Origin of the sequence: Sagittula sp. S175 (assembly GCF_049800975.1) — a bacterium.
Lineage (GTDB): Bacteria > Pseudomonadota > Alphaproteobacteria > Rhodobacterales > Rhodobacteraceae > Sagittula.
In genome coordinates this window covers 1-54322 of the sequence record NZ_JBNAGB010000008.1, presented here as the reverse complement: position 1 = coordinate 54322, position 54322 = coordinate 1, and the positions used below count along the sequence as shown (strand labels likewise).

Sequence of the window (54322 nt, the reverse complement as noted above, 5' to 3'; positions counted from 1 at the left end):
ATGCCGAAGGCGACATTGCCGCCGAGGACATGGACGCCGTCGCTGACGAGGACTTCGAGGACGACCTCCTCGAAACCGAGGCGGCACAGGATACCATGGAAGACGTCGCCGAAGATGACACAGCCGAAGACGACTTCGACGCCGACGCACATGACCTCCCGCGCGCCGCGTCCGCTCTGGACAACGTCTTCGCCGAGGACGAAGCGCACGAAGATCTGTCCGAAGCCGACGACACCGCCCAGCCTACCCCCGCCCCGCTGCGCGCCCGTGTGGTCAAGGTAAAGCGCGCCGACTTCCTGCGCGCCGTGGAACAGGGCCAGCTCGAAGAGATCGACGACGAGGACGAGGACGACTTCGGCACAGCCGCGCAGGCCTCCGACGTCGCCCCCGCTGCCGTCCCGATGGCCGACGAAAGCACCCTCTCCCCCGAGGAAGAGGATGAACTCGCCCGCGAACTCGCCGCCGTGAAGGCCGAACTCAGCGGCGAATTCGACGCCTGGACCGACGAGGACGAGGCCCAGCCCGCTCCGGTTCAGGCCGAGGCCGGGGATTGGGACGACGAGGACGAAGACGAGGACGACTTCGTCGCTCGTGCCCGCGCCAACGGTTGGGGTGACGAATCCTACTACGACGACGACGAGGACGATGAGGATGACGACCTTCTCTCGGCCCCGGCGCCGCTGCGCCTCGACAACCCGGTGATCCCCGAGGCTGCAGAGACCTCGCGCTGGCCCACCGACCTCGACGCCATCGACTCCCGCGCGGCAGGCGAACTCGGCCAGCCCGCCCATGTCGACAGCGACGAGGACGACGAGGACGAGGAAGACCCGCTCGAAGCGATGATCCGCGACTCGGCCCGCAAGACGGTGAAACTGGCCAGCCCGGCCCGCGTCATGCTGACCGAACGCGAGGTCGAGGATGACGACACCTCGCGCCTGATGGAGCAGACCGACACCGAGATGGACGAGCCCGAGGGCAACCGCCGCCGCACCGCGATTGCGCATCTGCGCGCCGCCGTGGCCGCGACCAAGGCTGACCGCCTGCTGGGCCGCAAGGCCAACGCCGCCGAAGAGCAGGAACCCTACCGCGAGGACCTCGCCAGCGTGGTGCGCCCGCGCCGCCCGCAGGCGCCTGCCGATCACCGCACCGAACGGCCCAGCGAACCGGCGCCGCGCCCTGCGCCGCTGAAACTGGTGGCCGAACAGCGCGTCGCCGGTGACCACGCAAAGGCACCGTCGGATCTGCCCCGCACGGTTCCGGTGCGCCCGCGCCGCGTCTCCCGCGTGGCCGAAATCGCCCCCCGCGAAGCCGAGGTCACGCCGATCGACGGCGACGGCGCAGGCTTCGTCGCCTATGCCGAGCAGGTCGGCGCCACAGAGCTGCCCGAGCTGCTCGAAGCCGCCGCCGCCTACATGGCCTACGTCGAGGGCCGCGACCAGTTTTCGCGCCCGCAGCTGATGTCCACAGTGCGTCAGGCCGAGGCCACAGAAAGCTCACGCGAGGACCGGCTGCGCAGCTTTGGCCAGCTGTTGCGCGAGGGCAAGATCAAGAAGACCGCCGGGGGCCGATTCACCGCCTCCGACCGGATCAGCTTCAAGCCCGACCGCGCCGCCGGTTGAAATCAGACGTTACAATAAATCAAACGGCACCCCACGCGGGTGCCGTTTGTTTTTGCACCCACTTGTCATGCCTGAACCCCCATCACCCCGGCGATGCAGCTGAAATCCGCCCGCGACACCTCGAACAGGCCAACGCGGAACCTGTAGCCCCAGGCCTTCTGCCCCCGCGTGAACGCAAACTGCTCCAACAAGGGCGCAATCGCTGCCACGCGGGCCGCGCTCCACGCCACGTCCCGGCGCCGCGGATGAAACCCCTCCGCCTGCGTCACCTGATAGGGCTCGCGCTCGCGCAACCGCCCCAAGGCGGTGAAGGCCTGCAACTTGCCGCTTCCCCGAAACAGCCGCGTCGGTGAACAATACGCGACGCCATCACCGGGCCGCATCCGCCGCAGCGGTCCGCCCTTGCCATGACAGACCTGCATGAATCCCTCGCGGCACCCGCGCGCCACATGCTCCGCCGAAGCCACGGCGATCCAGCACCGCGCCCCCAGAGCCAGCGGCAGTTGCGCCAAAGTCGGCGCCTCACCCTCGGACCCTTGCTCGAACAGATCTCTCAATTTGGCCTCCCCTGCGCCAAAGCTCGGGACAGCCTGTCACGGAATGCCGTCAGGAACTGTCAGCACAACACGGGTCGGCGGGCGGGCGCCTTTCGGCGCAGCCGAAACAGTGCCGCCCCCGACCAGCGCAGACGACCGAAACGAAAACGGCCCCCCGAAGGGAGCCGTGCATTCATTTCAAACCGTCGTCCTCGTAGCGGATCGGGTCGGCATCCGGATCGGCCTGCCCGACCCCCTTGAATACCGCCTTCAGCGGCAGCATCCACAACACGCCCAGCACGACGTAGATGATGAACTCCAGCCAGATCGGCGGCCGCTCGAACAGGCTGATGATGTACAGAGCCAGCCCGATATACACCGGCAGCCCCACCACCAGCACCAGCAGCGACAGCCGCCGACGCGCTTTGTACGACAATCCCTTTTTCTGGGCCATCAGTCAGCAAACGGGTCGGTGACGAGGATCGTGTCGTCGCGCTCCGGCGAGGTCGACAGCAGCGCCACCGGGCAGCCGATCAGTTCCTCGACGCGGCGGACGTATTTCACCGCCGCCGCCGGGAGGTCTGCCCAGGACCGCGCGCCTTCGGTCGACTCCGACCAGCCTTCCATCTCCTCGTAGACCGGCGTGCAACGCGCCTGCTCTTCCGAGGCAAACGGCAGGTAGTCCAGCTGCCGACCGTCCAGCTCGTAGCCCACGCAGATCTTCAGCGTCTCGAAGCCGTCCAGAACGTCCAGCTTCGTCAGCGAAATCCCGTTCACGCCCGAGGTCGCGCAGGTCTGCCGCACCAGCGCCGCATCGAACCAGCCACAACGGCGCTTGCGGCCCGTCACGGTGCCGAACTCATGGCCGCGCGTGCCCAGACGCTCGCCATCCGCATCGTCCAGCTCGGTCGGGAACGGACCCTCGCCCACGCGCGTGGTATAGGCCTTCACGATCCCCAGCACGTAGTCGATCGCGCCCGGCCCGATGCCCGTGCCCGTCGCCGCCTGCCCGGCAATCACGTTCGACGAGGTCACGAACGGATAGGTGCCAAAGTCGATGTCCAGCAACGACCCCTGCGCGCCTTCGAACAGGATGCGCGAGCCCGCCTTGCGCTTCTCGTTCAGCACCTTCCAGACCGGAGCGGCATAGGGCAGGATCTCCACCGCGATCTCGCGCAGCTGCGCGATCAGCTTCTCGCGGTCGACCGGCTCGATCCCCAGACCCTTGCGCAGCGGGTCATGGTGCTGCAACGCGCGGTCCACCCGCGCCTCCAGCGTCGCCGGGTCCGCCAGATCGGCCACGCGCACCGCGCGACGGCCCACCTTGTCCTCGTAGGCCGGGCCGATGCCGCGGCCCGTGGTGCCGATCTTCGTCCCCTTCGAGGCCGCCTCTTCGCGCGCCCGGTCCAGCTCGCCATGGATCGGCAGGATCAGCGGCGTGTTTTCCGCGATCATCAGCGTCTCGGGCGTGATCTCCACACCCTGTTCGCGGATCTTGGCGATCTCCGACACAAGGTGCCACGGATCCAGCACCACGCCGTTGCCGATCACCGACAGCTTGCCGCCGCGCACCACGCCCGACGGCAGCGCGTTCAGCTTGTAGACCTTGCCGTCGATCACCAGCGTATGCCCCGCGTTATGGCCGCCCTGGAATCGGCAGATCACGTCGGCCCGTTCCGACAGCCAGTCCACGATCTTGCCTTTGCCTTCATCGCCCCACTGGGCGCCGACAACCACGACGTTTGCCATATCCATAGGTCCTTTCGGAGGTTCAAACCCGCGCCCGTATAACGACGCCCGCGCGACAGCGAAACCGCAAAATGCTGGACAGCCCCGCGTCAAAACCCCACCTAGGGACAAATTCAAAGGAGTCCCCCATGTCCTTCCTGCTGCGCTGGCTGTTTGCCTTCCTCCTTCTCGCCGCCACGTGGAACCCGACCGTCTGGAACTGGACGCGCGCGGCGCAGCACCATTGGACCGATGCCAAGTCGATCATCACCCTCACCGGGCTGATCCTGCTGGCGGGCTACGTCATCTACCTGCGCGCAACGGTGCGCAGCATCGGCCTTGGCGGGATGCTGTTCGTGCTCGCCCTCTTTGCCGCGCTGCTCTGGGTCGCCACCGACTTCGGCCTGATCTCCCTGTCCGACCCAGGCCTGCTGGCGTGGCTCGGGCTCTTCGCCGGATCGCTGGTGCTGGGAATCGGCATGAGCTGGTCGATCATCCGTCGCGCCATCTCTGGCCAGGTGGATACCGACGACGTCGAGGAATAGGGCACTCCCCCGGGACGATGGACCCAAAGGGTCGGTGGGCGGGCGCTTTCCGGCGCAGCCGGAACAGAGCCGCCGCCGACCCGCCGACCCATCACCCACCTAGTACCACCGCACCCAATCCACTTCCCGGTAGCTCCAGACCCAATGGCCGCCATCCCCCTCAGCCGTGCCATGCCGTGCTCTTGACCCACCGAACATGCCGTATGCGACCCAGCTGTCCCGGAACGACCGCAACTCCGTGATTTCCAGCCCCAGCGCTTCCGCCCGCTCCTCTTGCCGCTGGGCGAAGATAGCCCCCTGAAGCGCCACCGGAACCTCCCACAACAGGATCGCCAGCACGGGTAAGGCGACAATGCGCGGCCCCACCGACAGCTTCCGCAACACGAGCACGCCGCCGATCAGCAACCCCAGCGCCATCAGCGCCCCCGGCCACATCCGCATTTCGAGAAGCCCGTCCAGCACCACCAGCACCACACTGGCCGGCAGGAATAGCAGCGACAGCACCGCATCCTCTAAGTCCACCGGCCCGCCGCCACGACGCCCCCACGCATGGTCTCCGCCGATCCCCGCGTAGCCCCAAGGCAGCGCCACCGCCAAAAGGCCCACCGCCAGCCAAACCCAGTGCCGCCGCCCCGCCAGCCAAAGCATCAGCACCGGGACCGCCCAGACCGCAAGGGCGATCCCCGCCAGTGTCAGCAACCGCTCCACCATGAAACCGGACATACCGCCTCCTTTTGCCTTGCGCAGCACAGCCGCCTTGCGTCCTGTGCCCGCTTCCCCTACATAGCCGCAGAATTCGCAAAGATTGTGCAGGCCTCATGCAGAACGTCGTCCTCATCGTCCACCTCCTCCTTGCCCTCGGCCTGATCGGTGCCGTGCTGCTTCAGCGCAACGAAGGCGGCGGTCTCGGCATGGGTGGCGGCGGTGGCCCCGCCGGTGCGCGCGCGGCGACCACGCCCATGGCAAAGCTGACATGGATCCTCGCCGTGGCCTTCATCGTGACTTCGATCACGCTGACCATCTTTGCCGCACAGAACTCCGCAGGCTCCTCGATCCTCGACCGTCTCGCCCCGACCGGCGCGCAAACGCAGTCGGACGCCCCCGCCGTGCCGGGCGCGGACCTGAACGTCGACGACCTGCTGCCGCCCCCGTCGGCAGGCGGCACCGACGCGCCGCTCACGCCCAAGGCGGACTGAGCCCCAGCACAGACCATCGCAAAGGCGGCCTCCGGGGCCGCCTTTTTCGTTTCGGACAGCTTTTTACCCGACTGGGGCCTGCGCCACCGTTCAGTCCCAGTTGTAGTTTCCGGATAATTCCTCGGTGGGCAGGATGGGCTGCGGCTCTGCCGCATCCGCGCCAAATCCGATGGCGTCGCGGTCTTCCACGTCAACCGCGCGCCGCACCGGGACATAGCGCCATTCATTCTCGCCACCCCGCGCAGCCTCCTCCCCGGCACCCGCGGCGAAATCGAATCCATCCTCCGCCCCGTCCAACTGCTCCGCCTGCAACGTCCCCAACGTGGCATCCCGCAAGGGAATCGCATCGCGTGACGGATTGTCTCCGATATCGCCCTGCACCAGTTCCCCATCCGAACCGAGCGGCATCCGCGCCGCGCCCTGCCTCCCCACCCCACGATCGTAAAATTCAAAGGACATCGTGACGCTCTCGCCCATGGTCGTCTCTCCCCTCAAAGGTCTTCATGAAATTCTGTGCTCAAGGCCGCCTCAAATCCGCACGGCCCAGGGCAGCATCGCCCCAGGGCGACCGGCGCGCCAGTCGGCAAATCCACCCCTTGTAAAATGTTCCACAAACTCTTGGTGATAGCACGGCGGCGCCCCGCATCATCTTGCGGTCGTCTGGACTTTTCAGCCCGAATCCGCTATTAGCCAAATCCCGTGTTGCAGCCGTCGACACATGCGGTAAAAGCCGCCTGTCCGACGGCTTGCTCGCCCGGTCGGGCACAATCGAAAAGACCGGAATACAGGCAAAGACACGGGGTTTCCTGATGGCGCGTTTCATCTTTATTACGGGTGGTGTGGTTTCTTCGCTGGGCAAGGGCCTGGCCTCCGCCGCCCTCGGCGCGCTGCTTCAGGCGCGCGGATACTCGGTCCGCCTGCGCAAGCTCGACCCCTACCTGAACGTCGACCCCGGCACCATGTCGCCCTTCGAGCATGGCGAGGTCTTCGTCACCGATGACGGCGCGGAAACCGACCTCGACCTTGGCCATTACGAACGCTTCACCGGTGTCCCCGCGCGCAAGACCGATTCCATCTCGTCCGGCCGCATCTACACCAACGTTCTGGAGAAAGAGCGCCGCGGCGACTACCTCGGCAAGACCATCCAGGTGATCCCGCACGTCACCAATGAAATCAAGGACTTCATCTCGATCGGCGAGGATGAGGTCGACTTCATGCTCTGCGAGATCGGCGGTACCGTGGGCGACATCGAGGGCCTGCCCTTCTTCGAGGCAATCCGCCAGTTCGCCCAGGACAAGCCGCGCGGCCAGTGCATCTTCATGCACCTCACGCTGCTCCCCTACATCAAGGCCTCGGGCGAACTGAAAACCAAGCCGACCCAGCACTCGGTGAAGGAACTGCGCTCCATCGGCCTCGCCCCCGACATCCTCGTCTGCCGCTCCGAAGGGCCGATCCCCCAGAAAGAACGCGAGAAACTCGCCCTCTTCTGCAACGTCCGCCCCGATTCCGTGATCGCCGCGCAGGACCTGAAATCCATCTACGAGGCCCCCATTGCCTACCACCGCGAAGGCATGGACCAAGCCGTCCTCGACGCCTTCGGCATCACCCCGGCCCCGCGCCCGAACCTTGCGAAGTGGGAAGACGTCTCCGACCGCGTCTTCAACCCCGAGGGCGAAGTCACCGTCGCCATCGTCGGCAAATACACCCAGCTCGAAGACGCCTACAAATCCATCGCCGAGGCCCTGACCCACGGCGGCATGGCCAACCGGGTGAAGGTCAACATCGAATGGGTCGACGCCGAGCTCTTCGACCGCGAAGATCCCGCGCCGCACCTCGAAAAATACGACGCCATCCTCGTACCCGGCGGCTTTGGCGAACGCGGCACCGAGGGCAAGATCAAGGCCGCCAAATACGCCCGCGAGCACAAGATTCCCTACCTGGGCATCTGCCTCGGGATGCAGATGGCCGTGATCGAAGCCGCCCGCAACGTCGCCGGCCTGAAAAAGGCAGGCTCCGAGGAATTCGACCACGAGGCCGGGGAAAAGCGTTTCGAGCCGGTGGTTTACCACCTCAAGGAATGGGTGCAGGGCAACGAGAAGGTCAACCGCCGCCCCGACGACGCCAAGGGCGGCACCATGCGCCTGGGCGCCTATGACGCGGTGCTGAAGGAAGGCTCCCGCGTGGCCCAGATCTACGGCAAGACCACCATCGACGAACGCCACCGTCACCGCTACGAGGTGGACACCAAGTACAAGGAACCGCTGGAAAAATGCGGTCTCGCCTTCTCCGGCATGTCGCCCGACGGCAAACTGCCCGAGATCGTCGAATGGCCCGACCACCCGTGGTTCATCGGCGTCCAGTTCCACCCGGAACTGAAGTCGAAACCCTTCGAGCCGCACCCCTTGTTCCGGGATTTTGTTCGGGCGGCGAAAGAGGTATCGCGGCTGGTCTAAGAAAAGGCGCCCAAACTGGGCGCCTTTTCTTTTGTGTTCAAGTCTTGGCAAAGAAGCTGTTCGCCTCAAAGCCTTCCGCGCAACCGCACCATCAAGTCCATCCGCCCGTGCAGTACTGCCACGACCAGCGGCGCGCCTGTTTCGAGCCAGAACACCACGTGCTCCCGGCACCGGACAGAACGCAAACGCTTATCGATCTCTGGCCACCGCCGTCCGGGCACGCCCTGCAATCCGCCGAAACACGCCTCGAAATCCGCCAGATACGTGTCTGCCTGCGCCAGCCCCTAAGTGCGTGCCGTGTACTGCCATATGTCGATCAGATCCGCCTCGGCCTCGACCGTCAGGCGATAGGTCACGCCTTGAACCCGGCCCGCGCCAGTGCCGCGACCTCGGTCACGCTGCGCCCTGTCACGCGCTGCTCTGCTCCGTCGATCCGGGGACGCAATACCGCCCCGAGAGCCGCAACGGCGGCTTCTTCGCCCAGCAACCGCCCGCGCATCATCTCTTCAAGGCTCAGGCCGAGCGTTTCCGCTTCCGCCGCAAGCCGTGCATAATCTGCGTCATCAAGATTGAGGGTCACGATCTTCATTGCCAGATTGTGCCATAAACGCCCCCGACTCGCCAAGGTGCTTCCAAGCCACCGCGTCCGCGCCAATCCTCAACACCCCCTCACCCAACCGCACGCCCCGTTAACCCCGGTCCCGGCCCCAAACCACGCACATCGCGTATGCATGGTTTGTGCATACTTTCCGCATGGATTCTGCCTGTTTCCGGCGGGTTAACGCGGCTCGGAAAACGGTTAATCTTAACGCGCCCCGTACCACCGGCCCGAATACCCCATCACCCGCGCCACACCTCGCCCGTCCGGGCGTTGATCGTATAGGCCAGCCGCGCGCCAATCGCCTGACAGCGGACCTCGAACACGTCCTCGGCATCGCCCGGCTTCATGCCCACCACGTCTTCGCACAGGAACCCGACCGAGGTAATCATATACGCGCCCAGCGTGTGCATCTCGTGCCGTGTCAGGGACTTCACGCCACCAGCGGTGAACCCCAGCACCAAAGCCGAACACACTGTAATGTCGATGATTTTCTTGAACATGATTGTCTGCCTCTTTTGCTCTCTGTCGCCAAGTTGACAATGGATCGTGGCGAAATCCGGGCACTGATGCTGCATCCGCAACAACCCCAAGGTTGCAGAAATGCGATTTTGCACGGTCAACAATCGGTTTATGCAATCCCCATTGTCGCCAGATCCGGAGCCCCAAAGACCTCTTGTCGGCGCGTCCCCCGCGCCTTACCCAAGGCACATGTTAAGCTATCAGCACGCCTTCCATGCCGGGAACCTGGCCGATGTCCACAAGCACGCAGCGCTTGCCTGGACGCTTGCCTATCTGACGCAAAAACCCAAACCGATCAGCTACTTGGAGACACACGCCGGTCGCGCCCTCTATGACCTTTCGGGCGAGGCGGCGCTGAAAACCGGCGAGGCCGCACAGGGCATCGCAAAGCTGCTCGACCGGCTTGCCGCCGATCATCCTTACCGCACCACCATCGACGCCGTCCGCACACAGCACGGCGCCACTGCCTATCCCGGCTCTCCGCTGATCGCGAAAACCCTGCTGCGCGACACCGACCGCCTGCATCTGGCCGAGCTGCACCCGCAGGAGCACGCCGCCCTGCGCGCCAACCTGCGCGGGCGGAATGTCCATGTGCATCAACAGGATGGCTATGACATGACGGTGTCGCTGACGCCACCGGACCCGCGTCGCGGCATGCTGCTGATCGACCCCAGTTGGGAGGTGAAGGCCGACTACGTCACCCTGCCAAAGACCGTCGCCGCCATCGCGCGGAAATGGAACGTCGGCATCATCATGATCTGGTATCCGATTCTCACCGACGCACCGCATGTGCCGATGCTGAAAACGCTTCAGGCCGATCACCCCGAAGGTCTGCGCCACGAGGTCAGCTTCCCCCCCGCCCGCGAAGGGCATCGCATGGTAGGCTCGGGCCTCTTCACCATCAACCCGCCCTGGGGGTTGGAGACCGAACTGCAACACCTCACGAAAACCCTGTTTTCGCGCAAAAATTCCTGAGCAGGGACCGTCCCGCAGCCTATTGTAAGGGTTAACAGAAGGGGGAAACCATGTTCGAACGCCTGTCGCACCTATTCCAGACCAAGACCCCCAAACAGGCCCCCCTACCCGAGATGGACGCCAAGTATGCGCTTGGCACGCTGCTGGTTCGCGTGGCACAGGTGGACCGGGCCTACCTCTTTGAGGAAATTGAACAAATCGACCGGATTCTGCGCGAATGGAACGGCGTGAACGCGGTCGAGGCGGCCAAGATGCGCGCCATGTGCGAACGCCTCTCCGAGGCTGCGGGCGATAGCGAATCCCTCGCCGACCTGATTCGCGACCACGTCGACTACGCCCACCGCCTCCAGGCCGCCCAGGCCCTCTGGAAAGTCGCCCTCGCCGACGGCATCACCGACGACCGCGAACAGGCGCTGGTCGACCTGATCGAAACCCATCTGGGCGTCGAAACCGCCGACTCCGAAGAGGCCCGTGCATCGGCGGCAATCCCCTGACTCCACAGGGAAAATCAACCACCTTGGAAGCACGGCAGAAGACGCTATAACAAACCCATGTTCGCAGATTTTCTCCGCCGCCTCACCGCCCCGCAGCCCGACCAGATGGCCGACGGCGACGCGCGGCTTGCCCTCACCGCGCTGCTGGTGCGCGTCGCCCGTGCCGACGGCCACTTTGACCCGATCGAAGCAGAGCGCATCGACCGCATCATCACCACGCGCTACGGGCTGACCGCTTCAGAAACCCAAGATCTTCGTAAACAGGCCGAAGCGCTGGAGGCCGAGGCCCCCGACACTGTCCGGTTCACCCGTGCTATCAAGGACGCCGTGCCCCACGCCGACCGCATCGCGGTGATCGAGGCGCTCTGGACCGTGGTCCTTGCCGACGATGCGCGCGACGACCGCGAAAACGCCCTGCTGCGTTTGGTGACGAACCTCCTTGGTATCACAGATGTCGAAAGCGCCATGGCCCGGCAAAGGGTTGAAAAACAGGGATGATCGCCAGCCTCCCGATGTACTGGCGTCCCGAGAACGCGCATCTGTGGCGCGGCTTCTGGCGGCATGTGCAGGACGCGCTGCCTGACCTTCCCGACCTGACGCCGCCCGAGGACATCCCAAGCCGATGGACCGACCACTGGCTGCGCTATGACCTGATACTCTCAGCCACCTGTTCCCTGCCCTTTCGGACCGTGCTGAAAGATCGCGTGACCTATGTCGGCACGCTCGGCCATTTCGTCACCGAACCGGGCGGTTACTATTTCTCAAGACTCATCCGCCACCCTGACGCCCGCGAGATCACGACCCTCGCCTACAACGAACCGATCAGCCAGTCTGGCTGGGCCGTGACCCGAGGCCACCCCGCGTTAACCAACGTCAAGAACCATATCGAGACCGGCGCGCATTCCGCCTCTCTCGCCGCCGTTGCCGAAGGCCGCGCCGATGCGGCCATGATCGACGCCATCACCTGGCGCATCCTCGAACGCTGCGATCCGAACGCGCAGCGTGTCATCGTCGATGGGGCCAGCCCCGTCTCCCCGGGATTGCCGCTCATCACCGCCAAGGGCAACGACCCGGCGCCCCTGCGCGCCGCCCTGGCGCAGGCCACGCAGACCTTCAAGACCGAAGACCCCGACCTCATGGGCGGCCCGCTGTCGTTTCATCTTCTGGATGAAGCGACCTACCACGCTTTGCCCATCCCGGCAGCACCGCCCGCGTGACCCGACGTTAGCGCACCAAAAAAACGGCACTCCCCCTTGCCAACCGTCAAGGATTGGGCGTTTCATGCCCAAAATCTAACCATTCCGGGGGCCCCTTGTCCGACACGCCCGTCATCGAAATCCGCGACCTTCACAAGGCCTATGGCCGTCTGGAGGTGCTGAAAGGTGTCGATATCTCTGCGCCCAAGGGCCATGTGATCTCGCTCATCGGGTCGTCCGGCTCCGGCAAATCCACGCTGCTGCGCTGCTGCAACCTGCTCGAGGACAGCCAGAAGGGCGAGATCCTGTTCAAGGGCGAACCCGTCAGCTGGAAGGGCACGGGCCACCACCGCCGCCCTGCCGACGCGAAACAGGTGCTGCGCATCCGCACGAACCTCTCCATGGTGTTTCAGCAGTTCAACCTGTGGGCGCATATGACGATCCTGCAGAACGTCATGGAGGCCCCGCTGACCGTCCTCAAACGCGACCGCGCCGAGGTCGAGCAGGCCGCCCGCGCCTACCTCGACAAAGTGGGCATCGGTGACAAATGCGACGTCTACCCGGCGCAGCTCTCCGGCGGCCAGCAGCAGCGCGCCGCCATCGCCCGCGCCCTGTGCATGGAGCCAGAGGCGCTGCTTTTCGACGAACCGACCTCCGCGCTCGACCCCGAGCTGGAACAGGAAGTCGTCAAGGTTATCAAGGCCCTCGCCGAAGAAGGCCGCACCATGATTATCGTCACCCACGACATGAAGATGGCCCATGATGTCAGCGACCACGTCGTCTTTCTGCATCAGGGCCTGATCGAAGAACAGGGCGCGCCGGGCGACCTGTTCGGCAACCCGAAATCGGAACGGCTTCAGGGCTTCCTGAAGTCGACCGTTCACGCCTGAGGCGGCATCAGACCGCCCGACCCGGGCCACCTGGCCCAAACCCAAGGGAGCAATGACATGAAAAACATTCTGATCGGAACCGCCGCGCTGGCGATGATGGCCGGTGCCGCCATGGCCGAGAGCCACTCGGTCGTCCGTCTGGGCACCGAGGGCGCCTACCCTCCGTACAACTTCATCAACGACGCAGGCGAGGTCGACGGCTTTGAACGTGTTCTGGGCGACGAGCTGTGCAAGCGCGCCGAGCTGACCTGCGAGTGGGTCACCAACGACTGGGATTCGATCATTCCGAACCTGGTGTCGGGCAACTACGACGCCATCATCGCGGGCATGTCCATCACGCCCGAGCGTGACGAAGTCGTTGATTTCACCCAGAACTACACCCCGCCGTCGCCCTCTGCCTTTGCCGCCATGTCGGCGGACGTTGACCTTGCGGGCGGCGTGATCGCGGCGCAGACCGGCACCATTCAGGCGGCCCATGTCACCACCATGGAAGGCGCGACGCTGCTGGAATTCCCGACGCCGGATGAAACCGTCGCAGCGGTCAAGAGCGGCGAGGCCGACGCGGTCCTCTCGGACAAGGACTACCTGATCCCCGTGGTCGAGGAATCGGCGGGCGAGATCGTATTCGTCGGCGACGACGTGCCGCTGGGCGGCGGCATCGGCATGGCCTTCCGTGAAAGCGACCCCGAGCTGCGCGGCAAGTTCGACGCCGCCATCCAGTCCATGAAGGACGACGGCACCCTGAACGCGCTGATCGTCGAGCATCTCGGCGCGGACAGCCCGAAGTTCTGAGTCAAACACTCTGCGCCCCGGCTAAACGCCGGGGTGCCCCCACCGGAGAACGACCATTCTCAGCTGCGCCGATCCTTCGACCCTCTCGGGTCTCAGCTGGCTTTTGTGCTACCTCACCACGGGCAAGCACATGGCGTTCTATACTTCCTTCGGCACCGTCCTGCTGCTGCTGGCCATCACCGCCCCTGTCGCCCTGGGATTCGGTTTTTCCGCCGCCATGGCGGCGCGGTCGCGCATCCTGCCGCTGTCATGGCTGGGGCGCGGCTACATCGCCATCGTCCGCGGCGTGCCGGACATCGCGTTCTTCCTCTTTTTCGTCATCGCGCTGGACCAGTTCTTTGAATGGATCCGGCACGAGGTGAAATGCCCCGACTGGGATCAGCCGATCCGGCAGGGCAATGACTTCGTCGTCTGTGCGGCCGCGAAACTGCCGCTGGGCAATGCCGCGCAATGGGTACACGAGGTCTATGGCTTCAGCCTCGCCGTCATCACCTTTGCCATCGTCTTTGGCGCCTTTGCCGCGAACGTCCTGTACGGCGCGATGAAGGCCGTGCCGCACGCACAACTGGAAACCGCCGAGGCCTACGGCATGAGCCCCCGCCAGACCTTCTGGCGCATCCTCGTGCCGCAGATGTGGGTCTACGCCCTGCCCGGCCTGTCGAACCTGTGGATGGTGCTTATCAAGGCCACGCCGCTGCTGTTCCTGCTCGGGGTCGAGGACATAGTCTACTGGGCGCGCGAACTGGGCGGGTCCAAGACCGCGCGCTTTACCGACTATCCGCACGGCGACTGGCGCATGTGGTACTTCCTTGCCCTGCTGGTGTTCTACCTCGCATTCACATGGGTGTCGGAGAAGGTGCTGAACCGCCTCATGGCACGACTGACGCGCGGGCAGGCCACCATGGGTGGCGAAGCGCAAAGGAAGGCGACATGAGCTGCTGGGACACCGTCCAGATGTACGCCCTGCGCTCCGTTGGCATTGGCGAGCGGTTGCTGCCGCGCGATGATTTCACCCTGTGCCAGCAGGTCACCCTGATCGGGTCGGGCATGATCTGGAACGTCTACTTTGGCGTGCTTGCGCTGACCTTCGGGTTTTTCCTAGCCACCGCCGTGGCGCTCGGAAAGGCCTCGCCCTCCCGCTGGCTGCGCAAGCCCGCCGAGTGGTTCATCTTCATCTTCCGCGGCTCGCCGCTTTTCATCCAGTTCTTCTTTGCCTATTTCGCCTTTCTCTCGCTGAAATCCGTGTCGCCAGTGTTCGATAGCCTGTCGGCGGCCTGGCTCGGCGCGCTGATCGTGCTGTTCCTGAACACCGCCGCCTATTCCGGAGAGATCTTCCACGGCGCACTTCTGTCGGTCCCCAAGGGCGACATGGAGGCTGCGGACGCCTACGGCTTCTCCGGCTGGCCGCGCTTTCGCAAGATCACTTGGCCCACCATGCTGCGCCTCGCCTGGCCCGCCTACACCAACGAGGCGATCTTTCTCTTTCACGCCACGACGCTGGTGTATTTCTCGGGCTTTCCGGCACGCCAGCAGCAGGGCGACGCGCTGTATTACGCCAATTACTTCGCCGACAAGACCTTCAACCCCTTCGTGCCCTACCCGATCCTCGCGGGATATTTCATCCTCGTGACGCTGTGCATCATCGGGGTTTTCGGCGTGGTGAACAAACGGCTGAACCGGCATTTGCCGCAGGCCAACCGATCCAGATTGCGCCTGCGCCCCAACCTTCTGCGCTGAGGGACCCGCGCCCGCAGCACCGGCATGTGAAAACCCACATATTGCACGAAGACGTCATGTTGGTAACTTTACCCTACGGCAGACATGCCGCCAACGATGCTGACTTTCTGGTTTACGATTATGATGTTACTGACCGTGGTCCTGTTTTTCGCGGCCAGGCTGGGCCTCATCGCCGCAACATATCAAAGCCTCGCATCCACGAGCGTCTCCCGGGCGCTCACCAAGCCGCGGCGGCGGCAGATCCTGTTGATCCTGATCGGCGCCGTGATGTTTCCGCTGGATATTTTGGCAGCCGCCATTCTAACGGTGATGAACTGAGCGCACGGGCCTTGCCAAACCCGCCGGAACCTCGTTATCTGAATTTGATCAAAAAAAGATAACGAGGCCAACATGCCCGCCCCCAGCGCCGAATGGCTGCATGAGCACCCCCACATCCGTACCATCCGCGCCGCTGCCTGTGACCTGAACGGCGTCGCCCGTGGCAAACGGATGCCCATCCCCTCCGCGATCAAGCTTCTGTCGGACGGAACCCGTTTCCCCTATTCGGCCCTCTCGGTCGACATCTGGGGCGAGGACATCGACAACAGCCCGCTGGTGTTCGAAAGTGGCGACCGCGATGCAACGCTGTTCCCGACCGAACGCGGCTTTGTTCCAATGCCATGGCTCGACGCGCCATCGGCCCTCATCCCGCTATGGATGTACCACGAGGACGGGCGGCCCTATGACGGCGACCCGCGCCACGCACTGAACTACGTGCTGCAACGCTACGAGGCACGCGGGCTGACCCCGGTCTGCGCGGTCGAGCTGGAATTCTACCTCATCGACGATTCCGGTCGGTCGCTGCGCGTGCCGGTCTCGCCACGATCGGGCAAGCGGCGCGACATGGCCGAGGTCCTGTCGATCCGCGCGCTGGACGCCTTCGACAGCTTCTTTACCGACCTCTACGATCACTGCGAGGCGATGGACATTCCCGCCGACACAATGATCTCCGAGGCGGGGCTGGGCCAGTTCGAGGTCAACCTCCTGCATCAGGATGACGCCCTGAAGGCCGCCGACGATGCCTGGCTGTTCAAGCAACTGGTCAAGGGTCTGGCCCGCAAGCACGGCTTTGCCGCCTCCTTCATGGCCAAGCCCTACGAGGACTACGCCGGTTCCGGGATGCACGCGCACTTCAGCGTGCTCGACCGCGACGGGCAGAACGTCTTCGACAACGGCGGTCCCGAAGGCACGACCCTGCTGCACCACGCCATCGCGGGCTGCATGAAGTCGCTCTACGATTCGACGCTGATCTACGCGCCGCACCTCAACAGCTACGAACGCTTCGTGCCCGGCGCCCATGCCCCCGGTGCGATCTGCTGGGCGCACGAGAACCGCACCGTGGCGATCCGCGTGCCCTCGGGCAGCCCTGCGGCGCGGCGCATCGAACACCGGCTGTCGGGCGGCGACGTGAACCCCTACCTCGCGCTGGCGGCCATCCTCGGCGCGGCCCTCGTTGGCATCGAGGACGGCGAGATGCCGCCCCCCGCCATCACCGGCAACGCCTATGCACAGGACCTGCCGACGATTCCGCGCGACTGGGACACAGCCATCGACGCCTTCGAGAAGTCGACCGTCATGCCACGCATCTTCCCGCGCGAGATGATCCGCAACCTCGTGATGATGAAGCGGCAGGAAAGCCGCGACATGGAGGATCTGACGGAAAGCGAACGGGTCGATATCTACCTCGACACCGTGTAACAAGGGGCACACAAACGCCCCCTTGCGGCCCTTCGGGGCCGCACCTACCTTTGGCCCGAACGCTTCGGAAACCCCATGAAAATCGGCATCCTGCAAACCGGCCCCGTTCCCGCTGACCTGGTAGACCAGTTCGGCGAATACCCGGATTTCTTCGTCCGCCTGCTGTCCCCGCATGGCTTCGACTTCCAAAGCTGGTCGGTGGTGGACGGCGTCTTTCCCGATTCTGTTGAGGACGCCGACGGCTGGCTCATCACCGGCTCGCGGCACGGCGTCTACGAGGATCACCCCTGGATGCAGCCACTCATGCAGTTCATCCGCGACATCTATGCCGCGGGCCGTCCCTTGGTCGGCGTCTGCTTTGGCCATCAGGCCATCGCGCAGGCGCTTGGCGGCCATGTCGAGAAATTCGCGGGCGGCTGGTCCATCGGACCCAAGGTCTACCACTTCGACGGCCCCGGCCTGACTGGCGACAAGGTGATCCACGCCTATCACCAGGATCAGGTCATCACGCCCCCCGAGGGCGCTCAGACCATCGCGCATAACGATTTCTGCGCCCACGCGGCGCTGTACTACCCCGGACACGCGCTCAGCGTGCAACCCCACCCCGAGTTCGGCGACGCCTATACGCGTGCCCTGATCGAGACCCGTGGCCCCGGTGTCGTCCCCGACGACCGGCTGGCAGAGGCCTCGGCCAAGCTCGGCACCCCACTCGACAGCGGAGACGTGGCCGCGCTGTTCGCGCGCTTCTTCCGCGAGAGGAGCATCTCATGACCGATTTCATGCAACAAATCCCCGAGGCCGCGCAGGCCTACCTGTCCCAGCGCCGTCTGGACGAGGTGGAATGTATCATCCCCGACCTCCCCGGCATCGCGCGCGGCAAGGCGGTTCCCGCGTCGAAATTCGCCAAGCAGTCTTATTTTCATCTGCCGGACTCGATCTTCTACCAGACGATCACCGGCGAATGGGGCGAAGCGGCGGGAGAAGACGGCTTCATCGAGCGCGACATGATCCTGAAGCCCGATCTGTCCACCGCCACCGCTGCGCCTTGGACGGGGGACTGGACGCTTCAGGTCATCCACGACGCCTATGACCGCCACGGCGAACCGATCCCCTACAGCCCGCGCAACGTGCTGCGCCGCGTCGTGCAACTGTACCGCGACCGCGGCTGGCAGCCCGTTGTGGCCCCGGAAATGGAATTCTTCCTCGTCGGGCGCAACACCGACCCCGCGCAGGACATCAAGCCGATGATGGGTCGCTCCGGCCGCCCCGCCGCAGCGCGTCAGGCCTATTCCATGACCGCCGTGGACGAATTCGGCCCGGTGATCGACGACATCTACGACTTTGCCGAGGCGCAGGGCTTCGAAATCGACGGCATCACGCAGGAAGGCGGCGCCGGTCAGCTCGAGATCAACCTCCGCCACGGCTCGCCGGTGCGGCTGGCGGACGAGGTCTTCTATTTCAAACGCCTGATCCGCGAGGCGGCGCTGCGCCACGACTGCTTTGCCACCTTCATGGCCAAGCCCATCGCAGACGAACCCGGCTCTGCCATGCACATCCACCACTCGGTTCTGGATGCAAAGACCGGCAAGAACCTGTTCTCTGGCCCGGATGGCGAGGAAACCCCGGCCTTCCGCCATTTCATCGGCGGTTTGCAGCGGCACATGCCTGCGGCCATCGCCGTCATGGCGCCCTACGTGAACAGTTATCGCCGTTACGTGAAGGACCACGCCGCCCCCATCAACTTGGAATGGGGCCGCGACAACCGCACCACGGGCATCCGCGTGCCGCTGGCATCAAGCGAAAGCCGCCGGATCGAAAACCGCGTGGCGGGCATGGATTGCAATCCTTACCTCGGGATCGCGGCATCGCTCGCCTGCGGCTACCTCGGGTTGGTTGCCGGGCTGGAACCTTCCGAGGAATTCAAGGGCGATGCCTACGAAGGCGACGGCGACTTCCCGCAGGTGCTGGGCTCGGCGCTGGACCTTTTCGAGGAAGCCCATGAATTGCACCAGGTTCTGGGCGAGGACTTCTGCCGCGTCTACAAGATCGTGAAGCGGGCGGAATACGAGGAGTTCCTCCAGGTGATCTCGCCCTGGGAGCGCGAGCACCTGCTGCTCAACGTCTGAGCGGCCTGACCCATCGGCGCGCGCGATGCGCGCCCTCTCACTTCCGGGGGCTTCGCCCCCAGACCCCCGTTGGGGCGCTGCCCCAAACCCCGCGGTATTTTCATCAAGATGAAGGAGCACGTGACGCCTTGAACCTGCTGTTTTCCAATGATCGCCGTGGTGAATACCCTTCCAGCTGGTATGCTGAGACCGCGCCGGGTCTGGCCCCGTTTCCGTCTGTACAGGGAAGCATAAAGGCGGACGTCGTTGTCGTCGGCGGTGGCTACACCGGGCTGTCCGCTGCGCTGCATCTGGCGGAGGCCGGCGTCGACGTGGCTTTGGTCGAGGCACATCGCGTGGGCTTCGGGGCCTCGGGACGCAATGGCGGGCAGCTTGGGTCCGGTCAGCGGCAGGACCAATTGACGCTTGAGGGGATGGTCGGAGAAGACCGTGCACGCGCTCTTTGGGATCTGGGCGAGGACGCCAAGGCGCTGGTGAAATCGCTTTGCGCGAAGCACGCCATCGACTGCGATCTGCGACCCGGCGTGGCATGTGCCGCCACCTCTCAGGGATCGGCGGACTGGATGCACCGGTTTGCGGGCCATTTGGGGGATCGTTATAGCTACGAAATCGAGGCCCTTGGGCGGGAGGCGTTTCAGACGCTCTGCCCATCGGCAGCCTATGTCGGGGGCATTCTCGACATGGGGGCAGCCCATCTTCATCCTCTGAAACTCGCGCAGGGACTGGCACGGGCGGCCTCTGTAGCGGGCGCCCGGATTTTCGAAAACTCGGTCGTTTCCCGCGTTGAAGAAGGTGCAAAAGTGACGGTCGTCACGGAAACAGGGCAGATCAATGCAGATCACCTGATCCTTGCCACCGGCGGATACCTTGGCAGCCTGAACACTGAGGTAGCGGCGAAGGTCATGCCGATCAACAATTTCATCGTCGCGACAGAGCCGCTCGGGGAGGACGCCGCCCGCGTGCTGACACGCGATGTGGCCGTTGCCGACGACCTTTTCGTTGTGAACTACTTCCGCCTGTCCGCCGACAAGCGTCTGCTTTTTGGCGGTGGTGAATCCTACGGCTACCGTTTCCCCAGGGACATCCGCGCCACGGTGCGCAAACCCCTGTCCCAGATCTTCCCGCATCTTGCGGACGCCCCGCTGACCCACGCATGGGGCGGCACCCTCGCCATCACCATGAAGCGCCTGCCGCACCTGGCGCGCCTGTCGCCGAACGTCTTGTCCGCCTCGGGATATTCCGGGCACGGCGTCGGGAATGCGGTGCAGGCGGGCCAGTTGCTTGCCGAAGCTGTCCGCGGCCAGTCCGCAGGATTCGATCTCTTCGCCGGATTGCCGACACCCACCTTTCCCGGCGGCGCGGCCCTGCGCTCGCCTTTGCTGGTGCTGGCCATGACATGGTTCGCCATGCGCGACCGGCTGGGCCTCTGACCGCGCGCTGATCGCCGTCTTTTCATGTTTCGCCCCAGCCACAGGGGCCGGCATGCATCGCCTGCGACGTATTTCGCATTTGCCTTGCTCAACAGCTTATTTTACATTTTCGGAAACGGACCTTAAGGATTTTGAAAACCATGCTCCCCAACATGCATGACGCAGAACCGATCCCCGCAGCGGCCCGCGCCGAGATCGACCGCCTGCTGCAAACCGGCGACCTGTTCCGTTACACCGCCCCCGAGGACGCGCCCGTCGCGCTGCTGGAGCGTGAATTCGCCGCCGAGATGGGTGTGAAATACGCGCTCGCCGTCTCCTCATGCTCCGCTGCGTTGTTTCTGTCGCTGAAGGCGCTTGGTCTGCCGCGCGATGCTCGCGTCATGATCCCGGGGTTCACCTTTGCCGCCGTGCCGTCCTCGATCGTTCATGCCGACCTCGTGCCGGTCCTGTGCGAATGCGGGCCAAATTACCGTATCGATCTCAAGGACTTCGAGGCCAAGCTCGACACCGTTTCGGCGGTCATCGTCAGCCACATGCGCGGCCATACTTCCGATATGGACGCCATCATGGCGCTCTGCGACACACGGGGGATTCCCGTGATCGAGGACGCCGCGCACAGCCTTGGCACCACGTGGAATGGTCGCAAAATCGGCACTTTGGGCAAGATCGGCTGCTTCTCATTCCAGTCCTACAAACTGCTCAACGCGGGCGAAGGCGGCATCCTCATCACCGATGACGCCGACATCGTGGCGCGCGCGGTGATCCTGTCCGGCGCCTATGAACACATGTGGCGCAAGCACCTGCGCCCCGGCGACAACGGCGCCGAGCTCGAACAGGCCTTCCAACGCTGGCAGAACAAGCTTCCGCTCTACAATCTGCGCATGTCGAACCTCTCCGCTGCGGTGATCCGTCCTCAAATACCCGAAATCGCGCGTCGTGTGACCGATGGGCGCCGCAACCATGACCACGTCGCAGCGCAGATCAACGCCTCTCCCTGGATCTGGGTGCCCGAGAAACTGGCCCCCGAGGAACGCGCACCGGATTCGCTGCAGTTCAACCTCGATGGCATGGACGAGGCGCAGGTCCGCGCCTTCGTCGATATCGCGGAGCAGGCGGGTGTAAAGGTGCAGGTCTTCGGCCTGACCACCGACAACGCCCGCGCCTACTGGAACTGGCAGTTCCTGCCAGAGATGCCCGACCTTCCCCAAACGCGCGCCATGCTCATGTGTGCCTGCGACACGCGCCTGCCCGCGCGCCTGACGCTGGCCGAATGCGACGCCGTGGCGGCGGTGCTCATCCAGTCTGCCGAGGCGGTAATGGGCGAACATCGCGCCTACGGCACCTGACCCCCAAACACGCAAAGGGCGCGCCGCGAGGCACGCCCTTCATACATCGAATGCCTGTTTTCAGGCCTTATTTTCCCATCTTGGACAGCTTGGACTGCAAATCCGCCAGCTGTTTCTTGATATCGTCAAGGTCCTCGCCCCCCGACTTCGGCTCCGGCGCAGGCCCGGTGGACCCCAGCGGCGCACCGCCGGTCATCGCCTTCAGGAACGCTTCCTGCTGCGCCTGCATCGCCTCTAAGCCCTTCGCCATTGACGGGTTCATGTTGCCCATGTTCTCCATCCACTTCGTCTGCCCCTCGCGAAACATCTCGAAGGTCTGCGCCAGAAAGGCCGGAACCGTGCTGGTCGCCTGCGTCGTGTAACTCCGCACAAGATCGGTCAAGACATTGATCGGAAGGACAGATTCACCCTTGCTCTCATGCTCCGCCACGATTTGCAGGAGGTACTGCCGCGTCAGGTCGTCGCCCGATTTCAGATCGACGATCTGAACGTCGCGCCCATCGCGGATGAACCCCGCGATGTCTTCCAACGTCACGTAGTCGGAAGTCTCGGTATTATACAGCCGTCGGCTGGCGTAACGCTTGATCAGCAACGGTTTTTCCTTGTCGGCCACAGGCTCCCCTCCCTGGCAGATGCAGCTATTGCAGCAAAGCCTATGCGAGCGCAGAACAAAAAGAAAGCCTCTCATTTCATGAGGGGCTTTCCTCTAGGTCATTCTGTTTTCTGGCGAATTCCGAACCGTCCGGGTTCAGAACAGGCTCCCCTGCTCCGGAGGCGGCGTTTTCGCCTTTGCCTTTGCAGCAGGTTTTTCCGGTTTGGCGGGCGTGACCGGGCCGCCACCACCAACGGCCATGACGCCATCCGCGAACTCTATTTCCAGCGACGTCGCACTTTGCGCCGCCCCGGCGGTCGTCACGACCTGCCCGTCCCCGCGCACCACGGCGTAGCCACGCTTCAGCGTCGCGCGATAGCCAAGCGTCTCGTTCAGGCGCCCCAGCGCCTCGGCCCGCGTGCGCGCATCGGCCAGACGCGCGCCCTGCACGTCGCCCATACGCTTGCCCAACTGAGCAAGCCTCTCGCGCCCTTGGACAATCTCGCGCTCCACACCGCGCAAGGTCAGACGCTGCGCCCGATCCGCCAATCGTTTGCGCTCGACCTCCAGCATTCGCCGCAGGATGCCCGGCCGCAGCGAACCCGCCGTCTCCGAAAGCCGCAGCCGCTGCGCCGCCACCGCCCGGTTCAACCCGGCAGGCAGCCGGTCCCCCAGCGTGTCCAGCCGCTGCCGCGGTCCATCCAACAACGTCTCCGCGCGCGGCAAGGCCCGCCCGAGGTCGCGCAACCGCTGGCCGCGATGCTCCAGCCGCAGCCCCATGGCCCGCGCCATTCGTGCACCATAGTCCCGGTTCTGTGCCGCAAGCTCCATCCGCACCGGCACCGCCAGCTCCGCCGCGGCCGTCGGCGTCGGTGCCCGCTGGTCCGAGACAAAGTCGATCAGCGTCGTATCCGTCTCATGCCCCACAGCCGAGATCAGCGGGATCTCGGACGCCGCCGCCGCCCGCGCCACGATCTCCTCGTTGAAGCCCCACAGATCCTCGACCGACCCGCCGCCCCGTGCCACGATCAACAGGTCCGGGCGCGGCAGCGCGCCGCCCGGCGTCAGCCGATTGAACCCCTCGATCGCCCGCGCCACCTCGGGCGCGCAATTGGCGCCTTGCACCGCAACTGGCCAGATCAGCACCTTGCGCGGGAACCGGTCCCGGAGCCGATGCAGAATGTCCCGGATCACCGCGCCCGACGGCGAGGTCACAACGCCGATGATTTCGGGCAGAAACGGCAAGGGCCGCTTGCGTGACGGGTCAAACAGCCCCTCCGCCGCCAGCATCGCCTTGCGCTTTTCCAGCATGGCCATCAGCGCGCCAGCGCCCGCCGGAACCATATCCTCGATGACGATCTGGTACTTCGACTGCCCCGGGAAGGTTGTCAGCCGCCCCGTCGCGACCACCTCCATCCCCTCCTCGGGCTGCGTCGCCAGCTTCGACGCGACGCCCTTCCACATGATCCCCGCGATCACCGCGCGATCATCCTTCAGGTCAAGGTACACATGCCCGGACCGTGGCCGCGACACGCGCCCGACCTCACCACGCACCCGCACATGACCGAATCCGCCCTCGATGGCGCGCTTCACAGCGCCCGACAGTTCGGAAACCGAGAACTCCGGCGTGTTTCCCGCCTCTGCCCCGCCTTCTGACCCGTCCTCGTCAATCAAGTCCATCAGCCAAACCTTGCCCTTGCCTCGCCCTGACCTTAAAGCGTCCCTCGACGAACCGAAAGCGCCCCCTGCTTCTTCTTGGTCCAAATACCTCCGGGGGTTTGGGGGCAGCGCCCCCAATGCGCCACGCACGCAAGGAGCACGCCCATGAACATCCTCATCCTCGGCAGCGGTGGCCGCGAACACGCCCTCGCCTGGGCCGCCCTGCAAAACCCGAAATGCGACAAGCTGATCGTCGCACCCGGCAACGCCGGGATCGCGCAGATCGCCGAATGCGCCTCGCTCGACATCCTCGACGGCGGTGCCGTGGCCGAATTCGCCTCGGAAAACGCCATCGACTTCGTCGTCGTCGGCCCCGAGGCACCGCTGGCCGCCGGTGTCGCCGATCGCCTGCGCGAGGCGGGCCTCAGCGTCTTTGGCCCCTCCGCCGCCGCCGCCCGGCTGGAAGCCTCGAAATCCTTCACCAAAGAAATCTGCGACGCCTGCAACGCGCCGACCGCCGCCTATGGCCATTTCACCGATGCTGATGCCGCAAAAGCCCATATCCGTGCAGGAGCCGCCCCCGTGGTGGTCAAGGCTGATGGTCTCGCCGGCGGCAAGGGCGTCATCATCGCCGAAACCATCGACGAGGCCTGCGCCGCCGTGGATGACATGTTCGGCGGGGCCTTCGGGGGCGCCGGGGCCGAAGTCGTCATCGAGGAATTCATGACAGGTGAAGAGGCCTCCTTCTTCGTCCTCGTCGACGGCGACACCTGCCTGCCCTTGGGCACCGCGCAGGACCACAAGCGCGTCGGCGACGGCGACACCGGCCCGAACACCGGCGGCATGGGCGCCTACTCGCCCGCCCCCGTCATGACCGACGCCGTCACGCAAAAAGCGCTCGATGAAATCGTCCGCCCCTGCATGGCCGAAATGGTCAAGCGCGGCACCCCCTATCAGGGCGTCCTTTTCGTCGGCCTGATGATCGAGAACGGCCAGCCCCGCCTCGTGGAATACAACGCCCGTTTCGGCGACCCGGAATGCCAGGTCCTCATGCTGCGCCTCGGCGCGCAGGCGCTCGACCTTGTGCAGGCCTGCGCCGAGGGGCGGCTGGACCAAGCCCAGGTCAACTGGGCCGACGATCACGCCCTCACCGTAGTCCTTGCCGCCGATGGCTACCCGGGCGACTACGTGAAAGGCTCGGAAATCAAGGGGCTGGACAAGCTGCCCGAGGACAGCTTCCACGTGATGTTCCACGCGGGCACCACCGAGAAAGACGGCAAGATCACCGCCACAGGCGGTCGCGTCCTCGCCGCCACCGCACGCGGCGCAACCCTGCAAGAGGCCCGCGACCGCGCCTACTCCATGGTCGACGCCGTGGACTGGCCCGAAGGCTTCTGCCGCCGCGACATTGGTTGGCGCGCTCTCTGAGCGCGAGCCCGCCTTTGGCAGGACGGCTGGCGCGACCTCTGAGCGCTTCTCTCGAACCTGACCGATGGCGCGCTTTCAACGCGCCCCGGTCACAGCGAGGAATACGGGATGCGCTCCGCCTCCTTCATGCGGATGCGCGCTTGCAACATGTTCAAACGCAACAACAATGTCGCGCGCCGCTCGGCGCTCTTCTCGCCCGTGATCTCGCTTTCCAGGTCGCTCACGTCGCTCTCGAGATCGTCGATGTCCGAGCTCAGACGATAATACGTCCGGCCCTTGTCATGCGCCGCCTGCAAGGTCACCAGATCCGCCGCCGGACAGACCGGAGACAGCGACCGCCCGTCCCGACCTTCGCTATAGGCCCGCTGCGGCGTGCAGTAGACAGGTAAGCCCTGCTGCCGCCCCCGCTCCCACAGCGTGATATCCGGTGCCACGCCCGACTTCTCGCAGGCCTTGGCGTGCTTGGCGACGAAATCCGCCGTCCGCCCCGCCTGCCCGTCGCGCACGCCGATCTCGCGCCAGTTGCCGGACAGGCACTCCTCCTTGCTCAGGGTCGCACAGCCACCGAGCAAGGCCAGCCCGACCAAGGCGTTGATCCAGTTCGATTTCACGATCCACTCCCCTAGACTGCGCGGACGGTGCGGCATCGGCGGCCCTATCGTCAAGTGGCCGCGTCTCAGCGCTTTGGCGTGATGACTTCGTCCTCGGTGACGATCAGGTCCAGCGGCTGGTCGGTCTCTTCCAGCGGCAGATCGTCCATCTCCTGCGCGCCAAAGGCAAAGCCGATCGCCAGCGTCGGCCGTTTCGCCCTGAGCAACTCCAGGGTCCGGTCGTAGAACCCGCCGCCATAACCCAGCCGTCCACCCCCGCGCGAAAACGCCACCAGCGGCACGATCAGCAACTCAGGCTCCATCCGTTCACCAGACGCCGGAATCCATGCACCAAACGTCCCCTCGATCATCTCGCAATCGGGTTCCCAGACGGCGAACGACAAGGGTTTCCCCGCTGCCTCGATCACCGGCACGCCGACCGGCCCGTAGGCCGCCGCCTCGGCCATGGCGGCCAACGGATCGATCTCCGTCCTTATCGCCATGTAGCCGGAAACCGGGACGCCCCGGTAACCTGCCAAAACCTCGCTCAATCTGCCCGCCTGACCGGGCAATCGCGCCTCATACGCCCGTTTCCGTGCAATAAACGCCGCCTTGCGCGCAGCGGCCTTGCGTTCTTCCAATGTCATAGCAGCACCACCACGGCCAGCCCGAGAAAGGCAAAGAAACCCACCACATCCGTCACCGTCGTCACGAAGGCCCCCGAGGCCAAGGCCGGGTCCACCCCCACCTTGTCCAGCACCACGGGGATGATGATCCCCGCCAGCCCTGCAACCACGAGGTTGATGACCATCGCCGTGGCGATCACCCCGCCCAACGCCGGAGAGCCGAACCAGATGATCCCGACAATGCCCATGACCACCGCAAAGGCCACGCCGTTCACCAGTCCCACGATCCCCTCACGGCGGATGACCCGCCACAGGTTCGCCCCCGTAAGGTCCTTCGTCGCCAGCGCCCGCACGGCCACCGTCAGCGATTGCGTCCCTGCGTTCCCGCCCATCGACGCCACGATGGGCATCAACACCGCCAGCGCCACCACTGTGGCAATGGCCTCCTCGAACTGCGCGATCACCAGCGAGGCCATCACCGCCGTGACAAGGTTCACCGCCAGCCACGGGATGCGCCGCTTTACCGTGTCGACCACCTTGTCCGACAGGCGCGATTCCCCGTCCACACCGGCGAGGCGCAGGATGTCTTCCTCGTTTTCCTCGTCCAGTACGGCCATGGCGTCGTCGATGGTGATGACGCCCACCAGCCGCCCGTTCTCGTCCACCACCGGGGCCGAAATCAGGTGATACTGGTTGAAGGCATAGGCCACCTCGCCCTCGTATTCGTCCACCGGAATGGTGTGAAACGACTCCTCGGCAATGGATTTCAGCGTCACGTCCCGCCGCGACGACATGATCCGCCCCAGCGTGACATTCGCCACCGGGCGCAGTTTCGGGTCCACCAGCACGAAATGATAGAACTGCTCCGGCAGGTTCTCGGCCGAACGCATGAAGTCGATGGCCTCGCCGACGCTCCAGTGCTCGGGCGCCATGACGACCTCGCGCTGCATCAGACGACCGGCCGAGAACTCCGGATAGGTTAGCGACTGCTGCACCGCCAGACGTTCGCTCTCGGGCAGAGCCCCCAGAATCGCGCCCTGCTGTTCCTCGTCGAGATCCTCGATCAGGTCGACAACGTCGTCCGAATCCAGTTCGCGCACGGCCTCGGCCAGAACCTGCGGCGACAGGATGCCGATGACTTCCTCGCGTAGCGTCTCGTCCAGTTCCGACAGGATGTCCCCGTCGAACTCCTGACCGTAGAGGCGGATCAGCCGCATCCGGTCAAAAGTGTTCACCTGTTCCAGAAGGTCGGCGATGTCCGCCGCGTGTAGCGGCTCCATCAGCGCGATCAGCTGTTCGCGGTCCTCGCGGTCCACCGCGTAAAGGATCTGCGCTACTTCCTTGCGGTCAAGGGCATAGCCCTCGTCCCGCGCCTCGTCCTTGACGGGTGCTTCGCTGGTGTCAGCCATGTCCTGCCCTCCGCGTTTCTTGTCGGGCAATCTAGGGCATGCGACCGATGAGAAACAGGGCAGATTGTCCTTTTGCTGTCGCAGCAATACGCTGTGCGGAAAGGAGACTGAAATGACCGCAGACCTGCACCTTGGCCAGCTGGTCCTTTTTGACGGAAATCCGTTCTTTGAGGGCGAGTCCGCCGCGAAACACGTCTCTTCAGGCGCGATCCTGGTCGAAAACGGCACGATCACTGCCGTCGGAGAGGCCGCGGCACTCAAGGCCGCCCACCCCAACGCCGCGTTCCACGACCACGGGAACGCCCTCCTGCAGCCGGGCTTCGTCGACGCCCATGCGCATTATCCGCAGACCGGAATCATCGCCAGCTGGGGCAAGCGCCTGATCGACTGGCTGAACACCTACACCTTCCCGGAGGAAAGCCGTTTCCACGATCCCGTCTACGCGCGCGCCATCGCCGACCGTTACCTCGACCTGCTGCTGGCCCATGGCACGACGACCGTGTGCAGCTTCTGCACCATCCACCCGGCCTCGGTCGATGCGCTGTTCGACGCGGCCAGCGCTCGCAACATGCGCGTCTTCGCCGGCAAGACCTGCATGGACCGCAACGCCCCCGACACCCTGCGCGACACCGCGCAATCGGCCTATGACGACAGCAAGGCGCTGTTGGCGAAATGGCACGGTCAGGGCCGCGCCTCCTACGTCATCACGCCGCGCTTCTCGCCCACTTCGACACCCGCGCAACTGACCGCCCTCGGCCAGCTTTGGGCCGAGCATCCAGACTGCCTGATGCAGACCCATCTGTCTGAACAGACAGAGGAAATCGCCTGGGTCAAATCCCTGTACCCGCAGGCGCGCGACTACCTCGACACCTACGAGACGCACGGCCTTCTGGGGCAAAACGGCCTTTACGGCCACGCCATCCACCTTGAGGCGCGCGAGCGCGACCGTCTGCGCGAACATGGCGCGGGTCTGGTGCATTGCCCGACCTCGAACACCTTCATCGGCTCGGGGCTGTTCGACATGGAGGGCCTCATGGCCGAGGGCCAGACCATCGGCCTTGCCACCGACACCGGCGGCGGGTCGTCCTTTTCCATGCTCCGCAGCATGGCCGCCGCCTACGAGATCGGCCAGCTTCGAGGCCGCCCGCTACACCCGTCGGAACTGCTCTGGCTTGCCACCGAAGGCTCAGCGAACACCCTGAGGGACCAGACCATAGGTCGCCTCGCCCCCGGTTCTGCCGCCGATTTCATCGCGCTCGACCTCGCCTCCACCCCCGCCATCGCGCAGCGCAGCGCCCGCGCGGATGACATCTGGGAGGCGCTTTTTCCCACCATCATGATGGGCGACGACCGGGTGATCCGACAGACATGGGTCGCGGGCAAGCCGTTGAAACAATAAAACCAATAAGCCTCAGCAGCCGTCCTTGCCCAGCACCAGCACCCAGATATCCCCGGGCGCGCGCACCAGCCCGTAATCCGTCACCTCGGCGTTCAGCATGTTGCGCCGATGCCCCGGAGACTGCGCCCAATCCCCCAGCACCTCGGTCAGCGTCTTCTGTCCCTTGGCGATATTCTCAGCAATCGCGCAGGCGATATAGCCCTGCGAGCGCGCCCGCTGCATCACGTCGCTGCCGTCCGAGCCCTCGTGGTCAAAGAACCCGCGCCGCGCCATGTCCATCGCATGACGCTTGGCCGCCTCTTCCAGACGCGGCGAGGGCGTCACCGGCCCCAGCCCCTGCTCCGCCCGCAAGCCGTTCAGCATCTGCCGCACCGGCTGCGCCTCGGCCATGGACGACACGGCCATCACCGCCAACAAACAACCAACAAAAATCCTCAAACCAATCCCTCCGACACCCGCATCGCCTCAGGCGAGTTTTCGTGCCAATTCATTCTGCTTCAGGATAGCGGCATCAAGGTTAAAAGTCACCAAATGGCCGTCGCGCACCACCTGTCGTCCCTCGACAAGGAGGTGCCGCACGCGGGTTGGCCCTGCCAGCACCAGCGCAGCCACATCCCAGCTGCCCGCGCTCTCGACGCCCGAGACGTCCCACAGCGCGATATCCGCCCGCTTGCCCACGGCGATCTGCCCGCAATCGTGCCGCCCCAGCACCTCGGCCCCGCCGCGCGTTGCAATGCGCAGCGCCTCGCGCGCGCTCATGGCATCGGCCCCCAGCGACACCCGCTGCAACAGCATCGTCTGCCGCGCCTCGCCGATCAGGCTCGCCGCGTCATTGGACGCCGACCCATCGACGCCCAAGCCCACCTTCACCCCCGCATCGCGCATCGCCCGCACCGGCGCAATGCCCGAGCCAAGCCGACAATTCGAGCACGGGCAATGCGCCACGCCGGTGCCCGAGCGCGCAAACAGGTCGATCTCCGCCCCGTCCAGCTTCACGCAATGGGCGTGCCAGACGTCGTCGCCGGTCCAGCCCAGATCCTCGGCATATTGCCCCGGGCGACAGCCGAACTGCGCCTGGGAATAGGCAATATCCTCGTCATTCTCGGCAAGATGGGTGTGCAGCATCACGCCCTTATCTCGCGCCAGCAGCGCCGCATCACGCATCAACTCCCGGCTGACCGAGAACGGCGAACAGGGCGCCACGCCGACGCGCACCATGGCCCCTTCGGACGCATCGTGGAACGCGTCGATCACGCGGATACAGTCCTCCAGAATGGCGGCCTCCCGCTCGACCAGAGCGTCCGGCGGCAGGCCCCCGGCGCTTTCACCGATCGACATAGCCCCGCGCGTGGGATGGAACCGCAACCCCACCTCGCGCGCCGCCGCGATGGTGTCGTCCAGCCGCGCGCCGTTCGGGTACAGGTACAGGTGATCCGAGGTCAGCGAACAGCCTGACAGCGCCAGCTCCGCCAGCCCGATCTGCGCCGAGGTGAACATCTCCTCCGGCCCGAACTTCGCCCAGATGGGATACAGTGTCTTGAGCCAGCCGAACAGCAGCGCATCCTGCCCCCCCGGCACCGCGCGGGTCAGCGTCTGGTACAGGTGGTGATGCGTGTTTACAAGACCGGGTGTCACGACACAGGACGACGCCTCGATCACCTCGCCGCCGCTCAGCCCCCGCCCGATCTCGGCGATGACCCCGCCCGAGACGCGGATATCGACGCCGGCCAGTTCCGTGCCGCCATCGTCCATCGTCAAAACGCAACGCGCGTTGCGGATCAGAGTGTCGCCCATCTCAGAACCCCTTCAGGATCTCCAAAGCCTGCGCATGCAGCGTCGCATTCGCCGCCGCCACAGCGCGCCCGCCGCCATGCACCGGCCCGCCCTGCCAGTCGGTCACGATACCGCCCGCCGCCTCGATCACCGCGATGGGCGCCTGGATGTCATAGGCGTTCAGCCCCGCCTCGATCACCAAATCGATCTGCCCCGCCGCCAGCAGCGCATAGGCGTAACAATCCATGCCATAGCGCACCAGCTTCACCCGGTCGCGCACGGCCTCGAACCCGGCGCGCTCCTGCGCGGACCCAACTTCGGGGAAGGTGGTAAACAGGATCGCCTCATCCAGCCCGGCGGTGGTGCGCGTCACGCAGGACGCCTGACCGCGCGGCCCATGCCATTCGGCCCGGCCAAAGCCGCCGATAAACCGTTCGCCAGTATAGGGTTGGTCGATGATCCCGAACCTTGGTCCGGTCTCGTCCGAGGCGGCGATCAGCACCCCCCAGGTCGGCGTGCCCGACAGGAAACCGCGTGTCCCGTCGATCGGATCCAGCACCCAGGTCAGCCCGCTGGTGCCGTCGCTCTTGCCGTATTCCTCGCCAAAGATGGCGTCGTCCGGTCGGCGCTCTGCCAGAACCGCGCGCATGGCGCGCTCTGCTGCCGTATCCGCTGCGGTGACCGGGTCGAACCCGGTCGCCAGCTTGTTCTCGGCGGATAACCCGGCCTGACGGAAAAATGGCAGGACTTCTGCCCTCGCCGCATCCGCAAGTGCGTGTGCCGTGCCGATCAATTCCTCGGCCAGGGTATCACTGATGTCCAACGTCATGCCTCCGCGTTGCCGGTCCGTACCCGGCTAACGCGAAGACCGCGTCGGCTCAAGCCACGTCGGACAGAACGCGCGCCAGTTCGAACAGGCGACGGCGCTGGTTTTCCGGGATGGCGTAGTAGGACCGCACCAGGTCCAGCGCTTCCTTGTCGCCCAGGATATCCGCCGGAACGCTGTCCGAGGACTGCGCCTCTGCGTTGTCGGACTCGATCCCTTCGAAGAAGAAGGACACCGGCACTTCCAGTGCATCGGCAATATCCCACAGACGGGACGCGCTCACGCGGTTGGCACCGGTTTCGTACTTCTGGATCTGCTGGAACTTGATCCCAACCTTTTCGGCCAGCTGCTGCTGGGTCATACCGACCAGCCAGCGACGGTGCCGGATACGTTTGCCAACATGAACGTCAACGGGATGCGCCATCTTAGTGTCTTCCTGTTCTATGGGGTGTGACCCGATGAGAGACCCGGTTATCTTTAGTGACCGCCCGAACCCAGCCTCATCCTGCACGTGTATGGCCTGATGTGCTACATCAAAACGGTCCCAAAAATCAAGACACGCAACCGCCTAATAATGGTAAACGCAAGGAGGTTTCAACACAAAGTTGAAAAAATTGCGGGATTGTTGATGTGTGGCTGTACGAGCGCCATTGTATCCGCCGAAGGCTCGCCACAATCGGATTTGGGGCGAGCGCAAAAGGATAGGAGGCACCTATGCGAGCGTACGTTATGTCAACCCCGGATTCCCGTCCAAGTTTATCGGATGTGGCGGTCCCGACACCACGTAAGGGTGAGATTCGCGTCCGAATCGCCACCTGTGGGCTGAATTTTGCCGACCTGTTGATGATAAAAGGCACCTACCAGGACACGCCCCCCACCCCGTTCACGCTCGGAATGGAGGTCGCAGGGGTGGTTGATTCGCTCGGAGATGGCGTCGAAGGCTTCGCTCCCGGCGACCGCGTGGCGGTCTTCGGCGGACAGGGCGGACTGGCCGACTACGGCTGTTTCGACGCCATCCGCGCTGTCAAACTGCCCGACAGCATGTCCTGGACCGACGCCGCCGCCTTCCAGATCGCCTATGGCACCAGCCACGTCGCGCTGGACCACCGCGCGCGCATGCAACCGGGGGAAACGCTGCTGGTGCTCGGGGCAGCGGGCGGCGTGGGCCTGACCGCCGTCGAGATCGGCAAGCTCATGGGCGCGACGGTCATCGCCTGCGCCCGCGGTGCGGACAAGCTCGAAGCCGCCAAAGCCGCCGGTGCCGACCACCTGATCGACGCCACCACCCAGGACATCCGCGCCGAGGTAAAGGCCCTCGGCGGGGCCGACGTGGTCTATGACCCGGTCGGCGGCGAACAGTGGGAGGCCGCCTTCCGCGCCTGCAAACCCGAGGCCCGGCTGATCCCCATCGGCTTCGCCTCCGGCGACGTGCCGCAGGTCAAATCCAACCACCTTCTGGTGAAAAACCTCTCGGTTCTCGGGGTTTACTGGGGCGGCTACCTGCAATTCCGCCCCGAGGTTCTGACCGGCTCACTCGCCACCCTCATGCAGTGGCACGCCGAGGGCCGGCTGAAACCGCATGTCTCGAACACCTACCCGCTGGAAGAGGCCGACAAGGGCCTCGAGATGCTCCGCACCCGCAAGAGCACTGGCAAGGTCGTCATCACCATCGCCGACCTCTGAGGCCCGGCAACCATCGCCCTCCGAAGGCCGGGCCCGAACCAGGGGCCCGGACCAGGGCCTAGACTAGGGGCCAGATCAGGGCCCGGACACCAAGGGCCAGACCAGGGGCCAGACCGCCCCCAGCCTCGGCCCGGCCCCTGCTTCTTCTTGGTCCAAATACCTCCGGGGGTCGGGGGGGGGGGGGGGCAGCGCCCCCCGCCGCGCACGGCAGGAGAAGACCGCCGCGTCAGGACACCTCGCCCCGTCCCCCCGCCCGGGCATGACGGACGGGTCTCACCCCCGATCCGCCGCCCAGATCATGTCGATCATCTCCTGCGTCCCCTTCGAAAACTCCAGCGGACAGGAATAGGCCGCGCCATCCAGCACCGCCGCGTTGAAGGCCTCCACCTGCAACACGTAGTGGTTGGCGGCCGGGAACCGCCAGCGCCGCACCTCAAGGTCCGCGCCCTGCACCTCGACCGAGGCCTCGCCATAGACGCCCGCGTTGAACGGCGCTGCCAGCCGCATCACGCCACCCTCGCCGTGGAACACCACTTCCTGGAACGGTGCCATGCGCATGCTGACCACGCCGGTGTAATGGAACGACGGAAAGCGCGCGGTGATATGCGACCACACATCCACGCCGTTCTCGCGCTCGATCTCGGTGGACAGGATCGCCTCGGGCTCCTCGCCGGTGACAAACCGCACCGTGCCATAGGCATAGACCCCGATATCCGGGATCGCACCGCCGCCCGTCTCGGGCCGGTTGCGGATATTCCCGCCATCGGCGCGATTGTCATAGGAGAACGCCACCGAGACCCGGCGCAGCTTCCCGATCGCCCCCGCCTCGTACAGCGCCTTGGCCTTGGCCCATTGCGGGTGATGCACCACCATGTAGGCCTCCGCTGCCACCAGCCCGCGCGCATCCCGCGCCGCGATCACCGGATCGAAGGCCGCTGCCTCCATGGCCAGAGGCTTCTCCACCAGCACATGCTTGCCCGCCTCCAGCGCCTTCAGCGCCCAGTCCACATGCAGGTGGTTGGGCAAGGGCACATAGACCGCATCCACCTCCGGGTCGGCCAGCAGGTCTTCGTAAGACAGATGCACCGTCAACCCCGGCGCCAAGGCCGCGAACGGCGCGGCCTTCTCCGCCGAAGATGTCGCCAAAGCCGCCAGCCGCCCCCGCCGCCCGGCGTTCAGCGCAGGCCCCATATGCTCGCGCGCGAACTTCGCCGCGCCCAGAATGCCCCATCTCACGTGATCTGCCATAGCCGTGCCTCCCTCGGTTTCCCGACCGATGTTAGCGCACGCACCCCGGACCACAACCCGCCGCCCGGGCCTCCCCGGACGGCGGCGTCATTTCACGTCAAACCACCTCAGGCAAACAGCACGTCCGACCCGTCCGTGCCCTCGATCACCGTCGCTGCCACGCGGGTCTCGTCGACCAGACCGTCGTTGTCGGTGTCGAAGCCTGCCGTGACCTCGACCATCGTCGCCGCGCCAAGGTAGTGGTCCAGCCCCAACAACTGCGTGTCAAAGCTGTAGTCGCCACCGCCCAGCGCCGTCAGGTCACCGACGCCCAGACCGGTATCCACCCCGTTCACCGTCACGGCAAAGCTCAGCAGGTCTGCCGGGAAGATCGCGCTGTCGCCGAACACATCGCCCAGCTCCGCCGCCGTGCCGACGACCTCGGACCCGCCGGTGTTGTCCAGCGTATCCAGCGTCGCTGTCGAGATACCGCCACCAAAGCCCACCGCCGTGATCTCCACACCATAGGTGCCCCACAGCGCGTCGCGCTCGTCCAGATAGGCGGTCGAGGGGTTCAGCCCGCCGCCCGCAGGACGCGTCGGCTGCCCGTCCGAGGCAAAGAACATGAAGTTGTCCTCCCCCTCCGTCCCGTCAAAGAAGGTCAGCGCCTCCTGCAGGGCCGCCTCGTAATTCGTCCAGCCGCCAAGGAAGCTCGCCAGCGGCGAGGTCCCCGTGGTCACATCGTCCAGCCCCGTGTCATACAGGTCGTAAATCGCCCCCACGGCATTGGTCGAGAACTGGACCAGCTGCACGTTCACCTGGGCCGCCGACCCGCTGTAATCCACGCGCAGCTGGTCGATGGCATTCTGCACCGCCGCCAGTTGCTCGGCAAATTCCGCCGCTGTCAGCGACCCGGAGCCATCCAGCAAAAACGACAGGTTCACCGTCTGGCTGACCGACCCCGACGCGATTCCGACACTCAGGAAGGAACTGTCGTTGAACGTCCGGTCCTCCGTCGACACCGTCAGGCTCAGGCTCTGCCCGTTGGGCGCGGCGCCGGTATCCGTCGCGGTCTCGATCCTCGGGTCGATCACATAGGCCGTGACGGTGGCCGCGTTGCTGGTCGCCCCCTCGCTGTCCGCCACGGTGTAGACCATGACATCCGCCACCGAGTCATCGACGTTGTCCGGCGCCATGGCATCGGCGTCATAGGTCATCACGCCCCCAGTGACCGAGGCCGCCCCCGCCGCAGCCGCGCCCAGCGCCACCGACGCCGGGTCCAGCGCCGAATCCACGTCGCTGTCATTGGCCAGCAGGTCCAGCATCGCCGTGTCGCCCGCCTCGACGAAGACCGTGTCCGCCATCGCCACCGGCGCATCGTTCACGCCGTTGATGGTCACCGTCAGCACCGCCGTATCCGTGCCGCCCGCGCCATCATCGACCGTATAGCCGACCGACACGGTGTCACTGTCGCCGGTCCCGAGATCCTCGAACCCGCCTGCCGGATCGACGCTGTAGCTGCCATCCGCGTTGATCGTCACCATTGCCGTCCGGCCCCCGGCGCTCGTCACCGCAAAGGGCACGCCCACGCCGCCCGCCGTCGCGCTGACCACCAGAACGGCGCTGTCCACATCCGTGTCATTGGCCAGCACATTGCCCGTGACCGCGCTGTCCTCGTCGGTCACACCGGCATCGTCGACCGCCACCGGCGCGTCGTTCACTCCCTCGATCACGACGGTCCACTCGGCACTGTCCATGCCGCCCGCCCCGTCGCTCACCGCGTAAGTCAGGGTGAAGCCATCGCTGTCGCCGACGCCCAGATCCTCGAACCCGCCCATCGGGTCGACGCTGTAGCTGCCATCGGCGTTCACCGTCACGCTCGCGACCCGTCCGCCATCCGTCACCACCGCAAAGGCCGCGCCCAGCGCGCCGCCCTCGATCGCCGTGACGGTCAGCACGTCGCCGTCACCGTCCGTATCGTTGTCCAGCAGGTTGCCCGCGAGGACCGTGTCCTCGTCCGTCACCGTCACATCGTCCACCGCATCCGGCGCGTAGCCGATGGTCGTCACCGACTTGCCGCCCACGCTGGTGGTGCGCAGGCCAAAGTCCATGCCCCCGATCATGTCCAGCGACAGGTCACCGTCCGCGGTCAGGACAAAGCTCGTCTCGGTCACCATGTCGTGCTTCTTGCCCGGCGTGCCAAAGCGGACACCGGCATCATAGGGCGCCTGCCCCTTGCCGTTCATGTTCGCGCCCTGCCCAAGGTCGCGCACCGCGCCCTCGTCAAAGGCCTGCCCGGTCACATCCGCGCCGCTGGCCGACAAGCCATCGGGCAGGTCGCTGCCCGCCATGTTCCAGAACAACCCGCGCATGTCGATCGGAGTGCCGTCCTGCGCCGTCAGGGTGAATTGCAGCGCGGTCACTCCGCCGACGTCGATCTCCTCCACTTGGACGATCACGTCCGAAGCCCCGGCAAGGGTAAAAGTCAGGCTACGTGTCATGGCACGCTCCTCCCAAATATCGTTTCAAGAATGTCCCGGCCCGCAAAGGCACCAAAATGAAGTCTCAATACCAACAAGCCCGGTAATGCGGACCGAAAGCAGGCAAAACGCCCAAGCGAACCTTACCACGGCGTTAACCAGGAGTCGGCAACGATTTTGCGTCACACCCCGGATGCGCGGCGCAAGGCCGGGCGGCCCGAAACCGCGCGCGCCCTCGGACACGTAAAAACCCCCGCCGGATCTCTCCGACGGGGGCCAGGCCCGTGCCTTTGAACGTGTGAGGGAAGTCTTGGGCTCCGGGTCTGTCCGGAACCGGCCGCTCAACCGATCCCGTGTCTCAGGCAGATGTAAGCATGCCCTGGTCTTTTGCCAATTCACGCATCCGTTTCTGCAGTTTCTCGAAGGCGCGCACCTCGATCTGACGGATACGCTCGCGGCTGACGTCATACTGGGCGGACAGGTCCTCCAGCGTGATCGATTCCTCCGACAGGCGACGCTGCGTGAGAATATCTTTCTCGCGGTCGTTCAGAACGTCCATCGCCTGCACCAGCAGGGCCCGGCGCGCCTCCATCTCGTCACGCTCGGCGTAATCGCCCGCCTGATCGGCGTCCTCGTCCTCCAGCCAGTCCTGCCACTGCATGGTCCCTTCGCCTTCGGAGCCGACCGTCGCGTTCAGCGACGCATCGCCCCCGGACAGGCGCCGGTTCATGCTGATGACCTCGTCCTCGGACACGCCCAGATCGGTGGCGATTTTCTGCACATGCTCGGGCCGCAGATCACCGTCCTCCAGCGCGCCGATGCGGGCCTTGGCCTTGCGCAGGTTGAAGAACAGCTTCTTCTGCGCCGAGGTCGTGCCCAGCTTCACCAGCGACCACGACCGCAGGATATACTCCTGGATCGAGGCGCGGATCCACCACATCGCATAGGTCGCCAGGCGAAAGCCCTTCTCCGGGTCGAACCGCTTCACCGCCTGCATCAGGCCAACGTTCGCCTCGGAGATCACCTCCGCCTGCGGCAGGCCGTAGCCGCGATAGCCCATGGCGATCTTCGCCGCGAGCCGCAGGTGCGACGTGACCATCTTGTGCGCGGCGGCGCTGTCCTCGTCCTCGACCCAGCGCTTCGCCAGCATGTATTCTTCTTCGGGCTCCAGAAGCGGGAACTTCCGGATTTCCGACAGGTACCGGCTCAGACCGGCTTCCGGCGAGGGGGCCGGGAGATTTGCATAGTTGCTCATGCCTGTCCCTTTCTCATGTCATGTAACATGGCTTAACATCCAGATGGGAAGCCGATGTCGTGGTTTCAAGATGCTTAACATCCAAACGTTGCGCGGAGGTTAAGGTTTCCTTTACGCCTCGGCAGCCCGAAAGCACCCACTGTCATACGCTATCACGTACACGTGCTTGGGTTCCGTCGCTCGCACCGCAAAATCATGCGTTTTTGCATGAAAAAGATGCGAAATCTGCGAATACCCATACCGAAACCGTTGACATACCCTCCGATCAACTGTCCTGACCGGAGATACACCATGCCAGCCGCCGCACATATCGCAGAAAATATAACCCACTCCGCGCATTCACGCACAGATACTGCCCGCCTCGCGGGAGGTCTCTATCTCGTGATCATCGTTACAGGCCTCACCGCCGAACTCGCTCTGCGCGGCCCGGCCCTCGTCGACGGCCTCACGCCCGCCGACATCCCGGCCCTACGCCACAGCATGCTGGCCGACGTTGTCATGATCCTTGCCGACATCGCGCTGGCGGTGGCCTTCTACCAGTTCCTGCAGCCCGTCCACGCAACCCGCGCCCTCGCCGCCATGATCTTCCGCCTGCTGCAAGCCAGCCTGATCGGCACCAGCCTCATCCTGCTCTCCGCCGTTCCCGCCCTGATCGAGTCCAACCCGGCCCTGGCCGCAACCCTCGCGCAAATGCACGCCAGCGGCTACGACATCGGCCTCATCCTCTTCGGCGTGAACAGCCTGCTCATGGCCAGCCTGCTGCGCGCCACGGCCATCCCGCGCGCCCTGCCGCCAATGCTCGCCGCCTCCGGCCTCGTCTACATCACGGGCGGCCTCACCCGCCTCGCCGCGCCCCACTGGACCACGACACTGGAGCCTGCCTACCTGCTCTGCATCGTGACCGAGACCGCCCTCGCCCTCTGGCTCCTCACCCGCGCCCGCCTCTGAACATCGCGCCGCGCCCCTGCCTTCATCTTGATACAAATACCCTCGGGGGTTTGGGGGCAGCGCCCCCAACGCGCCCGGAACGGGCGCGCCGGTCGCCCTGGTGCAGCCAGGGCGAAACCCTACCCCCGCAACGCCTCCAGCAACCGCGCCATATCCTCGGGCAAGGGCGCCTCGAACAACATTTCCTCCCCGGTGCCGGGATGTTCAAAGCCCAGCTCCGCCGCGTGCAACGCCTGCCGGTCAAAGGCGTCCGCGACCGCGAACCCCTCCTCCGACAAGGCACTCTCCTTCAACCGACGCCGCCCACCATAGGTCTGATCGCCGACCAGCGCGTGCCCGGCATGGGCCATATGCACCCGGATCTGATGCGTCCGCCCCGTCTCCAGCCGGCATTCCACCAGCGTCAGGCAGGGCGGCTCACCAAAGACCTCCAGCATCCGCGCATGGGTGATCGCGTGCCGCCCCTGCCCGTCAAAGAACACCGCCTGCTTCTGCCGGTCCGTCCTGTGCCGCGCCAAACCGGAGGTGATCGTGATCTCGCCCCCGGGCGCGGCCGAGACCCCCTTCGTCCCCATCAGCCGCGGGTCACCCACATCCGGCACGCCGTGTACCAGCGCCAGGTAGGCCCGCCGCGCCGTGTGCTTCTCGAACTGCTTGGCCAACCCGTGATGCGCCCGGTCCGACTTGGCCACCACCAGCAAACCGCTGGTGTCCTTGTCGATCCGATGCACGATCCCGGGCCGCTTCTCGCCCCCCACGCCCGACAGGTTCCCGCCAAAGTGATGCAACAACGCGTTCACCAGCGTCCCCGAGGGCGACCCCGGCGCCGGATGCACCACCATGCTCGCGGGCTTGTTCACCACGATCAGGTCGTCGTCCTCGTAAACCACGTCCAAAGGAATATCCTGCGGCAGGACATCGTAATCCTCCGCCTCCGGCACATCGATCCAGATCTCGTCGCCCTCGGCCACCTTCGCCTTGGCATCGCTCAGGACCTCGCCCCCGCGCGTCACCGCCCCCTCGGCGATCAGCTTCGCCAGCCGTGTCCGCGACAGGGACGCTTCCTCTGGCACATCGCGCGCCAGCGCCTTATCAAGACGCGGCGGCGGGTTGGCCGTGATGATGACGCAAAGGCGATCCATGGTGTCTCCTGACAACGGTCCTGATCCTGAAACCGAGCAGCCATTCGTGCAACCGCGCGGCCTGCGCATCCTGCAAGCGATGGTCACGCTGCTCATGGTGGTGATGATGGCCGGGATCGTCGGGATCTTCGGCCTGATCTGGCACCGCTATAGCAAGGCGCAGGCCCCGCTGCCAGAGGTCATCACCCTGCCGTCGGGCGAGAAGGCCACCGCCTACACGCAGGGCACCGACTGGTACGCCGTGGTGACGGAAAGCGACCAGATCCTGATCTTCGACCGCGCGACAGGCAAACTGCGCAAGACCCTCAGCCTCGACTGAGCCCCACGGCGCGCGCCACCGCACATCCTTCGACCGAAGGATGTGCCCGCGCCAAGAGCTTTCGACGAAAGCTCTTGGCCGCAACACGCCAGCGCAGCGCCCCTACATCAGCCCTTCATCGCCGGGATCGAAGTGGAACGGCGCCTCGTCCTTGTCCTTCTTGCGCACCTTCAGCTTCTTGCGGCTCTGGATCGGCACCGTTGTACGCTTGCCCAGAATATCCGACAGGTCCTCCTCTCCCGGATAGAGAAACTCCAGCGCGTCCTCGCGCGTGTGCTCATGGCCCACCTGCACGTCGCGCCGCGTCGTCTTGCTCATGGCGCGCAACATCAATGTATTGCGCCTGTCCATCGCCTCCGACATCTGCCGCGCATCCAGATACTCTTCGACCCCCGGCAACCCTTGGGTCTTGCGCTTGCGGATCAGCGAATGCAGCTTCTCGGCGGTCAGCGGATGCTTGCCCTTGCTCCGGTTGCAATGCGAACACAGAGGCATGAAATTGTCGACGTCGTTCATGGTCCTGGCCGAGATCTCCTTCGTGGCGCTGCGCCCCACGGCCTTCACGTGATCGATGTCGAAACTCTGCTTGTTGAAAATCCCGAAGCACAGGAAGCACACCCGCCGGTCCCTCTCTTCGGTCGGCAGGTCGGGCGGTTGCTGCGACTGGTAAACGGTCAGGAAGCCGGCCTGCAGCGAGGGGTGCTTGATGATGTCCGCAATGGCGGTATTGATCTGGCGGCGAATATACACCGGACTGTCGGTTGCGTGTGTCTCCAGCCGGTCGGCCATGGTCAGCGGCTCGTTGCCGTGCCGCAGCATCCAGCCGGTCGGCGCGTGTTTCGCCGCGCGGCGGATCGCCTTCATGGTTTCGATGCTTGCGTTGACCTTCGCCTCCGCGGCCGCCAGGGGCGTGCCGAGGCGCCGCAACCTCGCCAATGTCTGCTTCGCGGCGTCAAAAGGCCTCGCGCGGCCAAAGCGCATGTCACGAACCCTGTCGGGCAAGCCGTCGCTCTTGGCCCGGTTGCACTTGCCGCAGGCCAGCACAAGGTTTTCCGGGTCTTCGAAATGCGCACGCCACGGTGGTGTCCCATGCGAACCGAAAGACCGCGTCAGGGCAGCGCTGTCGAGGTACAGCTTGTACCGGACATACAGCAGGTACGGGATCAGGTGGTCCAGCTGCAGCGACCTGCGGTCCTTGGTCTTGCCGCAGAAGATGCAGATCGCGCTCGACTGCGGATGGTGCACCGAGGGCGCGCGCGGCATTGCGGCCAGCAGGAAATCCCTCTGCCGTTCGCGGTGCTCATGGGCCGGAAAAGCTTCAAGATGGCGGTCGACCGCATCCTGATCCGGCGGCGTAAAGCTACACAAAGCGTCACAAAGCAAATGTCCTTCCATCGGCGCACCTCGCAAGCGGCAGATGTTTCAATCTGCACAGCATGCACCCTGAATAGACACCCTGACAAGAGATTCCCGCAATCCGTGCGCGCCGCAGCCCCCTTTGCGCCGCGCAGCAGACACGCCGCCCCGGTCAGCCGCCGGCTCTGCGTGCCGACAGCTCCGCGATCACCTCCACCGCCATCATCACGTCCTCGCGGGTGCAGTCGAACTGCCCGACGGCAAAGCGCACCACCTTGCGCCCGCGATGCAGGCCTTGCGTGACGTAAATCCGCCCATCCGCGTTGATCGCATCCACCAGCGCCTGCTGCGCCGCATCGTCTCCCGGCCCGCGGAAGGTGAACAGCGACAGGATCGGCTCCGTCACGATCTCAAAGCCGCGCGCCCGCAGACCCTCGCAGACCTCGCCCGCCCAGGCCACATGGTTGCGCAGCCGCCCCCGCAGCCCCTCCAGCCCGTAATACCGCAACAGGAACCACAGCTTCAGCGCCCGGAACCGCCGCCCCAGCGGGATCGTCCATTCCGAGTAATTCACCACCGGAGACGCCCCCGACGTGACCGTGGTCTTCAGATACTCCGGCTCGATCTTCAGCGTGTCGACCTGCTGCTTCGGGTCCTTCAAAAACTGCACCGAACAATCGAACTGCGCCCCCAGCCACTTGTGCGGGTTGAAGACGATGGAGTCGCACATCTCCACCCCGCGCCACATCTCGGCGCGGATCTCCGGGCAGATCATCGCCGACCCGGCCCAGGCCGCATCGCAATGCAGGTACAGCCCCTCGTCGGCGGCCACCTGGCCCACCGCTGCCAGATCGTCCCAGGCCCCGATCCCGGTGCCCCCGGTCACGGCAATGACCCCGGCAGGCACATGCCCCGCCGCCCGATCCGCCGCGATCGCCGCCCGCAGCGCCGCAACATCCACGCCGTAGGCAGGCGCACCCGTATCCGGCAGCTTCACCAGGTTCTCCTGCCCGATGCCGGCCACCCAGCAGGCCCGGTCGATCGACGAATGCGCCTGAGCCGAACAATAGACCCGCAGCGCCCCCTTGCCGGACAAGCCCTCCCGGTTCCCCGTCCAACCCGTCGCCCGCTCGCGCATGGTCAACACCGCCGACAAGGTGGCCGAGGACGCCGAATCCTGCACCACCCCCGACCAGCCCTCCGGCAGACCCATGGCCTGCCGCAGCCAGTCCACCATGACGCCCTCCATCTCGGTCGCCACCGGCGAGGTCTGCCACAACATGCACTGAGGCGCCATCACGCTCACCAGCATCTCGGCCAGCATCGACACCGGCGCGGCATTGGCCGGGAAATAGGCAAAGAAGCGCGGATGCTGCCAATGGGTCAGCCGATCCGGCACGACGTGCAGGAAATCGGCCCAGATCGCCTCCATCCCCTCGCCCGCCTCGGGCGGTGCCGCCGCCAGCAGCGCCGCCGCCTCCCCGGGCTGCACATCCGGCCGCACCGGACGGTCGCGCAAACCCCGGTGATAGTCCGCGCCAAACTCCGCCGCCTTCGCGCCCCAACGCTCGAACTCATCCCACTCCATGTCCGCCTCCGCGCGCCACAACACTTAACACGTTAAGCGTTCTGCCAATCCCCGGCAACCCCCTTCTCGACGCCCTCCAATGCCGCAATGCAGCGCGAAAATTCACCTTTCGCCACAACCGCATGACACGCATACCCGCTATGCGCAGCGCGCGCATTGACGCGCCGCAGCGAGCCGCGCACTCAGGACCCTGAAACACATCCAAGCGACAGGAGACCGACCATGAAAGCCGGAACCAAGCTTCCCGCCGTCACCTTCCACACGCGCGTGCGCGACGACAGCATCGAAGGCCCGAACCCCTTCCGCTGGCAGGACAGGACCACCGCGGATTACTTCGCGGGCAAGCGCGTCATCCTCTTCTCGCTGCCGGGCGCCTTCACCCCCACCTGCTCCACCTACCAGCTGCCGGGCTTCGAAAACGGCTTCGCCGACTTCCAGAAGCGCGGCATCGACGCCATCTACTGCCTGTCGGTCAACGACAGCTTCGTGATGAACCAATGGGCCAAGGCGCAGGGCATCGAGAACGTGCAGGTCATCCCGGACGGCGCGGGCGAGTTCTCCCGCCGCATGGGCATGCTTGTGCGCAAGGACAACCTCGGCTTCGGCCTGCGCTCCTGGCGCTACGCCGCCATCGTCAACGACGGCGTGATCGAAGCCTGGTTCGAAGAGCCCGGCCTCATGGACAACTGCCACGAGGACCCCTACGGCGAATCCTCCCCGGAAAATCTGCTGGCTTACCTCGATCAGGCCATCGCGGCGGAATGATCCGCCGCGCCTGATGCGCCAGTTGAAACACCAAAGGCCCCACCACCCGGCGGGGCCTTTCTCATATTCCCCAGCCTGCTCTCCCGGCCCACAAACAAGGCGCGCCCGCCCCCCTTCTTTGGTTTCCCAAATACCCTCGGGGTCCGGGGCAGAGCCCCGGCGACCCACGCAGCAACACCCACCGCAAACCTACTCTTGCGCCCCCGGCCCCTGCTCGCACAACCGATACCCGCTTGACCGGGCGATGATGTCCAGATGCAGGTGGTCCTCATGCGTCGCATTCGACCCCGGCCCCAGCACCGTCGTGAACTCCATGCAGGCCGAGGCCCGCACAGCGTCCTGGAAGGCCTCCGCCATGGTCCCTTCCGCCTCGCGCGGCTGCACCGGGATCGGCGGCCCCTCGGCGAACTCGAACCCCATCACGTCGAAGGCATTGCCAAAGGCATGTTCCGACAGCTTGCCATCCGGCAGATTGTTGCGCCGCCGACAGACATAGCCCGAGCCATTGCGGATCGCCCGCAGCGCGCCGCGATCCTCCATCCGCGCCGCCGCGGGCAGGACGAAATCCTTCACCCACAGCGCCATCGCTTCCGCCGTCTCGCATCGGACGACGGCGGGCGGGGCGATCTCCACCCCCGGCGCGATCTCCGTCACGGCAACAGGCCGCAGGATACCGCAATCACGGTCATCCTCGGGAATGATCGGTGCAGGCTCGGAATAAACCACGCCCAAGCCGTCCAGAACTGCCAGACAGGCGGCATGATCCGCCCGTGACATGTTCAGCTGCTCGCGCATTCCCGGCACCTCGGCCAAGGCATCGGACACCGCTTCCTCAGCCTCGCCAGTCTGCTCGGCCTCGCCAGCCTGCTCACCCGCGCCAGTCTGCTCACCCGGCCCGGAGTCCTCAGCCCCCGCCTCCGGATGCCCCTCCGGTCGCCCCTCTGGCCTGACCGACACCTCGGGCGCCCCCTGCGCCCAGACGCCGCCCGCCACGCCAACAGCCGCCAGCACCCAAAGCCATCTCACTCGACAAACTCCACCGCCACGCCCTGCGACACCATATGCGCCAGTTCCTCCACGTCCCAGTTGGCGAAGCGCACGCAACCGTGGCTCTGGTGGATGAACAGCTTGGCGGGCGTGTCGGTGCCATGCAGCCCGTAGGTGGGCTTCGACAGGTCGATCCAGACCGTCCCCACCGGGCCGTTTGGCCCCGGCGGCAGCGTCAGCGCCTCCTTGACCCCATCGGCCTCGAAATTCACCTCCGGGTTGTAGCTGTAGGTCGGGTCCATGGCGACCGCCGTCACCTCCACCGCCCCGGACGGCGAGGGCGTCTCGTCCGACCCGATCGCCACCGGGTAATTGGCGATGATCGCATCCGAGCCGTCGTAGACCACCGCCCGCTGCGCGCCCTTGCGGATCTCGATCCGCGCGGCCTCGCCCTCCAGCGGCGCGCCGGGGTCGGCCACCATCAGCGTCTCGCCCTCGACGAACTGCGCGTCCGGGTTCAACGCCTTCAGCACGTCCTCGTCCATGTGAAACCGCTCCGCGAGCCGTTCGGACACCCGCGTATAGCCCAACTCCGCCATCTCGGATTTCTCGCGCACATTGTCGGGAATGCTCTCCGTCAGGCCCGAAACATCCTCTGCCGTGACGACATACTCCGCCAGCACCGGCGCCGCCCCGTCGCGCGCCAGCTTGGCCCAGACCTCGGCATCCATGATACCGTCCACCGGCAAGCCCGCCTGCTCTTCGAAGCCGCGCAAGGCACTCTCGCTCATGCCGCCCTTGTAGCCGTCGATCACCCCCGGAGAGACCCCAGCCCGATCCAGCAGCACCTGCACCGTCAGGGTCAGCCCCGACTGGCCATCCGGCAGCGCGCCGCCGTCATAGGTGGCCTGCAAAACCTCGTCGGCGGTCAGGGACAAGGCCGGTCCGGCCACCAGCAAAGGCAGGGCAAGAAAGGAAAAACGCATGGGGAAGTCTCCGTATCGTGGTCGCTTCCCAACGCCATGGCCCCCCGTTCGGTTCACCGCCGCCGCAACGCCTTCCCCCGCCCCGCCGCGCGGGTCAGCCGTTTTGCATTGGCGCTGGCCTTGGCCTCGATGGGCTTCATCGCCTCCGCCATGGCCACGGCATAGCCCTTGTTCCCGGCCAAAGCCCGCATCGCCATCTCGCCCGACCGCGCAAAGGCCGAAGGCTTCTCCAGCACCATCCGGCTGAACTCCACCGGGCGCATGATGCCGAGGGCCATCTGCGCCACCCGCACCTGGATCACCACCCCCGCCGAAGCCATCATCCGCGCGCCCGTCAGCACCACGCTCTGCCACTGATTGGCCGCCGTCATCATTTCAAGGAACATCCGCGCATCTCCTGCCGTTGCCCAGACCAACGGCCCCGCCCCCGAAGGGTTCCGCCGCAACGCAGCAATTCCGATGACGCCTAGCCGAAACGGACCGATTGGAGGCCGCAGCCGGGACGCACTGGCAACGCCACGCCCCTGCCTGAGGATGCGTCGCCGGGAAACGCCCGCCGCCACCCCATGCGCCCGGACGCCCGTCCTCGCCGCCGAAGCACCTCCGGATCACCATCATCGCATCCGATGCGCTGATGCCTGCCTGCCATCCTTGAAAACATAGAGCCATACCGTTGCCCCCATCACAGACCACAAGACACCCGACACGGCCCGCCAGACGGCCCGTGCAGCGCGCGCCTGCCTGCTCGGTCTCAGGCGGTCGTGACCTTGGGGTGCAGCGTGACGCGTGTGCCCACCGGCACGCGTTCGTACAGATCCTTGACGTGCTCGTTGGTGAGTCGCGCACAGCCGTTCGACACTGCGCTGCCGATGGTCGAAGGCGCGTTGGTGCCGTGAATCCGCAGGTAGGTGTCCCGCCCCGCGTCGTCGTAAAGGTACAGCGCCCGCGCGCCCAGCGGGTTGTTCGGCCCGCCCTTCATGCCATCCTTGTACTTGGCGTACTGGCCGGGATCGCGCCGGATCATCGCGGGCGTCGGCCGCCACCATGGCCACTCCGCCTTGCGGGCCACGGTGAACACGCCCGGCTCGTACAGCCCCTTGCGACCGACCCCGACCCCATAGCGATAGGCGGCCCCGGCTTCGTACATCAGGTAAAGATAGAATTCGTCCGGCACGACATGGATTTCCCCGGGCAGCCAGTCGGTCCGCCCGGTGTTCACGATGGTCGGGTTGAAGCGTTCAGGCAGGGTGACCTGATGGGCAAAGGCCGGCGCGGCAAGGGCAGCGGTGCCGATGGAGGCCAGTCCGCAGAGCACCCCCCGGCGAGTCAGATGTGTCATGGCAGTCCTTTCTGATGCTGCCAGCGTCCCGCGCGCCCTGCTCACTTGGGAGTCACTTCGCCGTGACCGCGGGCAACGCGGCGACACAAGTCACCTCAAAGCCACGCTTTCTGCAACCGCGACGCGCTTTCCGCAACGTCACATCGCCCGGCAAACCCGCCACGCATCCGCTCGCACGCCGCCCCGGGCCACAGCCCGGGCCAAATCCCTCACGCCTTCAGCCAGACCTTCGCCGCCTCGATGCGCGCGGCCTCAAAGAACTCCGCCTCGACGCCCAGCACCTCGCGGCCCACGCGCACCGCCAGCTTCTGCCACCCGGCATCGCCGACGATCGCCGCCTTCACCAGCGCGCCCTTGTGATCGCGCACCAGCCGGAAATGCTGCGCCAGCGCGCCCAGCCCCTGCCAGCCGTCGAACTCCCGCAGGTCCAGCAACAGCCGGAACCCGTCATGCGCGCGGACAAAGGCGTCGATGCCCTCCGCCGCCCCGGCATAGGCCTCGGCGTCCAGCTTGCCCAGCAACCCGATCCGCAAGGCCCCGCCGCCCAGGTCCTCCTGGTGGATCGCCCCCAGCGACTCCCGCAGCCAGCGCCGCGCCGCGTCCTCTTCTCCGGGCGCAAAGATCGCCACCGGGCAGGGATACAGCACCGAGAACCCCCGGATCACCATATTCAACCGCTTCGACCCGCTCACCAGCGCGACCCGCTCGAACCCGGACCAGTGCTTCAGCCCGGTGCGTGCGTCGTCCACCAGCGCCTCCAGTTCGTAACCCTCGAAATCCTCCAGGATCACCAGCACGCGCACCCGCTCATGCGCCTCGATGGCCGCCTCGAGGGCGGGCACCAGCACATCCTCGTAGTCGTCATCGGTGATCTTGCCGCCAAAGCGGACCTCCATGGGCGTCACGCCCCTCGGTGTCATCAGTTCGATCATGACGCACCTCCTTTCCCCCTGAACATGGGGACGCCGACACCGCCCCGCCATGATCCGCGTCAAACCCGCGCCGCGTCGGCCATTTCCAGCCGCTCACCCGAGGTCGGGATCCGCCAGCCCCTTCACCGGGAAATACGGCCGGAAGAACCGCCCGCCGTCCACCGTCGCCGCCACCGACGGGCGCGCCAGCAACCGCCGCCGATAGGCCCTCAGCGCCTGACAGCCCTCCGGAATCGGCTCCACCCAATGCGCGTAGAACAGCGCCGGAGCCGCCGCGCAATCGGCCATCCCAAAGGCCCCCGCCGCCCAGTCCCGGCCCGCCATCCGGTCCTCGAACCAGACATAGGCCGCCTGTATCTTCTCGCGGATCGCCGCCATCCCAACGGGATCACGCTCCGCCTCGGGCCGCAGCGCGTCCAGCACCAGCCGCCCCACCGGCGCCATCAGGTAGTCGTCGAACAGCGCATCCATCTGCCGCGCTTCCAGCGCAGCCGCCCCCGCAGGCACCATGGGCGCCGCCTCGCCCAGACCGTCAAGGTACTCGATGATGACCGCGCTTTCGACCAGCACCACCTCGCCATGCAGCAACGCCGGGAACTGCGCCCCTGGCCCCGCCGCGCGGCAAAACGCCTGATGCTCCGGCTGCGTCGGATCGACCGTCCGGTCCTCCCAGTCTAACCCCCGCTCCCGCGCCGCGATATAGACCTTCCAGCAATGGCTGGAGAACGGATGCCCGTAAATGACCAGAGTCACGCCAACCGCTCCCAGCCGAACACCTGCTCGATCGCATCATACTGCAGGGCCGTGCCGTGTTCGCGTCCCGCCGTGCCGTCCTGCCCGTCAAGGAACACGATCTGCTCCGTATAGGCGACACGCGTGCCCGCGCCCTCCGGCAGCAACGACAAGGACCCCAGCGTCACCGAGGTATGCGCCCCGTCCGACCACAGGTCGTAGACATAGACCAGCCGAGACGGCGCCTCGATCGCGTGATAGCGCGCCACGAAACGCGACAGCCGCCCGTTGGCAAAGCGCGCCTCCAGCACATCCTCGCCGCCCTCGCGGAAATCCACCCGCCGCTCGCGCTCGTCCCAGTCGTCCGGCCCCTTGAACCAACGCGCCTTCAGCGCCGGGTCGGCCCATGCGTTGAACACCACCTCCGGCGCGGCCTTCCACACCCGCCGAAGGGTGAACGTCCCGTGATACAGCATCATCCGTCCTCTCCCGAAGTCTCTCCAAGCATCTCGCCCAGGGCGTCGAACCGGTCTTCCCACAGCTCGCGTCTTTGCCGCAGCCAACCTTCGACCCGCGCCACGGCCTCGCGCGACAGGCGGCATTCCCGGACCCGCCCGCGCTTTTCCGTCACCACCAGCCCGCTCGCCTCCAGCACGCTGACATGCTGGTGGATGGCCGACAGGCTCATATCAAACGGCTCCGCAAGCGCGCTGACCGAGGCAGGCCCACGCGACAACCTGTCGACCATCGCCCGCCGCGTTGCATCCGCCAGCGCGTGAAACGCCCGGTCCATCTGTTCCGAATACTCAACCATTGACTAAAGTGTTGCGCCGTTTCTCCCAGACAGTCAAGCAATCGCTAAAGTATCTCCCGACCGTCCGGCCTCAACGACCTATCAACCACCGCTGCCCCACCCTGCCCGCGCATGTTCCGCCCCCTCCGGCGCACCGGCATATGCACCGGCGAAAATCGACGCATGGAATTCCTGACCTAATTGATCTGGATCAATGAAACCGCTATCACCTGAGTGAAAAAGTCGGAAACGACCCGCCAAGGACAGCGCCCCCGGCGCAGGCCCCCACCGCAGGAAAGGCCACCCATGAACATGCAGACCCTCGACGCGCTCGACCGCTCCACCACGCTGGGACAGGCCCGCAAGGGCTTCCGCGGTCGCCTCGTCTGCATCCTGCCGACCTCGGGCAGTTCGCGCCTCGCCCCCGAGGAAATGGAACGCCGCCTGCTGGAAATGGGCTTCATCGAGGGCGCCGAGGTCGAGGTCCTGCACGAAGGCCCCTTTGGCCGTGATCCCATGGCCGTCCGCGTCGGCCACGCCACCGTGGCCCTGCGCCGCCGCGACGCATCGGTGCTGCTCGTCGAATGACCGACCCCGCAACCGCACCACGCCCCGAGGCGGCTCCGGCCCCCTCGGTTGCTCTCGTCGGCGCGCCGAACTGTGGCAAGACCTCGCTGTTCAACGCGCTCACCGGGGCAAACCAAAGGGTCGGCAACTATTCCGGCGTCACCGTCGAACGCAAGATCGGCACCGCCGTCACGCCCACCGGCCAGCGCCTGACCGTCATCGACCTGCCCGGCACCCATTCCCTGCGCGCCCGCAGCCCGGACGAAGAAGTCACCCGCGACGTCATCCTGGGCGCGCGCGCCGACACGCAGCCCGACCTGCTGATGGTGGTGGCCGACGCCACGCACCTGCGCCCCGGCCTGCGCCTCGCCCAAGAGGTCAAGCGCTGCGGCCTGCCCGTTGTGTTGGTGCTTAACATGATCGACATCGCCCGCGCGCGGGGAGTGACCATCGATCTCGCGGCGCTCTCGGCCCGGATCGGCCTGCCCGTCGTCGCCTCCACCGCCGTGCGCAAGGCCGGGATGGCCGACCTCTGGGCGCTGCTCGACAAGACGCTGAGCGCCGGCATCCCGCCGCGTGGCCCGGTCGAATGGGATCACCCCTCCGCCGCCGACCTGCGCGACGCCCTGCGCGAGGCCGACCGCATCATCGCCCAGGCCGTGCACATCCCGCCGCCGCCACGCACATGGACCGCGCGCATCGACGCCCTCGTGCTGCACCCGGTGCTTGGCCCGGTGATCCTGCTGGCGATCCTCTTCGCCATGTTCCAGGCGGTCTTTGCCGGGGCCGCGCCGATCATGGACGCGATCACCGCCCTGTTCGACGCCATCGCCAACGCCCTCACCGCGACCCTGCCCGACGGGCTGCTGCAAAGCTTCCTCGTCGACGGGGTCATCGCGGGCGTGGGCGGCGTGGTGATCTTCCTGCCGCAAATCGTCATCCTGTTCGCCTTCATCCTCGCGCTCGAGGATCTGGGCTACATGTCCCGCGCCGCCTTCCTGATGGACCGCGTCATGGGCCACGCGGGCCTGCACGGCCGCGCCTTCATCCCGCTGCTGTCCAGCTTTGCCTGCGCGATTCCAGGCATCATGGCGGCGCGCGTCATCGACGACCGCAAGGACCGCCTGACCACGATCCTCATCGCGCCGCTGATGACCTGCTCGGCGCGGATCCCGGTCTATACCTTGCTGATCGGCGCCTTCATCCCGGCGCGACAGGTTGCCCCCGGCATCGGGCTACAGGGGCTGGTCATGTTCGGCCTCTACGCCGCAGGCATCCTCGGCGGGCTGGCGGTGGCCTGGACCATCCGCATGCTCTTTCGCCGCCACGAGATCGCGGCGCCCCTGATGCTCGACCTTCCCGACTACAAGCTCCCGCGCCCCAAGGGCCTGCTGCTCGGCCTCTGGCAGCGCGCCTGGGCCTTCCTGCGCCGCGCGGGCACGATCATCTTTGCGGCCACGGTGGTGATCTGGTTGCTCTCGACCTTCCCGCTGCCGCCCGCCGATGCCACGGAACCGGCCATCGCCTACAGCGCCGCCGCGTGGATCGGCCAACTGATCCAACCGCTCGTCGCGCCGCTTGGCTTCACCTGGGAAATCAGCGTCGCCCTCGTCCCCGGCATGGCCGCGCGCGAAGTCGTCGTGGCCGCCCTCGGCACCGTCTACGCGCTGCAATCGGACGCCGACGTGGCGCAGGTCATCGCAAGCCAATGGCCCCTCGCCACGGCCCTGTCCCTGCTGGCCTGGTTTGTCTTTGCGCCACAGTGCCTCTCCACCCTCGCCGTCATCCGGCGCGAGACCGGCCGCGCGCTCTGGATGTGGGTCGCCGTCACCTACATGTTCGCGCTGGCCTACATCGCGGCCTTCCTGACCTACCAGATCGCCAGCACCCTCGGCGCCTGACCGGCCACCGGACAAACCCGCGAAAACCACAAAAGGCCCCATCCGGGGCCCTCGACAAAGTCTTTCGAGACATCATACTGAAAGAGAGTGGTACCACCTCCCCGGCTCGAACGGGGGACCTCCTGATCCACAATCAGGCGCTCTAACCAACTGAGCTAAGGCGGCACTGGCGGCGATTTACAAACTGCGCCGCGGGATTGCAAGCCGTTACATCGGAATTTTTTCACTCCGCCGGGAACAAGTCAAGCTCCCAGCCCTGCTCCACCACCGGCACGCCGAAACTGACCTTCGGTTCGCTGCGCACCAGCTGCCAGCCGGTCGCCTTGTACAGGGCGCAGGCGGCGCGGTGGCTCTCGTGCGTCCACAGCTCCATCCGCCGATAGCCCGCCGCCCGCGCGAATCCCGTGCACTCGGACAACAGCCGCCTGCCCAGCCCCTTGCCCCGCGCCTCGGGCACCAGGAAGAACAGCCGCAGCTTCGCCACCTCCGGCGCGCCGCCCCTGACGCAGAACACCGACCCCAGCCGCTGCCCGTCCTCTCAGGCGATGAAGGACCGCTCGCAGGCCGGGTCATGCCCCGCCGCGAAGCCTTCGAGAATCTCCCGCACCAAGGCGCCGAAACTGGCGTCGAACCCCTCGTCGCGGGCGTAGTCCAGCGCATGGCGGTCCACAAGCCAGTCCAGATCCCCCGGCGCCATCTGCCTGATCGTGATCATCCGCCCTCCGCTTGCAAAACCCTGTCGCCCCGGATACCCCTGCAGGCCATATCCCCGCAAGCATCGGACCAATCGCCATGGGCATCAACGACGAACAGGACATCGAGGCCAACCTGCAAATCGGCCCCACCGACCAAGGCATGGTGCGGCTGTTCATCTTTGCGGGCGACCTGGAAATCCCGATGGACTTCGACCCCGAGGAAGCCGACGACATCGCCGAGGAACTCCGCGCCGCCGCCGAAACCGCGCGCAACATGTCCCAGGGCAAGAAAAAGCGCTGACCGAATTCGCCTGCCTGCGGCAGGTGACCCGTTCGAGGTATGTCGCCCGCCTGCGGCAAGCGCCCGTCTGAGGTTTTTCGCTTGCCTGCGGCAAGCGACCGGCG

At 65.7% G+C, this 54322-nt stretch carries 59 protein-coding genes and 1 tRNA gene (1 of these 60 cut by a window edge); 27 read left to right on the top strand and 33 right to left on the bottom strand.

The genetic code is table 11. From position 1 onward, the window contains the following. On the top strand, window positions 1-1619 hold the 3' portion of the coding sequence (locus ACP16H_RS11975) for a hypothetical protein (protein ID WP_425072531.1). Its footprint begins 1078 nt before the window's first position; the window shows 1619 of its 2697 coding nt (coding positions 1079-2697); its start codon lies off the left edge, out of view; the stop codon is at window positions 1617-1619. A 65-nt stretch (window positions 1620-1684) separates the two neighbouring features. Here the strand turns inward: ACP16H_RS11975 and ACP16H_RS11970 are convergent, their stop codons facing one another. The 3 genes from ACP16H_RS11970 to ACP16H_RS11960 form a co-directional block, all read right to left on the bottom strand. After that, window positions 1685-2176 carry an EVE domain-containing protein gene (locus ACP16H_RS11970; protein ID WP_425072530.1) on the bottom strand — a complete coding sequence of 164 codons (492 nt, stop codon included), beginning with the start codon at window positions 2174-2176 and terminating at the stop codon, window positions 1685-1687. A gap of 172 nt (window positions 2177-2348) precedes the next feature. Then, a complete protein-coding gene (locus tag ACP16H_RS11965; protein WP_425072529.1) occupies window positions 2349-2609 on the bottom strand; it encodes a DUF2842 domain-containing protein in 261 nt (86 codons plus the stop codon). Continuing rightward, the gene (locus ACP16H_RS11960) at window positions 2609-3904 is read right to left on the bottom strand and encodes an adenylosuccinate synthase (RefSeq protein WP_425072528.1); all 1296 of its coding nucleotides are present in this window, start codon (window positions 3902-3904) and stop codon (window positions 2609-2611) included. The genes ACP16H_RS11965 and ACP16H_RS11960 overlap by 1 nt, the downstream gene beginning before the upstream one ends. Window positions 3905-4032: 128 nt before the next feature. Between ACP16H_RS11960 and ACP16H_RS11955 the strand changes: the two genes are divergently transcribed. After that, window positions 4033-4428, top strand: a complete 396-nt coding sequence (locus ACP16H_RS11955; RefSeq protein ID WP_425072527.1) for a DUF6524 family protein — start codon at window positions 4033-4035, stop codon at window positions 4426-4428. 99 nt (window positions 4429-4527) lie between these two features. Here the strand turns inward: ACP16H_RS11955 and ACP16H_RS11950 are convergent, their stop codons facing one another. Beyond that, complete coding sequence (locus tag ACP16H_RS11950; protein WP_425072526.1) at window positions 4528-5151, bottom strand: hypothetical protein; 624 nt, start codon at window positions 5149-5151, stop codon at window positions 4528-4530. Window positions 5152-5246: 95 nt separating this feature from the next. Here ACP16H_RS11950 and secG point away from each other — a divergent pair, with 95 nt between their 5' ends. Next, window positions 5247-5624 carry a preprotein translocase subunit SecG gene (secG, locus tag ACP16H_RS11945; protein ID WP_425072525.1) on the top strand — a complete coding sequence of 126 codons (378 nt, stop codon included), beginning with the start codon at window positions 5247-5249 and terminating at the stop codon, window positions 5622-5624. Between the two features lie 90 nt (window positions 5625-5714). Here the strand turns inward: secG and ACP16H_RS11940 are convergent, their stop codons facing one another. Further along, window positions 5715-6101: a hypothetical protein gene (locus ACP16H_RS11940; protein WP_425072524.1), complete on the bottom strand. Its 387-nt coding sequence runs from the start codon at window positions 6099-6101 to the stop codon at window positions 5715-5717. Between the two features lie 332 nt (window positions 6102-6433). Here ACP16H_RS11940 and ACP16H_RS11935 point away from each other — a divergent pair, with 332 nt between their 5' ends. Then, complete coding sequence (locus ACP16H_RS11935; protein WP_425072523.1) at window positions 6434-8077, top strand: CTP synthase; 1644 nt, start codon at window positions 6434-6436, stop codon at window positions 8075-8077. Window positions 8078-8429: 352 nt separating this feature from the next. Here ACP16H_RS11935 and ACP16H_RS11930 read toward each other — a convergent pair whose 3' ends face one another. Both ACP16H_RS11930 and ACP16H_RS11925 read right to left on the bottom strand, forming a co-directional pair. After that, window positions 8430-8666, bottom strand: a complete 237-nt coding sequence (locus ACP16H_RS11930; protein ID WP_425072522.1) for a hypothetical protein — start codon at window positions 8664-8666, stop codon at window positions 8430-8432. Between the two features lie 251 nt (window positions 8667-8917). After that, a complete protein-coding gene (locus ACP16H_RS11925) occupies window positions 8918-9178 on the bottom strand; it encodes a hypothetical protein (RefSeq protein ID WP_425072521.1) in 261 nt (86 codons plus the stop codon). A 208-nt stretch (window positions 9179-9386) separates the two neighbouring features. Between ACP16H_RS11925 and ACP16H_RS11920 the strand changes: the two genes are divergently transcribed. The 14 genes from ACP16H_RS11920 (at window position 9387) to ACP16H_RS11855 (ending at window position 21920) form a co-directional block, all read left to right on the top strand. Then, a complete protein-coding gene (locus ACP16H_RS11920; RefSeq protein WP_425072520.1) occupies window positions 9387-10172 on the top strand; it encodes a 23S rRNA (adenine(2030)-N(6))-methyltransferase RlmJ in 786 nt (261 codons plus the stop codon). A gap of 50 nt (window positions 10173-10222) precedes the next feature. Continuing rightward, window positions 10223-10666, top strand: coding sequence for a TerB family tellurite resistance protein (locus ACP16H_RS11915; protein WP_425072519.1), 444 nt, complete (start codon window positions 10223-10225; stop codon window positions 10664-10666). 57 nt (window positions 10667-10723) lie between these two features. Then, on the top strand, window positions 10724-11164 hold the full coding sequence (locus ACP16H_RS11910) for a TerB family tellurite resistance protein (RefSeq protein WP_425072518.1): 441 nt from the start codon (window positions 10724-10726) through the stop codon (window positions 11162-11164). Further along, window positions 11161-11883, top strand: coding sequence for a phosphate/phosphite/phosphonate ABC transporter substrate-binding protein (locus tag ACP16H_RS11905; protein WP_425072517.1), 723 nt, complete (start codon window positions 11161-11163; stop codon window positions 11881-11883). The genes ACP16H_RS11910 and ACP16H_RS11905 overlap by 4 nt, the downstream gene beginning before the upstream one ends. A 95-nt stretch (window positions 11884-11978) precedes the next feature. Beyond that, window positions 11979-12752, top strand: a complete 774-nt coding sequence (locus tag ACP16H_RS11900; protein ID WP_425072516.1) for an ABC transporter ATP-binding protein — start codon at window positions 11979-11981, stop codon at window positions 12750-12752. A 57-nt stretch (window positions 12753-12809) separates the two neighbouring features. Next, the gene (locus ACP16H_RS11895) at window positions 12810-13544 is read left to right on the top strand and encodes a transporter substrate-binding domain-containing protein (protein ID WP_425072515.1); all 735 of its coding nucleotides are present in this window, start codon (window positions 12810-12812) and stop codon (window positions 13542-13544) included. 130 nt (window positions 13545-13674) lie between these two features. Then, the gene (locus ACP16H_RS11890; RefSeq protein ID WP_425072514.1) at window positions 13675-14478 is read left to right on the top strand and encodes an ABC transporter permease; all 804 of its coding nucleotides are present in this window, start codon (window positions 13675-13677) and stop codon (window positions 14476-14478) included. Further along, window positions 14475-15281, top strand: a complete 807-nt coding sequence (locus ACP16H_RS11885; protein ID WP_425072513.1) for an ABC transporter permease — start codon at window positions 14475-14477, stop codon at window positions 15279-15281. The genes ACP16H_RS11890 and ACP16H_RS11885 overlap by 4 nt, the downstream gene beginning before the upstream one ends. Window positions 15282-15377: 96 nt before the next feature. Continuing rightward, entirely contained in the window at window positions 15378-15599 is a 222-nt protein-coding gene (locus tag ACP16H_RS11880) for a hypothetical protein (protein ID WP_425072512.1), read from the top strand. 72 nt (window positions 15600-15671) lie between these two features. Then, entirely contained in the window at window positions 15672-17018 is a 1347-nt protein-coding gene (locus tag ACP16H_RS11875; protein ID WP_425072511.1) for a glutamine synthetase family protein, read from the top strand. A 75-nt stretch (window positions 17019-17093) separates the two neighbouring features. Continuing rightward, complete coding sequence (locus tag ACP16H_RS11870) at window positions 17094-17789, top strand: type 1 glutamine amidotransferase (protein ID WP_425072510.1); 696 nt, start codon at window positions 17094-17096, stop codon at window positions 17787-17789. Continuing rightward, window positions 17786-19144: a glutamine synthetase family protein gene (locus ACP16H_RS11865; protein WP_425072509.1), complete on the top strand. Its 1359-nt coding sequence runs from the start codon at window positions 17786-17788 to the stop codon at window positions 19142-19144. The genes ACP16H_RS11870 and ACP16H_RS11865 overlap by 4 nt, the downstream gene beginning before the upstream one ends. 128 nt (window positions 19145-19272) lie before the next feature. Next, window positions 19273-20574 (top strand): NAD(P)/FAD-dependent oxidoreductase, encoded by a 1302-nt coding sequence (locus ACP16H_RS11860; RefSeq protein WP_425072508.1) that lies wholly within the window; start codon window positions 19273-19275, stop codon window positions 20572-20574. A gap of 140 nt (window positions 20575-20714) precedes the next feature. Then, complete coding sequence (locus tag ACP16H_RS11855) at window positions 20715-21920, top strand: DegT/DnrJ/EryC1/StrS family aminotransferase (RefSeq protein ID WP_425072507.1); 1206 nt, start codon at window positions 20715-20717, stop codon at window positions 21918-21920. A gap of 67 nt (window positions 21921-21987) precedes the next feature. Here ACP16H_RS11855 and phaR read toward each other — a convergent pair whose 3' ends face one another. Further along, on the bottom strand, window positions 21988-22533 hold the full coding sequence (gene phaR / locus ACP16H_RS11850; RefSeq protein WP_425072506.1) for a polyhydroxyalkanoate synthesis repressor PhaR: 546 nt from the start codon (window positions 22531-22533) through the stop codon (window positions 21988-21990). 135 nt (window positions 22534-22668) lie between these two features. After that, window positions 22669-24192: an exodeoxyribonuclease VII large subunit gene (gene xseA, locus ACP16H_RS11845; protein WP_425072505.1), complete on the bottom strand. Its 1524-nt coding sequence runs from the start codon at window positions 24190-24192 to the stop codon at window positions 22669-22671. A gap of 144 nt (window positions 24193-24336) precedes the next feature. On the opposite strand from xseA, the gene purD reads away from it, so the two are divergent. Then, window positions 24337-25599, top strand: coding sequence for a phosphoribosylamine--glycine ligase (purD, locus tag ACP16H_RS11840; protein ID WP_425072504.1), 1263 nt, complete (start codon window positions 24337-24339; stop codon window positions 25597-25599). An 89-nt stretch (window positions 25600-25688) separates the two neighbouring features. Here the strand turns inward: purD and ACP16H_RS11835 are convergent, their stop codons facing one another. The 3 genes from ACP16H_RS11835 to mgtE all read right to left on the bottom strand — a co-directional run bounded on the left by ACP16H_RS11835 (window position 25689) and on the right by mgtE (window position 28224). Beyond that, complete coding sequence (locus ACP16H_RS11835) at window positions 25689-26210, bottom strand: DUF2799 domain-containing protein (RefSeq protein WP_425072503.1); 522 nt, start codon at window positions 26208-26210, stop codon at window positions 25689-25691. Between the two features lie 65 nt (window positions 26211-26275). Further along, window positions 26276-26836: a 5-formyltetrahydrofolate cyclo-ligase gene (locus ACP16H_RS11830; RefSeq protein WP_425072502.1), complete on the bottom strand. Its 561-nt coding sequence runs from the start codon at window positions 26834-26836 to the stop codon at window positions 26276-26278. Further along, entirely contained in the window at window positions 26833-28224 is a 1392-nt protein-coding gene (gene mgtE, locus ACP16H_RS11825; RefSeq protein WP_425072501.1) for a magnesium transporter, read from the bottom strand. Before mgtE ends, ACP16H_RS11830 begins: the two co-directional genes overlap by 4 nt. 112 nt (window positions 28225-28336) lie before the next feature. Here mgtE and guaD point away from each other — a divergent pair, with 112 nt between their 5' ends. Continuing rightward, on the top strand, window positions 28337-29623 hold the full coding sequence (gene guaD, locus ACP16H_RS11820; RefSeq protein ID WP_425072500.1) for a guanine deaminase: 1287 nt from the start codon (window positions 28337-28339) through the stop codon (window positions 29621-29623). Window positions 29624-29635: 12 nt separating this feature from the next. On the opposite strand, the gene ACP16H_RS11815 is transcribed toward guaD, so the two are convergent. Genes ACP16H_RS11815 through ACP16H_RS11800 form a run of 4 tightly spaced genes read right to left on the bottom strand, consistent with a single transcriptional unit; the run spans window position 29636 to window position 32646 of the window. Continuing rightward, window positions 29636-30028: a CAP domain-containing protein gene (locus ACP16H_RS11815; protein ID WP_425072499.1), complete on the bottom strand. Its 393-nt coding sequence runs from the start codon at window positions 30026-30028 to the stop codon at window positions 29636-29638. Between the two features lie 60 nt (window positions 30029-30088). Further along, window positions 30089-31417 (bottom strand): 8-oxoguanine deaminase, encoded by a 1329-nt coding sequence (locus ACP16H_RS11810; protein WP_425072498.1) that lies wholly within the window; start codon window positions 31415-31417, stop codon window positions 30089-30091. A 1-nt stretch (window position 31418) separates the two neighbouring features. Then, complete coding sequence (gene hisN / locus ACP16H_RS11805) at window positions 31419-32225, bottom strand: histidinol-phosphatase (protein WP_425072497.1); 807 nt, start codon at window positions 32223-32225, stop codon at window positions 31419-31421. 49 nt (window positions 32226-32274) lie between these two features. Beyond that, window positions 32275-32646, bottom strand: a complete 372-nt coding sequence (locus ACP16H_RS11800) for a helix-turn-helix domain-containing protein (RefSeq protein WP_425072496.1) — start codon at window positions 32644-32646, stop codon at window positions 32275-32277. Between the two features lie 290 nt (window positions 32647-32936). On the opposite strand from ACP16H_RS11800, the gene ACP16H_RS11795 reads away from it, so the two are divergent. Further along, a complete protein-coding gene (locus ACP16H_RS11795) occupies window positions 32937-33905 on the top strand; it encodes an NADPH:quinone oxidoreductase family protein (RefSeq protein ID WP_425072495.1) in 969 nt (322 codons plus the stop codon). A 273-nt stretch (window positions 33906-34178) separates the two neighbouring features. On the opposite strand, the gene ACP16H_RS11790 is transcribed toward ACP16H_RS11795, so the two are convergent. From ACP16H_RS11790 to rpoH, 3 genes are all read right to left on the bottom strand, one after another. Then, complete coding sequence (locus ACP16H_RS11790; protein WP_425072494.1) at window positions 34179-35153, bottom strand: Gfo/Idh/MocA family protein; 975 nt, start codon at window positions 35151-35153, stop codon at window positions 34179-34181. Window positions 35154-35260: 107 nt separating this feature from the next. Continuing rightward, a complete protein-coding gene (locus tag ACP16H_RS11785; protein WP_425072493.1) occupies window positions 35261-37633 on the bottom strand; it encodes an Ig-like domain-containing protein in 2373 nt (790 codons plus the stop codon). 337 nt (window positions 37634-37970) lie between these two features. Further along, a complete protein-coding gene (rpoH, locus tag ACP16H_RS11780) occupies window positions 37971-38867 on the bottom strand; it encodes an RNA polymerase sigma factor RpoH (protein WP_425072492.1) in 897 nt (298 codons plus the stop codon). 291 nt (window positions 38868-39158) lie between these two features. Here rpoH and ACP16H_RS11775 point away from each other — a divergent pair, with 291 nt between their 5' ends. After that, entirely contained in the window at window positions 39159-39815 is a 657-nt protein-coding gene (locus ACP16H_RS11775; protein ID WP_425072491.1) for a DUF4386 domain-containing protein, read from the top strand. A 119-nt stretch (window positions 39816-39934) separates the two neighbouring features. On the opposite strand, the gene ACP16H_RS11770 is transcribed toward ACP16H_RS11775, so the two are convergent. After that, complete coding sequence (locus ACP16H_RS11770; protein WP_425072490.1) at window positions 39935-40957, bottom strand: RluA family pseudouridine synthase; 1023 nt, start codon at window positions 40955-40957, stop codon at window positions 39935-39937. Here ACP16H_RS11770 and ACP16H_RS11765 point away from each other — a divergent pair. Next, on the top strand, window positions 40956-41276 hold the full coding sequence (locus ACP16H_RS11765; protein ID WP_425072489.1) for a DUF6476 family protein: 321 nt from the start codon (window positions 40956-40958) through the stop codon (window positions 41274-41276). The genes ACP16H_RS11770 and ACP16H_RS11765 overlap by 2 nt on opposite strands. A gap of 102 nt (window positions 41277-41378) precedes the next feature. On the opposite strand, the gene ACP16H_RS11760 is transcribed toward ACP16H_RS11765, so the two are convergent. Next, complete coding sequence (locus ACP16H_RS11760; protein WP_425072488.1) at window positions 41379-42671, bottom strand: HNH endonuclease; 1293 nt, start codon at window positions 42669-42671, stop codon at window positions 41379-41381. Between the two features lie 133 nt (window positions 42672-42804). After that, the gene (locus tag ACP16H_RS11755; RefSeq protein WP_425072487.1) at window positions 42805-44220 is read right to left on the bottom strand and encodes a pyridoxal phosphate-dependent decarboxylase family protein; all 1416 of its coding nucleotides are present in this window, start codon (window positions 44218-44220) and stop codon (window positions 42805-42807) included. 222 nt (window positions 44221-44442) lie between these two features. On the opposite strand from ACP16H_RS11755, the gene ACP16H_RS11750 reads away from it, so the two are divergent. Then, window positions 44443-44985: a peroxiredoxin gene (locus ACP16H_RS11750; RefSeq protein WP_425072486.1), complete on the top strand. Its 543-nt coding sequence runs from the start codon at window positions 44443-44445 to the stop codon at window positions 44983-44985. A 189-nt stretch (window positions 44986-45174) separates the two neighbouring features. Here the strand turns inward: ACP16H_RS11750 and ACP16H_RS11745 are convergent, their stop codons facing one another. The 8 genes from ACP16H_RS11745 to ACP16H_RS11710 all read right to left on the bottom strand — a co-directional run bounded on the left by ACP16H_RS11745 (window position 45175) and on the right by ACP16H_RS11710 (window position 50775). Continuing rightward, window positions 45175-46011, bottom strand: a complete 837-nt coding sequence (locus ACP16H_RS11745) for an extensin family protein (protein ID WP_425072485.1) — start codon at window positions 46009-46011, stop codon at window positions 45175-45177. Then, entirely contained in the window at window positions 46008-46958 is a 951-nt protein-coding gene (locus tag ACP16H_RS11740; protein WP_425072484.1) for a L,D-transpeptidase family protein, read from the bottom strand. Before ACP16H_RS11740 ends, ACP16H_RS11745 begins: the two co-directional genes overlap by 4 nt. Window positions 46959-47011: 53 nt before the next feature. Then, window positions 47012-47344 (bottom strand): antifreeze protein, encoded by a 333-nt coding sequence (locus ACP16H_RS11735; protein WP_425072483.1) that lies wholly within the window; start codon window positions 47342-47344, stop codon window positions 47012-47014. Window positions 47345-47709: 365 nt separating this feature from the next. Beyond that, window positions 47710-48297, bottom strand: coding sequence for a L,D-transpeptidase (locus tag ACP16H_RS11730; protein ID WP_425072482.1), 588 nt, complete (start codon window positions 48295-48297; stop codon window positions 47710-47712). A 209-nt stretch (window positions 48298-48506) separates the two neighbouring features. Beyond that, window positions 48507-49229, bottom strand: a complete 723-nt coding sequence (locus ACP16H_RS11725; protein ID WP_425072481.1) for an STAS/SEC14 domain-containing protein — start codon at window positions 49227-49229, stop codon at window positions 48507-48509. 93 nt (window positions 49230-49322) lie between these two features. After that, the gene (locus ACP16H_RS11720) at window positions 49323-49982 is read right to left on the bottom strand and encodes a glutathione S-transferase family protein (RefSeq protein ID WP_425072480.1); all 660 of its coding nucleotides are present in this window, start codon (window positions 49980-49982) and stop codon (window positions 49323-49325) included. Further along, window positions 49979-50440 carry an SRPBCC domain-containing protein gene (locus ACP16H_RS11715; RefSeq protein ID WP_425072479.1) on the bottom strand — a complete coding sequence of 154 codons (462 nt, stop codon included), beginning with the start codon at window positions 50438-50440 and terminating at the stop codon, window positions 49979-49981. Before ACP16H_RS11715 ends, ACP16H_RS11720 begins: the two co-directional genes overlap by 4 nt. Further along, window positions 50437-50775, bottom strand: coding sequence for an ArsR/SmtB family transcription factor (locus ACP16H_RS11710; protein WP_425072478.1), 339 nt, complete (start codon window positions 50773-50775; stop codon window positions 50437-50439). Before ACP16H_RS11710 ends, ACP16H_RS11715 begins: the two co-directional genes overlap by 4 nt. A 285-nt stretch (window positions 50776-51060) precedes the next feature. On the opposite strand from ACP16H_RS11710, the gene ACP16H_RS11705 reads away from it, so the two are divergent. Together ACP16H_RS11705 and feoB are read left to right on the top strand one after the other, a co-directional pair. Then, complete coding sequence (locus ACP16H_RS11705) at window positions 51061-51342, top strand: FeoA family protein (protein ID WP_425072477.1); 282 nt, start codon at window positions 51061-51063, stop codon at window positions 51340-51342. Next, a complete protein-coding gene (gene feoB / locus ACP16H_RS11700) occupies window positions 51339-53222 on the top strand; it encodes a ferrous iron transporter B (protein ID WP_425072476.1) in 1884 nt (627 codons plus the stop codon). The genes ACP16H_RS11705 and feoB overlap by 4 nt, the downstream gene beginning before the upstream one ends. 88 nt (window positions 53223-53310) lie before the next feature. Here the strand turns inward: feoB and ACP16H_RS11695 are convergent. From ACP16H_RS11695 to ACP16H_RS11685, 3 genes are all read right to left on the bottom strand, one after another. Next, window positions 53311-53387 (bottom strand) — tRNA-His (locus tag ACP16H_RS11695). Window positions 53388-53445: 58 nt separating this feature from the next. Further along, window positions 53446-53745 (bottom strand): GNAT family N-acetyltransferase, encoded by a 300-nt coding sequence (locus ACP16H_RS11690; protein WP_425072728.1) that lies wholly within the window; start codon window positions 53743-53745, stop codon window positions 53446-53448. Window positions 53746-53760: 15 nt separating this feature from the next. Beyond that, a complete protein-coding gene (locus ACP16H_RS11685; RefSeq protein ID WP_425072475.1) occupies window positions 53761-53937 on the bottom strand; it encodes a hypothetical protein in 177 nt (58 codons plus the stop codon). A 77-nt stretch (window positions 53938-54014) separates the two neighbouring features. Here ACP16H_RS11685 and ACP16H_RS11680 point away from each other — a divergent pair, with 77 nt between their 5' ends. After that, complete coding sequence (locus tag ACP16H_RS11680) at window positions 54015-54218, top strand: DUF6324 family protein (RefSeq protein WP_425072474.1); 204 nt, start codon at window positions 54015-54017, stop codon at window positions 54216-54218. The last annotated feature ends 104 nt before the right edge of the window (window positions 54219-54322 follow it).

What these genes read in the sequence shown, in the direction of transcription:
- feoB (WP_425072476.1), top strand. Translation starts at nt 51,339, where the DNA reads ATGACCGACCCCGCAACCGCACCACGCCCCGAGGCGGCTCCGGCCCCC.
- ACP16H_RS11935 (WP_425072523.1), top strand. Translation starts at nt 6,434, where the DNA reads ATGGCGCGTTTCATCTTTATTACGGGTGGTGTGGTTTCTTCGCTGGGC.
- xseA (WP_425072505.1), bottom strand. Translation starts at nt 24,192, where the DNA reads ATGGACTTGATTGACGAGGACGGGTCAGAAGGCGGGGCAGAGGCGGGA.
- purD (WP_425072504.1), top strand. Translation starts at nt 24,337, where the DNA reads ATGAACATCCTCATCCTCGGCAGCGGTGGCCGCGAACACGCCCTCGCC.
- ACP16H_RS11915 (WP_425072519.1), top strand. Translation starts at nt 10,223, where the DNA reads ATGTTCGAACGCCTGTCGCACCTATTCCAGACCAAGACCCCCAAACAG.
- ACP16H_RS11705 (WP_425072477.1), top strand. Translation starts at nt 51,061, where the DNA reads ATGAACATGCAGACCCTCGACGCGCTCGACCGCTCCACCACGCTGGGA.
- ACP16H_RS11715 (WP_425072479.1), bottom strand. Translation starts at nt 50,440, where the DNA reads ATGATGCTGTATCACGGGACGTTCACCCTTCGGCGGGTGTGGAAGGCC.
- ACP16H_RS11920 (WP_425072520.1), top strand. Translation starts at nt 9,387, where the DNA reads ATGTTAAGCTATCAGCACGCCTTCCATGCCGGGAACCTGGCCGATGTC.
- ACP16H_RS11815 (WP_425072499.1), bottom strand. Translation starts at nt 30,028, where the DNA reads ATGGCCGTGTCGTCCATGGCCGAGGCGCAGCCGGTGCGGCAGATGCTG.
- ACP16H_RS11800 (WP_425072496.1), bottom strand. Translation starts at nt 32,646, where the DNA reads ATGGCGCATCCCGTTGACGTTCATGTTGGCAAACGTATCCGGCACCGT.
- ACP16H_RS11810 (WP_425072498.1), bottom strand. Translation starts at nt 31,417, where the DNA reads ATGGGCGACACTCTGATCCGCAACGCGCGTTGCGTTTTGACGATGGAC.
- ACP16H_RS11750 (WP_425072486.1), top strand. Translation starts at nt 44,443, where the DNA reads ATGAAAGCCGGAACCAAGCTTCCCGCCGTCACCTTCCACACGCGCGTG.
- ACP16H_RS11725 (WP_425072481.1), bottom strand. Translation starts at nt 49,229, where the DNA reads ATGATCGAACTGATGACACCGAGGGGCGTGACGCCCATGGAGGTCCGC.
- ACP16H_RS11735 (WP_425072483.1), bottom strand. Translation starts at nt 47,344, where the DNA reads ATGTTCCTTGAAATGATGACGGCGGCCAATCAGTGGCAGAGCGTGGTG.
- ACP16H_RS11885 (WP_425072513.1), top strand. Translation starts at nt 14,475, where the DNA reads ATGAGCTGCTGGGACACCGTCCAGATGTACGCCCTGCGCTCCGTTGGC.
- secG (WP_425072525.1), top strand. Translation starts at nt 5,247, where the DNA reads ATGCAGAACGTCGTCCTCATCGTCCACCTCCTCCTTGCCCTCGGCCTG.
- ACP16H_RS11770 (WP_425072490.1), bottom strand. Translation starts at nt 40,957, where the DNA reads ATGGATCGCCTTTGCGTCATCATCACGGCCAACCCGCCGCCGCGTCTT.
- ACP16H_RS11710 (WP_425072478.1), bottom strand. Translation starts at nt 50,775, where the DNA reads ATGGTTGAGTATTCGGAACAGATGGACCGGGCGTTTCACGCGCTGGCG.
- ACP16H_RS11740 (WP_425072484.1), bottom strand. Translation starts at nt 46,958, where the DNA reads ATGCGTTTTTCCTTTCTTGCCCTGCCTTTGCTGGTGGCCGGACCGGCC.
- guaD (WP_425072500.1), top strand. Translation starts at nt 28,337, where the DNA reads ATGACCGCAGACCTGCACCTTGGCCAGCTGGTCCTTTTTGACGGAAAT.
- ACP16H_RS11865 (WP_425072509.1), top strand. Translation starts at nt 17,786, where the DNA reads ATGACCGATTTCATGCAACAAATCCCCGAGGCCGCGCAGGCCTACCTG.
- ACP16H_RS11775 (WP_425072491.1), top strand. Translation starts at nt 39,159, where the DNA reads ATGCCAGCCGCCGCACATATCGCAGAAAATATAACCCACTCCGCGCAT.
- ACP16H_RS11785 (WP_425072493.1), bottom strand. Translation starts at nt 37,633, where the DNA reads ATGACACGTAGCCTGACTTTTACCCTTGCCGGGGCTTCGGACGTGATC.
- ACP16H_RS11890 (WP_425072514.1), top strand. Translation starts at nt 13,675, where the DNA reads ATGGCGTTCTATACTTCCTTCGGCACCGTCCTGCTGCTGCTGGCCATC.
- ACP16H_RS11685 (WP_425072475.1), bottom strand. Translation starts at nt 53,937, where the DNA reads ATGATCACGATCAGGCAGATGGCGCCGGGGGATCTGGACTGGCTTGTG.
- ACP16H_RS11760 (WP_425072488.1), bottom strand. Translation starts at nt 42,671, where the DNA reads ATGGAAGGACATTTGCTTTGTGACGCTTTGTGTAGCTTTACGCCGCCG.
- ACP16H_RS11965 (WP_425072529.1), bottom strand. Translation starts at nt 2,609, where the DNA reads ATGGCCCAGAAAAAGGGATTGTCGTACAAAGCGCGTCGGCGGCTGTCG.
- ACP16H_RS11855 (WP_425072507.1), top strand. Translation starts at nt 20,715, where the DNA reads ATGCTCCCCAACATGCATGACGCAGAACCGATCCCCGCAGCGGCCCGC.
- ACP16H_RS11940 (WP_425072524.1), bottom strand. Translation starts at nt 6,101, where the DNA reads ATGGGCGAGAGCGTCACGATGTCCTTTGAATTTTACGATCGTGGGGTG.
- ACP16H_RS11730 (WP_425072482.1), bottom strand. Translation starts at nt 48,297, where the DNA reads ATGACACATCTGACTCGCCGGGGGGTGCTCTGCGGACTGGCCTCCATC.
- ACP16H_RS11680 (WP_425072474.1), top strand. Translation starts at nt 54,015, where the DNA reads ATGGGCATCAACGACGAACAGGACATCGAGGCCAACCTGCAAATCGGC.
- ACP16H_RS11895 (WP_425072515.1), top strand. Translation starts at nt 12,810, where the DNA reads ATGAAAAACATTCTGATCGGAACCGCCGCGCTGGCGATGATGGCCGGT.
- hisN (WP_425072497.1), bottom strand. Translation starts at nt 32,225, where the DNA reads ATGACGTTGGACATCAGTGATACCCTGGCCGAGGAATTGATCGGCACG.
- ACP16H_RS11905 (WP_425072517.1), top strand. Translation starts at nt 11,161, where the DNA reads ATGATCGCCAGCCTCCCGATGTACTGGCGTCCCGAGAACGCGCATCTG.
- ACP16H_RS11930 (WP_425072522.1), bottom strand. Translation starts at nt 8,666, where the DNA reads ATGAAGATCGTGACCCTCAATCTTGATGACGCAGATTATGCACGGCTT.
- rpoH (WP_425072492.1), bottom strand. Translation starts at nt 38,867, where the DNA reads ATGAGCAACTATGCAAATCTCCCGGCCCCCTCGCCGGAAGCCGGTCTG.
- ACP16H_RS11870 (WP_425072510.1), top strand. Translation starts at nt 17,094, where the DNA reads ATGAAAATCGGCATCCTGCAAACCGGCCCCGTTCCCGCTGACCTGGTA.
- ACP16H_RS11755 (WP_425072487.1), bottom strand. Translation starts at nt 44,220, where the DNA reads ATGGAGTGGGATGAGTTCGAGCGTTGGGGCGCGAAGGCGGCGGAGTTT.
- mgtE (WP_425072501.1), bottom strand. Translation starts at nt 28,224, where the DNA reads ATGGCTGACACCAGCGAAGCACCCGTCAAGGACGAGGCGCGGGACGAG.
- ACP16H_RS11910 (WP_425072518.1), top strand. Translation starts at nt 10,724, where the DNA reads ATGTTCGCAGATTTTCTCCGCCGCCTCACCGCCCCGCAGCCCGACCAG.
- ACP16H_RS11830 (WP_425072502.1), bottom strand. Translation starts at nt 26,836, where the DNA reads ATGACATTGGAAGAACGCAAGGCCGCTGCGCGCAAGGCGGCGTTTATT.
- ACP16H_RS11880 (WP_425072512.1), top strand. Translation starts at nt 15,378, where the DNA reads ATGCTGACTTTCTGGTTTACGATTATGATGTTACTGACCGTGGTCCTG.
- ACP16H_RS11795 (WP_425072495.1), top strand. Translation starts at nt 32,937, where the DNA reads ATGCGAGCGTACGTTATGTCAACCCCGGATTCCCGTCCAAGTTTATCG.
- ACP16H_RS11925 (WP_425072521.1), bottom strand. Translation starts at nt 9,178, where the DNA reads ATGTTCAAGAAAATCATCGACATTACAGTGTGTTCGGCTTTGGTGCTG.
- ACP16H_RS11790 (WP_425072494.1), bottom strand. Translation starts at nt 35,153, where the DNA reads ATGGCAGATCACGTGAGATGGGGCATTCTGGGCGCGGCGAAGTTCGCG.
- ACP16H_RS11765 (WP_425072489.1), top strand. Translation starts at nt 40,956, where the DNA reads ATGGTGTCTCCTGACAACGGTCCTGATCCTGAAACCGAGCAGCCATTC.
- ACP16H_RS11960 (WP_425072528.1), bottom strand. Translation starts at nt 3,904, where the DNA reads ATGGCAAACGTCGTGGTTGTCGGCGCCCAGTGGGGCGATGAAGGCAAA.
- ACP16H_RS11875 (WP_425072511.1), top strand. Translation starts at nt 15,672, where the DNA reads ATGCCCGCCCCCAGCGCCGAATGGCTGCATGAGCACCCCCACATCCGT.
- ACP16H_RS11950 (WP_425072526.1), bottom strand. Translation starts at nt 5,151, where the DNA reads ATGTCCGGTTTCATGGTGGAGCGGTTGCTGACACTGGCGGGGATCGCC.
- ACP16H_RS11955 (WP_425072527.1), top strand. Translation starts at nt 4,033, where the DNA reads ATGTCCTTCCTGCTGCGCTGGCTGTTTGCCTTCCTCCTTCTCGCCGCC.